This is a genomic window from Streptomyces sp. NPDC056144 (genome assembly GCF_042264145.1).
GTDB lineage: Bacteria > Actinomycetota > Actinomycetes > Streptomycetales > Streptomycetaceae > Streptomyces.
On record NZ_JBHJVF010000011.1, the window covers coordinates 1 to 56,430 of the forward strand.

Below are 56,430 nucleotides of genomic sequence, written 5' to 3' on the forward strand. Positions count from 1 at the left end.
ATGTGGAAGCCCAGTAATGGGTGGAGCTGACCGGTACTAATAGGCCGAGGGCTTGTCCTCAGTTGCTCGCGTCCACTGTGTTAGTTCTGAAGCAACGAACAGTTGCTGGTTTCTAGAGCTAGAACAACAATTACAGAGTGTGCTTGTTCGCTCGAAACCGATAGGGTTTCGGTGGTCATAGCGTTAGGGAAACGCCCGGTTACATTCCGAACCCGGAAGCTAAGCCTTTCAGCGCCGATGGTACTGCAGGGGGGACCCTGTGGGAGAGTAGGACGCCGCCGAACAATATTTCAGGACCCTTGGTCCCAGCGTTCACGCTGGGACCAAGGGTCCTTTTGTTTTTCCATGGATCTTTTCCGATGCGCGGCGGAGTGCCGGCTGCGCGAGAATGACTGCAGTACCCGAAGACAGGAGTCACCCACATGTCCACCAACTCTCCCGACGGCCGTCCGGAGCGCGAGCCGCGTCGCAACGACGGGGGCGGTGGCGACCGGGGCGGCTTCCGCGGGCCGCGCCGTGACGACAACCGGGGCGGCGGTGGCGGGTACCGTCGCGACGACCGGCCCTCGTACCAGCGTGACGACCGCCGTGACGACAACCGCCGCGATGACAACCGTGGCGGTGGCTTCCGCCGTGACGACCGTGGTGGCGACAACCGCGGTGGCGGCTCCGGCGGTGGTTTCCGCCGTGACGACAACCGTGGCGGTGGCTCCGGCGGTGGTTTCCGCCGTGACGACAACCGTGGTGGCGGCTCCGGCGGTGGCTTCCGCCGTGACGACAACCGTGGCGGTGGCTCCGGCGGTGGTTTCCGTCGTGATGACAACCGTGGTGGCGGCTCCGGCGGTGGTTTCCGTCGTGATGACAACCGTGGCGGTGGCTCCGGCGGTGGTTTCCGTCGTGATGACAACCGTGGCGGTGGCGCCGGCGGTGGCTTCCGTCGGGACGACAACCGTGGTGGCGGCTTCCGTCGCGACGACCGGCCCTCGTACCAGCGTGACGACCGCCGTGACGACAACCGCCGTGACGACAACCGTGGTGGCGGTTTCCGTCGCGATGACCGTCGTGACGAGCGGCCCTCCTCCTTCCGCCGTGACGACCGGCCCTCGTTCCCGCGTGACGACCGTCGTGACGACAACCGTGGCGGTGGCTTCCGTCGCGATGACCGTCGTGACGAGCGGCCCTCCTCCTTCCGCCGTGACGACCGTCGTGACGACAACCGCGGTGGCGGCTTCCGCCGTGACGACCGTGGTGGCGACAGCCGTGGCGGTGGCTTCCGTCGTGACGACCGTCGGGACGACCGCCGTGACGGGGACCGCGGTGGGTTCCGTGGACGGGACGACCGGGGTGGGTTCGGGCGTCGGGACGACCGTGACCGGGACCGTGGGGACCGTGCGCCGATCAAGCGGCTGCCGATCCCGCCGGAGGTCACCGGTGAGGAGATCGACGACGATGTGCGTCAGGAGCTCATGAGCCTGCCCAAGGGGCTCGCCGAGGACGTCTCGCGCAACCTCGTCATGGTCGCCCAGCTGATCGACGAGGAGCCGGAGAAGGCGTACGAGTACTCCCGCGTCGCCCTGCGGCTCGCCTCGCGTGTCGCTGCCGTGCGTGAGGCCGCCGGCTTCGCCGCGTACGCCACGCAGAAGTACTCCGAGGCGCTGGCCGAGTTCCGTGCCGCGCGTCGGATGAGCGGTGGTGTCGAACTGTGGCCCGTCATGGCCGACTGCGAGCGCGGCATGGGCCGTCCCGAGCGCGCGCTGGCCATGGCCGGTGAGCCCGAGGTGCAGAAGCTGGACAAGGCCGGCCAGGTCGAGATGCGTCTCGTCGCCGCCGGTGCCCGCCGTGACATGGGTCAGCTGGACGCCGCCATCGTGACGCTCCAGAGCCCTGAGCTGGCCTCCGGCGCCGTGCACTCGTGGACCGCGCGTCTGCGGTACGCCTACGCCGACGCCCTCCTCGCCGCCGGCCGTGACGCCGAGGCGCGGGAGTGGTTCGCCAAGGCCCTGGAGGCCGACAAGGACGGCGCCACGGACGCCTCCGACCGGCTCGCCGAGATCGACGGTGTCGAGTTCGTCGACGCCTTCGACGACTCGGACGAGGACGAGGACGAGGGCGTGGACGCGGACGTGGAGTCGGGTGACGACTCCGAGGAGAGCGTGGACGTCTTCGGTGACGAGGACGACGACCTCGACGACGAGGTCGTCGATGTCGACCTCGACGATGACGACAAGCGGTGATCTTGTAGGGCAGTGAGAAGGGCGGCACCCGATCGGGTGCCGCCCTTTCTCGTTCAGTCCAGTGCCAGGCTTCTCAGGACCAGGCCCGTCGCCGGCTTGGGGCCGAAGGAGGTCGACTTGCGGGGCATCGTGACGCCCTGGCGCGCGAGGTCCCGTACGACCTCCTCGCGTACCGGGTGCATGAGGACCGCCGTACCGCCTCGGCGTTCCGCCTGGGCCACGGCGGCCTCCGTGTCGTGGATGTAGGCGATGTCCTCGGGGGCGTCCGGGATGTGCCAGACGTGGTCCAGAAGGGTGGAGTGGAGGACCGTGGCGTCCAGGGTTCGCCAGGCCTCCGGGCGGTCCGGGCGGATCGTGCGGCCGAGGAGGTCCGGGTCCGGGCGGTCGACGAGGTGGAAGGCGCCGTCACCCGCGAGGAGGAAGGCGTTGCCCTCGGCCGCGGCGGTCTTCAGGGCCTCGAGGGCCGTCGCGAGGGGGCGCTCGATGCGTCGTACCCGGAAGGAGTCGCCGAGGGCCGCGAGGGCGTCGGCGACGGGGAGGCGGTTGAGGAGGCGGTGGATCGCGCGGACCCGCAGGGGGTAGCGGGCGGTGTCGATCAGGAGGACCAGGCCGTGGTTCCAGGGGCCGGGCGCGGTGTGCTCCTCGCGCAGCCGCAGGTAGGTCGCCCAGCGGTGGTGGCCGTCGGCGATGAGGGCCTGGTGGCGGCGGAGCTCGCCGGCGACGGCGGCCTGTTCGGCCGGGTCGGTGACCGCCCACAGGCGGTGGTGGAAGCCGTCTTCCGTGGTGGTGGCGAGGAGCGGCTCGCGGAGGAGCGTGCGGTCGATGACCTGGTCGGCGTCGTTGCCGGTGTCGCCGACGTAGGTGAGGAGGAGCGGTTCGAGGTTGGCCGCGGTGGTGCGCATCAGGGCGGCGCGGTCCTCGACCACGTGCGGCATGACGTCCTCGTGGGGGAGGACCACGCCCTTGTCCGGGGTGGAGAGCTCCAGGGCGCCGATGATGCCTCGCTGGAGGATGCCGTCGCCCTCCTGCTCGTACACGTAGAGCGCGGGCTCCGGGTCCGGGGCGAGGACGCCGTCGGCGAGCCAGCGGTCGAGGGTGACGGCGGCCTTGCGGTGACGGGTGCCGGCGGTGATGGCCTGCGGGAGGATCAGGCGGACGATGTTGTGCGGGTCCGCCGACTCCAGATGGAGCAGTCCGTCAGGTCGTACGACGACGTCGTAGGGCGGGGACATCACGGCGGAGAGGCTGCCGACCCGCTCGGGGACGTAACGGAGTCCGCGGAACGGGGCCAGGTGGAGCCCGTCTGCGGCGTCGCGGACGTCGTCGGCCGCGTGACCTGAGGTGTTCATCTCGACATCGTATGTGTGCGCGGGCATGGGAGATGATCGGGGGAGCGGGGGAATTTCACCCGGTGATGTGAGGAGTGAGCGGTGACGACGCGAATCGGCCAGGAGCAGCGGAGCGGCGGCGGCAGGAGGGCTCCGGGCGGTAGCGCGACGCCGTTGAGCGAGGCGTACGACACGGCGCTGCTCGACCTGGACGGTGTCGTCTACGCGGGCGGCGAGGCCATCGCGTACGCCGTCGAGTCGCTCGGGACCGCGCGGGACGGCGGGATGCATCTGGCGTACGTCACCAACAACGCGCTGCGGACGCCGGACGAGGTCGCCGCGCACCTGACCGAGCTCGGGATTCCGGCGGAGCCCGGTGACGTCGTCACCTCCGCGCAGGCTGTCGCGCGGCTGGTGGCCGAGGACGTGCCGCCGGGGTCGCGGGTGCTGCTGATCGGCGGCGAGGGGCTGCGGGTGGCGCTGCGGGAGCGGGGGCTCGACCCTGTCGAGTCGGCGGACGACGACCCGGTGGCGGTCGTGCAGGGGTACGGCGGTCCGGGGATGCCGTGGGCGCGGTTCGCGGAGGCCGCGTACGCCGTGGGGCGGGGGGTGCCGTGGTACGCCTCGAACACGGACCTGACGATTCCCGGAGCGCGGGGGATCGGGCCGGGGAACGGGGCCGCCGTGGAGGTCGTACGGATCGCCACCGGCCACGCGTTCGAGCCGAAGGTCGCGGGGAAGCCGCAGCCGCCGATGCACCGCGAGACGGTGCTGCGGACGGGGGCCGCACGGCCGCTGGTGGTGGGGGACCGGCTGGACACGGACATCGAGGGCGCGTTCAACGGGGGTGTGGACTCGCTGCTCGTCTTCACCGGGGTGACGGACGTGGCGCAGCTGCTCCGGGCGGTGCCGGAGCACCGGCCGACGTATGTCGCGGAGGATCTGCGGGGGCTGCTGGTGGGGCAGCCGGAGGTCGTGGAGAGCGGGGACGGCGTCTTCGCGTGCGGTGGGTGGCTCGCTTCCGTGACGGAGGGGCAGCTGGTGCTGGAGGGTGCCGGGGCCGACGTCATGGACGGGGTGCGGGCGCTCTGCGGGGCCGCCTGGACCGCCGCCGGGGACGGGGCCTGTGGTCTCGACGCGGGGAAGGCGCTCGCGCGGCTGGGGCGGTGAGTTCCCGGGGGCTGGTCGCGAGAGTTGGGTAGGCTAACCTAACTGCGTGTTGGTTGAGAGCACCACTTCCCGAGCGAGCGCGCCGTCGACGCCCGCCGCCCCGTCCCCGACGCGCCGGAACTCCGTGCGCGCCGTCGGGTTGGGGGTGGCCGTCTTCGCCCTGTTCGTGGTCTGCGTCCTGAGCATCATGATCGGCGCCAAGCCGGTGCCGCTCGGGGACGTGTGGCACGGCCTGTTCCAGAACAGCGGCGTCGGCAACGACATCGTCATCCACGACGTCCGGGTGCCCCGCACCCTGCTCGGGGTGCTCGTCGGCCTCGCCCTCGGGCTCTCCGGGGCCGTGATGCAGGGGCTGACCCGCAACCCGCTCGCCGAGCCCGGACTGCTCGGGGTGAACGCGGGGGCCGCGGCCGCCGTCGTCTCGGCCATCGCCTTCTTCGGCGTGGTCGACGCCAAGGACTACGTCTGGTTCGCCTTCGTGGGCGCGGCCGTCGTCGCCGTCGTCGTCTACGTGCTCGGCGGCAGCCGGAGCGCCACCCCCGTGCGGCTCGCGCTCGCCGGGACCGCCGCCACCGCCGCGCTCTACGGGTACGTCAACGCCGTGCAGCTGCTCAACTCCGCCGCCCTCGACCGGCTGCGGTTCTGGACCGTCGGCTCGCTCGCCTCCGCCGACATGGCGACGGTCCGGCAGGTCGCCCCCTTCATCCTGGCCGGCGCCGTCCTCGCGCTGCTCATCGCGCGGCCCCTGAACGCCATGGAGATGGGCGACGACACCGCCCGGGCGCTGGGCGCGAACATCAACAGGACCCGGGCCGTCGCCGTGGTGTCCGTGACCCTGATGTGCGGCGCCGCCACGGCCGCCTGCGGCCCCATCATCTTCGTCGGCCTGATGGTCCCCTACATGGTGCGGGCGATCACCGGGCCCGACATGCGCTGGATCCTGCCGTACGCGGCCGTCCTCGCGCCCGTCCTGCTGCTCGGCTCCGACATCGTCGGGCGGCTCGTGGCGCGGCCCTCCGAACTCCAGGTCGGCATCGTGACCGCGCTCATCGGCGGGCCCGTCTTCATCCGACTCGTCCGCCGCAAGAGGATGGCCCAGCTGTGACCACCAAGACCCTGCGGGCCGGCGGAGCCTTCTCCGTACGGTACGAGCCCCGGGCCGCGCTCTCCCTCCTCGGTCTGCTCGTGCTCACGCTCGCCGCCGCCGTCGTTCTCATCGGCACCGGGGACTTCCCGATGACGCCGGCCGAGGTCGTCGACACGCTCCTCGGCAAGGGCACCGCCGTCCAGGAGTTCGCCGTCATGGACCTGCGGCTGCCGCGGGTCCTCGTCGCCGTCTTCGTCGGCGCCGCGCTCGCCGTCGGCGGGGCCGTCTTCCAGTCGGTCTCCCGCAACCCGCTCGGCAGCCCCGACGTCATCGGCTTCGGCCAGGGCGCCAGCGTCGGAGCCCTCCTCGTCATCGTCCTCTTCCAGGGCAGCGCCGCCGCCGTGGCCGGCGGGGCCGTCGTCGGCGGGATCGCCACCGGACTGGCGATCTACCTGCTCGCGTGGAAGAAGGGCGTGCACGGCTACCGGCTCGTCCTCGTCGGCATCGGCGCCGCCGCCATGCTCACCTCGGTCATCAACTACCTCATCACCAAGGCCAGCATGGTCGACGCGACCCGCGCCACGGTGTGGCTGACCGGCTCCCTGGAGGGGCGGGACTGGTCGCAGTTCTGGCCGCTGCTCGCCGTCTGCTGCGTCCTGCTGCCGCTCGTCCTCGGCCACGGGCGGGCCCTGCGCATGCTGGAGATGGGCGACGACGCCGCGTACGCCCTCGGGGTGAAGGTCGAGCGGACCCGGATCGTCCTCATGGCCTCGGCGGTGCTGCTCGTCGCCGTCGCCACCTCCGCCGCCGGGCCCATCGTCTTCGTCTCGCTGAGCGCTCCGCAGCTGGCCCGCCGGCTGACGGGGGCGCCCGGCCCCAACCTCGCCGCCTCCGCCCTCATGGGCTCGGCGCTGCTGCTCGTCGCCGACTGGATCGCCACCAACGCCTTCGGCGAGCGCCAGCTGCCCGTCGGTGTCGTCACCGGCATCCTCGGCGGCTGCTACCTGCTCTGGCTGCTCGTCACCGAACGCAAGGCGGGCCGGATATGACCACGAACAAGAACATGGGGAGTACGGGTATGGGCGGTCGGCGGAAGCAGCGGCTGAGCGCGGAGTCGGTCACCCTCGCGTACGAGCAGCGGGTCATCGCCCGCGACCTGTCCGTAGAGATCCCCGACAACTCCTTCACGGTCATCGTCGGACCCAACGCCTGCGGCAAGTCGACCCTGCTGCGCGCGCTCTCCCGGATGCTGAAGCCCTCCCAGGGGCAGGTCCTGCTCGACGGCGCCTCGATCCACTCGCTGCCGGCGAAGAAGGTCGCCAAGACCCTCGGGCTGCTCCCGCAGTCCTCCATCGCCCCCGACGGCATCACCGTGGCCGACCTCGTCGCCCGCGGCCGCTACCCCCACCAGGGGCTGCTGCGGCAGTGGTCGCCGGAGGACGAGCGGGTCGTCCAGGAGTCGATGGCCTCGACCGGTGTCGCCGAGCTCGCCGAGCGGTACGTCGACGAGCTCTCCGGCGGACAGCGCCAGCGCGTCTGGATCGCCATGGCGCTCGCCCAGCAGACGCCGCTGCTGCTCCTCGACGAGCCGACGACCTTCCTCGACATCCAGCACCAGATCGACGTCCTCGACCTGTGCGCGGAGCTGCACGAGACGCAGGGGCGGACGCTCGTCGCCGTCCTGCACGACCTCAACCACGCGGCCCGGTACGCGACCCACCTCATCGCCGTGCGGGACGGGGAGGTCGTCGCGGAGGGCCCGCCGTCCGAGATCGTCACCGCCGAGCTCGTCGAGCGGGTCTTCGGGCTGCGCTGCCAGGTCATCGAGGACCCGGAGACGGGGACGCCGCTGGTCGTCCCGGCGGGGCGGCAGGCCAGGACCCGGGCCCGTACCGCCGTCTGAGCCCTGTCCGGCGGTCTCCTAGAGGAGTGACCGCAGGCGCATCAGGTCGCGGAAGCCGGCCTCCAGCCTGACCCGGCCGGAGGCCCAGGCCTTCGCGAAGTTCAGCTCGCCGCCGACCATCGCCACCAGGTCGTCGCCGGTCATCGCGAGCCGGATCTGCGCCTTCGTCGCGGGCGGGCCCGGCACCGTGTCCGCGACCTCGATCCGGCCGTCGGCGAGACGGCCGGTGAAGGTGGTGTCCAGGTCCGTGATGTGGCAGCTCAGGGTGCGGTCGAACGCGGCCGCGCCCCGCACGTCGCCGTCGGCCCGCGCGAGGTTGTCCGACAGCCGGTCCAGTGCGCCGCGGCACTCAGTGATCGTCGCCATGGCCGTCGACCGTACCTCAGGGCTTCGCGATAGCGTCGTGGCATGAGCGACGAGATGCCGGAACCTTCCGGCGAGACCCCGGATTCCCCTGCCGCGCCCGCGCCGCTCGGCGTCGGGCGGGAGGCCACGGGCCACGAGGCCGTCGACGCCCACCTCGCGCGTCTCGCCGAGGTGGACGACCTCCCGGCGGACGGACACCTGGCGGTGTACGAGGATGTACACCGTGGACTGCGCGCCGAGCTGACCTCGCTGGACGCGCACCCCACCCCCCGTACGCACGACAACAGGAGCTGAACCGAACGTGGCAGGACCGGCACGCCGCCGTCTCGACGCCGAGCTGGTACGGCGCAAGCTCGCGCGCTCGCGCGAGCACGCCAGCCAGCTGATCGCCGCGGGCCGGGTGACCGTCGGCAAGACCGTCGCCACCAAGCCCGCCACCCAGGTCGAGACCGCCGCGGCCATCGTCGTCGTCCAGGACGACTCCGACCCCGACTACGTCTCCCGCGGCGGCCACAAGCTCGCCGGGGCCTTCGAGGCCTTCGTGCCGCAGGGCCTGCGGGTAGAGGGCCGGCGCGCCCTGGACGCCGGGGCGTCGACCGGCGGCTTCACCGACGTGCTGCTGCGCGCGGGCGCGGCCCACGTCGTCGCCGTCGACGTCGGCTACGGTCAGCTCGCCTGGTCGCTCCAGAGCGACGAGCGCGTCACCGTGAAGGACCGCACGAACGTCCGCGAGTTGACACTCGACGCGATCGACGGGATCCCCGTCGACCTCGTCGTCGGCGACCTGTCGTTCATCCCGCTCGGCCTGGTCCTGCCCGCCCTCGCGGCCTGCACGGCCCCCGACGCCGACCTCGTCCTGATGGTGAAACCCCAGTTCGAGGTGGGCAAGGAGCGGCTCGGCACCGGCGGAGTGGTCCGTTCCACCGAGCTGCGCGCGGACGCCGTCAAGAACGTGGCCCGCCGGGCCGGCGAGCTCGGCCTCGGTGTCCTCGGCGTCACCGCCAGCCCTCTGCCCGGCCCCTCCGGCAACGTCGAGTACTTTCTGTGGCTGCGGGCGGGCGCGCCCGCGCTCGATCCGGCGGATGTCGACCGCGCCGTGGCGGAAGGACCTCGTTGAGCTCAACGGCAGCAGCATCAGAGACAGCAGCACCAGAGACAGCAAGCCGTACCGTCTTCCTGCTCGCGCACACCGGCAGACCCGCCGCCGTGCGCAGCGCCGAACTGGTCGTCCTGGGGCTGCTGCGCTGCGGCATCGGCGTCCGGGTCCTGGAGGCCGAGGCCTCCGACCTGCCGCTGCCGCCCTCCGTCGAGAAGGTGCCGGAGGCCTGCTCCGACGCCCTCGACGGCTGTGAACTCCTCGTCGTCCTCGGCGGGGACGGCACGCTGCTGCGCGGCGCCGAGTTCTCCCGCGCCTCCGGGGTGCCGATGCTCGGCGTCAACCTCGGCCGCGTCGGCTTCCTCGCCGAGGCCGAGCGCGACGACCTCGACAAGGTCGTCGACCGGGTCGTGACGAAGGCGTACGAGGTCGAGGAGCGCATGACCCTCGACGTCGTCGTGTACGAGAACGGGGACGTCCTCCACCGCGACTGGGCGCTCAACGAGGCCGCCGTCCAGAAGGTCTCCCCGGAGCGGATGCTGGAGGTCGTCCTCGCGATCGACGGGCGGCCGGTGACCGGATTCGGCTGCGACGGCGTGATCTGCGCGACACCGACGGGGTCGACCGCGTACGCCTTCTCGGCCGGCGGGCCCGTCGTCTGGCCCGAGGTCGAGGCGCTGCTCATGGTGCCGATCGGGGCCCACGCGCTCTTCGCCAAGCCGCTCATCACCACCCCCGAGTCCGTCCTCGCCGTCGAGGTCGAGCCGCACACCCCGCACGGCGTGCTCTGGTGCGACGGGCGGCGGACCGTGGAGCTCCCGGCCGGGGCGCGGGTCGAGGTGCGGCGCGGAGCCGTCCCCGTCCGGCTCGCCCGGCTGCACCACGCCTCCTTCACGGACCGGCTCGTCGCGAAGTTCGCGCTGCCGGTGTCGGGGTGGCGGGGCGCGCCGCACTGACACTCCCAGGGGTGTTTCGCCCGGGCCGATGTCGCATCCGACCCGGGAAACCTCGTATGGTCTGGGGCGTGCTGGAGGAGATGCGGATACGGTCGCTCGGGGTCATCGACGACGCGGTGGTCGAGCTGTCGCCCGGCTTCACCGCGGTGACCGGTGAGACCGGCGCGGGCAAGACCATGGTCGTGACCAGTCTGGGCCTGCTGCTCGGCGGACGGGCCGACCCGGCCCTCGTACGGATCGGCGCGGGCTCGGCGGTCGTCGAGGGACGGATCAGCGTGCCCAAGGGCGCGCCCGCCGCCGTACGCGCCGAGGAGGCGGGGGCCGAGCTCGACGAGGGCGTGCTCCTCGTCAGCCGTACCGTCTCGGCCGAGGGCCGCTCGCGCGCCCACCTCGGCGGGCGCTCCGTGCCCGTCGGGCTGCTCGCCGAGCTCGCCGACGAACTCGTCGCCGTCCACGGCCAGACCGACCAGCAGGGCCTCCTCAAGCCCGCCCGGCAGCGCGGCGCGCTCGACCGGTACGCGGGCGAGGCCGTCTCCGTACCCCTCGTCTCCTACGGGGAGGCGTACCGGCGGCTGCGGGCCGTCACCGGCGAGCTGGAGGAGATCACCACCCGGGCGCGTGAGCGGGCCCAGGAGGCCGATCTGCTGCGGTTCGGGCTCGGCGAGATCGAGGCCGTCGCCCCGCTGCCCGGGGAGGACGTCGAGCTCGCCGCCGAGGCGGAGCGGCTCGGCCACGCCGAGGCGCTCGCCTCCGCCGCCGCGCTCGCGCACGGCGCGCTCGCGGGCAACCCGGAGGACCCGGAGGCCGTCGACGCGACGACCCTCGTCGCGGGCGCCGGCCGGGCCCTGGAGGGCGTCCGGTCGCACGACCCGGCCCTCGCGGCGCTCGCCGACCGGATGGGGGAGATCTCCATCCTGCTCGGCGACGTGGCCACCGAACTCGCCGGGTACGCCGACGACCTCGACGCCGACCCGCTGCGGCTCGCCGCCGTCGAGGAGCGGCGCGCGGCCCTCACCCAGCTGACCCGGAAGTACGGCGCCGACATCGCGGGCGTCCTCGCCTGGGCCGAGGAGAGCGCCGGACGGCTCGGCGAGCTCGACGGCGACGACGACCGCGTCGAGGAGCTGACCGCCGAGCGCGACCGGCTCCGCGACGAGCTGTCCGTCCTCGCGCAGGCGCTCACCGACGCCCGCACGGAGGCCGCGGACCGGTTCGCCGCCGCGGTCACCGAGGAGCTCGCCTCGCTCGCCATGCCGCACGCGCGCGTGTCCTTCTCGCTCGCGCAGACCGAGGACCCCGAGGGTGTCGAGGTCGGCGGCCGGCGGGTCGCGTACGGGCCGTCCGGCGCCGACGAGGTCGAGCTGTTGCTCGCCCCGCACCCCGGGGCCCCGCCGCGGCCGATCGCCAAGGGCGCGTCCGGTGGTGAGCTCTCCCGTGTGATGCTCGCCGTGGAGGTCGTGTTCGCCGGGGTCGACCCCGTGCCCACGTACCTCTTCGACGAGGTCGACGCGGGTGTCGGCGGCAAGGCGGCCGTGGAGATCGGCCGCCGTCTCGCCAAGCTCGCCAGGACCGCGCAGGTCGTCGTCGTCACCCACCTGCCGCAGGTCGCGGCCTTCGCCGACCGGCAGCTGCTCGTGGAGAAGACCCACGACGGCTCCGTGACCCGCTCCGGCGTCACGGTCCTGGAGGGCGAGGAGCGCGTACGGGAGCTGTCCCGGATGCTCGCGGGCCAGGAGGACTCCGAGACGGCCAGGGCGCACGCGGAGGAGCTGCTCGCGGCGGCCCGGGCGGACGCGTGAGGCGGGAGCTCGGGCGCATAGGCACCTTCGCCCTGGCGTTCGGGGCCACCCGGCTCGCGTACGCGGGGCTGCGGCAGCGTCCGCCGGGGAACCCCGACGGGTGGGAGCGGACCAATCACGCCGGGCGGAAGGTCGCTCTCCAGGCCGGTCCCGCCGCCGCGTTCGGCTCGGCCGTCGCCGTGCTGCCCGGCGCTCCGGCGGCCGCTCTGGCCGTCGCCGCCGGGGCCGTCTGCGGGCGGTACGACGACCTGCGCGGCGATCACCGGCGGGGATTCCGGGCGCATCTGACGGCGCTTCGGGAGGGGGAGGCGACCAGCGGTGCCGTGAAGCTCGTCGGCATCGGGGCGGCTGCGCTGGTGGCGGGGGCGCTGCTCAAGGAGAGGCCGGTGGACAAGGTGCTCGCCGGGGTCGTCATCGCCGGCAGCGCCCATCTGGTGAACCTCGTGGACGTACGGCCCGGGCGGGCCGGGCTCACCGTCCTCGCGCTCGGCGCGCCCGGGCTGCTGCGCGGCTCGCTCGCCGCCGCGCCCATGGGGGCCGCGGCGGCGGTCCTCGGGGACGACCTCGCGGAGCGCGCCATGCTCGGCGACGCGGGGGCGCACGCGCTCGGCGCGGCCGTCGGTGCGGCGATCGCCGTCGGGAACGGGCGGATCGGGCTCGCCGCGCACGCGGCGGGGCTCGTCGCCGCGGCCGCGTGGGGGGAGTTCAGGGCCGGCTCGGGCGCCTGAGGGGAGTCCAGGACCGGCTCGGGCGCCTGAGGGGAGTCCGGGACCGGCTCGGGCGGGTGCGGAGAGCTCAGGAGCCGCTTGAGTGCCTGAGGGGAGCGTGCTTTCGGTTGGGGCGCTCACTCGAGTGGGTGAACCCGTGACATCGACTTCGCGCCACGCCCCTTCCGTACAAGGGAACGACGCCATTTCGGTGCCGGAACGTGCGTACGGTCACGGGTACGGGCTGGCATCCTGTGCACGTGACACAGCTCCGTACGGTTCAAGTGCTGGGCGGCGGCAGCGCGGGCAGTAGCGCGCACGTCCGATCACTCGCCTCGGGGCTGGTGGCGAGGGGCGTGCGGGTGACCGTGTGCGCCCCGGCGGCGCTCGACCGCGTCTACGACTACCTCGGCGCCGGCGCCCACTTCGTGCCGCTGCCGCACCTCGGCGATCCCGCGACCGTCACCGCGCTCCGCAACGCCTGCATCGGGGCGCACGTCGTCCACGCGCACGGCCTGGCCGCGTCCGTCCGGGCCGCGCTCGCGCTCTCGGGGGAGGGACGCTCCCCGCTCGTGACCACCTGGCACAGCCGGAGCCATCTCGCGGGTGCGCGGGGCGGGGTGCGGCGGCTCCTGGAGCGGCGGACCGTGCGCGCCTCGACCGTCGTCCTCGGCACGTCCTCCGAGCTCGTCGACCGGGCCCGGCGCAGCGGGGCGCGGGACGCGCGGCTCGCGCCCGTGACCGTACCGCCCGCGCGCGGGCCCGTCTGCCTGCACGACGGCAAGGCGCGGGCCGAACTCGGGGCGGTCGACCGGCCGTTGCTGATGGCCGTCGGGGCGCTGGAGCGGGGGCGGGGGTACGAGACGCTGCTCGACGCGGCGCGGGTGTGGCGGGATCTCGATCCGCAGCCGCTGCTCGTGATCGCGGGGGAGGGGCGCGAACGTTCCGTGCTGCAGCGGCGGATCGTGGCGGAGGGGCTGCCCGTGCGGCTCATCGGGCGGCGCGACGACGTCGCGGAGCTGCTGGCGGCGGCGGATGTCGCGGTGCTGCCGTCGCGGTGGGAGGCGCGGTCGCTGCTCGCGCAGGAGGCGCTGCGGCTGGGGGTGCCGTTGGTCGCCACGGCGGTGGGCGGGGTGCCGGAACTCGTGGGGGACGCGGCGGAGTTGGTGCCGTACGGGGACGCGGGTGCCCTCGCGGGGGTGGTGCGGGGGCTGTTGGAGGACGTGGACCGGCGGATGGATCTCGCCGCGGCGGGGCGGGTGCAGGCGGGGACCTGGCCCACGGAGGACGAGACCGTCGCGCATGTGCTGAGCGTGTACGACGAGTTGGCGGGACGGTAACCCGTGGCGGGCGGGAGTGCGTCCGTCCGAGCCGGTTGCGGGATGGGGATGTCTCCCCCACCCCGCCCCTTCCCGTAACCCTGCCGGGGGCTGTTCGCGGGTGCGGGCCGGTGGGCACGAACGGTCTACGTCGTGTGGCGGCGGGCTCGCAGGGCCAGGCTCAGGGCCAGGACGGTCTGGGGGTCGTCCAGGTCCGTGCCCAGGAGTTCGGAGATGCGGGCCAGGCGGTTGTAGAGGGTCTGGCGGTTGAGGTGGAGTTCGCGGGCCGTCTCCGCCTTGCGGCCCGCGTGGGCCAGGTACGTCTCCAGGGTGGGGAGCAGCGGCGGGCGCGAGGCGCGGTCGTGGTCGCGGAGCGGGCCGATCGCGCGGTCCACGAAGGCCGCGAGGTCCGGGTGGTCCCGCAGGCGCCACAGGAGCAGGTCGATGTCGAGGCGGCGGGCGTCGTGCCAGGGGCGGTCCGAGAGGCCCTGTGCGGCCGTCGCCGTCTCCGCCGCGTGCCGCAGGCCGGCCGAGGCGGCGGCCCAGCTGCCGGCGACGCCCACGACGACCACGGGCGGGTTGGCGCCGGAGCGTTCCAGGCCGGCCCGCTCCACGCCGGCGCGCAGCGCCGCCGCGACGCGGTCCGCGACCGCCGTGCGCTCGGACTCCGAGCGCAGGCCGAGGAGGAGGGGGACCCGGCCCTCCACCGGCCGTACGCCCAGGAGGACGGGCACGCCGACGGAGGAGAGCTCCTCCAGGACGGCGCGGGCCAGGAGGGCCCAGTTGCCCGAGGGGGCGAGTTCGGAGGCCAGGCGCATGACCACCGGGAGGAGGGGGCCGTCGCCCGGTTTGAAGCCGAGGACCCTGGCCTGGGCCGGTGCCGCCTCCGTCGTGATCCGGCCCTCCGCGAGGTCCGTCAGGAAGTCGCCCCGGCCGCGCGCGGCCAGCTCCTCCTCCTGCCGGGCCTGCATGAGGACGACCGCGAGGATGCCCGCGGCCCGCTCGGCCGCCATGCGGTGGACGGGGGAGAGGGCGCCGGAGACCGCGAGGAGGACGAGCCGGGCCCGTACCGAGCCCGTACCGGGTCCGCCGCCGGGGACGTCGACGATGACCGTGCCGGCCGGCGGGCCGGACTCGCGGGCCGCGCGCTGGCCGCGCATGCCGTCCCACACCTGGAGCGGGTCGGCAGGACCGGACTCGGTGCCCGCCGCGTACAGGAGCTGGCCGTCGGCGGTCTCCAGGAAGACGGGGTTCGCGGCGAAGTCGGAGAGGATGCGCAGGACCTGCGGGACCCCGCCGCCGCCGAGCAGCGCCTCGGTGCACTGGCGGTGGACCTCCTCCGCCTGGCGGAGGAGCGCGTAGTGCCCGTTGACGATCTCGGTGTGTATCTCCTCCGTGACCGCCACGAAGGGAACCTCGCGGTGCAGCTGGACGAGGGGCAGGCCGGCGGCCCGCGCGGTCTCCACTATCGTCGCCGGCAGCCGGGCGAAGCGCGGGCCGAGTTCGACGACGAGGGCCGCGATGCCCCGGTCCGCGAGGCGGCGGACGAAGGACCGCTGCTCGGCCGGGCGGGTGCCGAGGCCGAGTCCCGTGGTGAGCAGCAGTTCACCGCCCTTGAGCAGCGACGCGATGTTCGGCACCTCGCCCGCGTGCACCCAGCGCACGGTGCGGTGCAGCCGGTCCGCGCCGGCCACGACCTCCGGGAGTCCGCCGCGCAGCCCCGGAAGTTCCAGTGCCCGCTGCACGGTGATCCCGCCCTGATTGTCCATGGGCCCGGACGCTACCCGCGTCTGTGTTCCGGGGACATCACCTCACGGTTACGGGGGAGGACACTTCGTACAACTGCCCGACAACTCGTCGCCCCATGGCCGGAATTGTTTGACCGCATGTCGATTGTGGCTTGCATCACACGCGAGGATGCTCCTGCGCCATGGCAACCAACTCCACCCCAGAGGTCAACCGACTCAAGGCGAACTCGGTCGGTCTCGTCGGCGTCGTCTTCATGGCCGTGGCCACCGCGGCCCCGATCACGGCGATGACCGGCAACCTCCCCATCGCCGTCGGCTTCGGCAACGGCATCGGCGCACCCGCCGGTTACCTCTTCGCGACGGTCGTCCTCACGGTCTTCTCGGTCGGCTATGTCGCCATGGCGAAGCGGATCACCGCCGCCGGCGCGTTCTACGGCTTCATCTCGCACGGCCTCGGCCGCATCGCCGGCATGGCCTCCGGCATGCTCGCGGTCCTCGCGTACATCGTCTTCGAGGCCTCGATCGTCGGTGTCTTCGCGTACTTCGCCAAGACGACCGTCATCGACCAGCTGGGTGTCGACCTGCACTGGATGGTCTACGCGGCGGTCATGCTGGGGGTGACGGCCGTCCTCTCGTACTTCGACATCAACCTGACCGCCAAGGCGCTCGGTGTGATGCTCGTGGCCGAGATCGCGGTCCTCTTCGCGGTCGCCACCGCCGTCCTGATCGCCGGCGGCGGCCCCGACGGCATCCCGACCGAGCCGATCAACCCGAAGAACGCCTTCACCGGCACCTCCGCGGGCCTCGGTCTCTTCTTCGCCTTCTGGTCCTGGGTCGGCTTCGAGTCGACGGCCATGTACGGCGAGGAGTCGCGCGACCCGAAGAAGGTCATCCCGCGCGCCACGCTCATCTCCGTCATCGGCGTAGGCCTCTTCTACATCTACGTCTCCTGGATGACGATCGCGGGCAACGGTCTCGACGAGTCCGTGAAGCTGTCCTCCTCCGCCTCGCCCCTCGACCTCTTCTTCAACCCCACGGAGAGCTTCATCGGCGCCTGGGCCGTCGACGCCTTCCAGTGGCTGCTGCTCACCGGCTCCTTCGCCTGCGGCATGGCCTTCCACCAGTGCGCCTCCCGCTACCTCTACGCGATCGGCCGTGAGGGCTTCCTCCACCCGGCGCTCGGCCGCACCCACGCGAAGCACGGCTCGCCGTACATCGCCTCGTACGTGCAGAGCGCCCTCGCCGTCGCCCTCGTCGTCGCCTTCTGGGTCACCGGCCAGGACCCGTACATCCACCTGTACACCCTGCTCGCGATCCTCGGCACGATGGCGATCCTCATCGTCCAGACCCTCTGCTCCTTCGCCGTCATCGGCTACTTCCGCAAGAACCACCCCGAGGACCGGCACTGGTTCAAGACCCTGGTCGCCCCCCTCCTCGGCGGCATCGGCATGGTCGTCGTCGTCGTGCTGCTGATGGTCAACATGAAGACCGCGGCCGGTCTCGCCGCCGACTCCCTCTTCTTCAAGGCGATCCCGTGGATCGTCGGACTCGTCTTCTTCGGCGGGCTCGGCCTCGGCTTCTACCTCAAGGCCAAGCGGCCGGAGCGCTACGAGATCATCGGCCGCATCGTCCTGGAGGACGCCGCCGAGCGCTCCGACGACGAGGCCGTCGGCGAGGCAGGCGAGGCGCCCGACGCCGACGCGGACGCCGCCACCGCCGCAGTGAAGAGCTGATCTCCCCCCACCCCCCACTTTCCTTTCGTCATCTTCCTTCCTCGCAGGAGCGCCCCATGGCACGCACCAACCCGATGCACCTCCTGAAGCGTCTCGCCGCCGAGCACGCCGACGCACGACGACTGAACATCCCCGTTGACGAACTCCGCGGCATGCGAGGCGACGCCCTCGGACGCCGCTCGCTCCTCAAGTACGCGGCCGCCGCCGGTGTGGCCGTCGGCGCCGGGGGCGCCGCCACCCTGGGCGGGGCCGTCCCCGCCCGCGCCGCCACGCTCGACCCGCCGATCAACAGCAACGCCCGGATCGCCGTCGTCGGCGCCGGCATCTCCGGCCTCACCGCCGCCCTGACCCTCCAGGACGCGGGCCTGAGCCCCACCCTCTACGAGGCCAACCCCTCCCGGGTCGGCGGTCGCATGTGGACCCAGCGCGACCACTGGGCGTACGGGCAGACCTCGGAGATCGGCGGCGAGCTGATCGACACGAGCCACAAGAAGATCCTGGAACTCTGCCGCCGCTTCAACCTCCAGGTCGAGGACTTCCTCGGCGGCGGCCCCAACGGTGCCGAGGAGGTGCTCTGGTTCGACGGCGGCTACTACTCGCGCGACCAGGCCGACGAGGACTTCAACGCGGTCTACCAGGCCCTGCGCCGCGACCTCTCCGAGGCGGGCGAGGTGTACTGGAACCAGACCACGCCCACCGGCACCGCCCTCGACAACATGTCCGTGTACGAGTGGATCGAGACCCGCGTCCCCGGCGGCCACTCCTCGCGGCTCGGCCAGTTCCTCGACGTCGCCTACAACGTCGAGTACGGCGCCGACACCACCGAGCAGTCCTCGCTCGCCCTCGTCCTGCTCATGGGCTACCAGACCAACCCGGGCAACTTCAACGTCTGGGGCCTCTCCAACGAGCGCTACCACATAGTCGGCGGCAACGACCGGCTCCCGAACGCCGTCGCCGGTGCCCTCAAGCCCGGCACCCTGCGGTACGGCTGGTCCCTCACGGCCGTACGGGCCAACGCGGACGGCACCCAGACCCTGACCTTCTCCGAGGCGGGCGCCACCCGGACCGTCACCGCCGACCAGACGATCCTCTGCCTCCCGCTGCCGATCCTCAAGCAGCTCGACCTCTCCCTCGCGGGCTTCGACCCGCTCATGAAGAACCTCCTGCGGGACGCCCGCATGGGCTACTGCACCAAGCTCAACATGCAGTTCGCCACCCGCCCCTGGCGCGGCACCGGCGCCTGGCCGGGCGTCTCCGCCGGTGACTGCTTCACCGACACCGAGGTCCAGCAGACCTGGGACACCACCAAGATCCAGGGCGGCACCGGCGGCATCCTGCTCCAGTACGGCGGCGGCAGCCTCGCCAAGAACCTGAACCCGGCCGGGCCGTTCTCCACCGAGTCCGACCCGTACGTGCGGTCCCTGGTGACCCGCTACCTGGCCGGCATCGACGCCTTCTTCCCCGGCACCTCCAAGGCGTACACGGGCCGCGCCCAGCTCTCCGCCTGGCACAAGAACCCGTACTCGCTCGGCGCGTACTCCTGTTGGCCGGTCGGCTACCTCCACCGGTACGCGGGCTACGAGGGCAAGGCCCAGGGCAACGTCCACATCGGCGGCGAGCACTGCTCGTACGACTTCCAGGGCTTCATGGAAGGCGGCGCCACCGAGGGCGAGCGCGCCGCCAAGGAGGTGATCGCCGCGCTGCGTTGATCAGGCGGCGGGGGCGGGGGCGATGTTCTGGTTGAACCGGAACACGTTGTCGGGGTCGTAAGCGGCCTTCACGGCGGCGAGCCGGCGGTGGTTCTCCTCACCGAAGGAGGAGACGATCCGCCGCTCGCCCTCGTCCCCGACGAAGTTCAGATAGGTCGCGTCGAGCGCCCAGGGCCGCACGTCCGCCCGGACGTCGTGCACCCACTGCCTCGCCTGCTCGTCGTACGCCGGGTCCTCCCAGGTCGCGAACGGGTGCACCGCCCACGGAGCGGTGCGCCACGGCTGCGGGTACGCGGAGGGCCCGGCGGCCACGGCCCCGCCCATCGGGAACAGCACGTGCTGGGTGGCCGTCCCGGCCGGGATCCGCGCCCCGCGCTCGCAGAAGACGTCCACGGCCGCGTCGGGGCACTCCCGCAGGTACTCGGCCGACCAGTAGTTCCGCAGCCCCGGAGGGTCGTCCAGCATCGACTGCAGCTGCGCGTACGGGAGATCGTCCACCAGCTCCACCACGGGGCCGAGCGCGAAGAGCGGCGCCGCCAGCTCGCGGACCTCGGAGACCGGTCCCGCGTACGTGAACAGGGCGCCGCAGAGCAGCTTGCCGACCAGCTCCTCCGGGACGAACGGCTCCGGCGGCGCGGGCAGGTAGATCGCGCCGCCGCCGATCCCGTCGGGCGCGCCCTCGACGAGGTCGCGGTAGAGGCGGACGACCTCGGGCGCCTTGTCCGGCAGGAAGAACAGCATCACCATGCTCATCCGGGGCAGCGGATGCAGCCGCAGCGTCAGCGAGGTCGCCACCCCGAAGTTCCCGCCGCCGCCGTGCAGCGCCCAGAAGAGCTCCGGGTTCTCGTCCGCGTCGGCGCGGACGTGCTTGCCCTCGGCGGTGATCAGGTCGACCGCGAGGAGGTTGTCGCTGGCGAGCCCGAACTTCCGCTCCAGCCAGCCGGACCCGCCGCCGAGCACGAAGCCGCCGACCCCGGTCGTCGACACCCGCCCCCCGGTGGTCGCCACGTGGAAGGGCTGGCACGCCTGGTCCAGGTGGGCCATCGTCGCCCCGCCCTCGATCCGTACGGTCATGGCCTCGGGGTCGACGACGGTGCCGTGCATCCGGCGCAGGTCGACGACGAGGGCGCCGTCGATCACGGAGGTACCGGCGACACTGTGTCCGCCGCCGCGCACCGCGATCGGAAGCCCGGTGTCACGGCCGAAGAGGATCGCGTTGGAGACGTCGGCCGCGGTGGCGCACTGGGCGATCACCGACGGACGCCGGTCGATCATGCCGTTGTGCACGGCACGGGCCGCGTCGTAGCCCGGATCGCCGGGGAGGAACACCTCGCCCGCGAGGTCCTCGACCAGTCCGGCCAGGGCGCTTTCGGAGACCTGGGGAGCCATGGGAGCCCCCCTTTCGGTACGGGGGACGGGACCCTCTCATCGTAGGTCCGGGGCCCGTCCCCGCGCGCTCCGTGGCGGCCGCCTCAGCCGCCGTACGCCCCGCTCGCCGTCAGGCGCAGGGCGGTGTCGATGAGCGGGACGTGGCTGAAGGCCTGCGGGAAGTTGCCCACCTGCCGCTGGAGGCGGGAGTCCCACTCCTCGGCGAGGAGGCCGAGGTCGTTGCGGAGCGCGAGCAGCTTCTCGAAGAGCGCCCGGGCCTCGTCGACCCGGCCGATCATCGCCAGGTCGTCGGCGAGCCAGAACGAACAGGCGAGGAACGCGCCCTCGTCGCCCTCCAGGCCGTCGACGCCGGCCTCGTCGCCGGCCGTCGGATAGCGCAGCACGAAACCGTCCTCCGTGGACAGCTCCCGCTGGATCGCCTCGATCGTGCCGATGACCCGCTTGTCGTCCGGCGGCAGGAAGCCCATCTGCGGGATCAGCAGCAGCGAGGCGTCGAGCTCCTTGGAGCCGTACGACTGGGTGAAGGTGTTCCGCTCCTTGTCGTAGCCCTTCTCGCAGACGTCCCGGTGGATGGTGTCGCGCAGCTCGCGCCAGCGCTCCAGGGGCCCGTCGGCGTCGCCGGACTCGATGAGCTTGATCGTGCGGTCGACGGCCACCCAGGCCATCACCTTGGAGTGGGTGAAGTGGCGGCGCGGGCCGCGGACCTCCCAGATGCCCTCGTCGGGCTGGTCCCAGTGGGTCTCCAGGTACTTGATCAGCTTCAGCTGGAGGAGGGAGGCGTAGTCGTTGCGGGACAGGCCCGTCATGTGGGCGAGGTGCAGGGCCTCGGTGACCTCGCCGTAGACATCCAGCTGGAGCTGGTTGGCGGCGCCGTTGCCCACCCGGACCGGGCCGGAGTTCTCGTACCCGGGCAGCCAGTCGAGCTCCGCCTCGCCGAGCTCGCGCTCCCCGGCGATGCCGTACATGATCTGGAGGTTCTCCGGGTCGCCCGCGACCGCGCGGAGCAGCCAGTCCCGCCAGGCGCGGGCCTCCTCGCGGTAGCCGGTGCGCAGCATCGAGGAGAGGGTGATCGCCGCGTCCCGCAGCCAGGTGTAGCGGTAGTCCCAGTTCCGTACGCCTCCGATCTCCTCGGGCAGGGAGGTCGTCGGGGCGGCCACGATCCCGCCGGTCGGCGCGTACGTCAGCGCCTTCAGGGTGATCAGGGAGCGGATCACGGCCTCGCGGTAGGGGCCGTGGTACGTGCAGTGCTCGACCCACTCGCGCCAGAACTCGACAGTGGCCTCCAGGGACCCCTCGGGGTCGGGGAGGGGCGGCGCCTCCTTGTGGGAGGGCTGCCAGGAGAGCGTGAGGGTGATCCGGTCGCCGGGGGAGACGGTGAACTCGGAGTACGTGGTGAGGTCCTCGCCGTGCGTCTCGGCGTCCGTGTCGAGCCACACCGAGTCCGGCCCCGCGACGGCGACCGTGCGCTCGCCGACCTTGTGCACCCAGGGCACGATCCGGCCGTAGCTGAACCGCATCCGCAGCGCGGAGCGCATCGGGACCCGGCCCGAGACGCCCTCGACGATCCGGATCAGCTGCGGGGCGCCGTCGCGCGGGGGCATGAAGTCCGTCACCCGGACCGTGCCGCGCGGGGTGTCCCACTCGGATTCCAGGATCAGCGAGTCGCCCCGGTAGCGGCGGCGGTCGGCGGGGGCCGGTTCGGCGTTCCGGGGCCCGGCCGGGCCCACCCGCCAGAATCCGTGGTCCTCTGTGCCGAGGAGTCCCGCGAAGACCGCCTGGGAGTCGAAGCGTGGGAGGCACAGCCAGTCCACGCTGCCGTCCCGGCAGACCAGGGCGGCGGTCTGCATGTCTCCGATGAGTGCGTAATCCTCGATGCGCCCGGCCACGTGCTTCACTCCAGTCGAACGGCCACGTCCGCCCCTCGGGGCGCTTGCTCCAGTTACCCGAACGTCAGCGGTCAAGGGTTCGTCGCCGAGCTCTCGGTCCGGTTGACGGGCGGGGTGGTGCCGCTGGCCGGCCGGCTCGGCGGGCAATGTCCGAGCAGGATACGACGCACCCTAGTGACCCGGTGATCACCTCGGTAACGGCACTGCTCCGATCGGGTGAACACACTTTCGGCAACCTCCCCCAGGACGGTTCCGGGCGGTAATGAGGGCCGTCGTTCCGGCGGCTCCTCCGCCCGTGGCGGACCGCGTCCACCCGACTGCCGCGCGTGGCCGGAAGCGGTCTCCCGATGTCGCTGATACCCTGGTACCCCGTGGACCGGTGGGAAACGGCGACAGCCGAAGACCCCCGAAACCGCAGCGACGGCACCCCCCGATTCTTCCGGAGGGCACGCCGGAACGCACCTCCAAACGCGACCACGGGAGCCCCCTCTTGGCGATGCCGCCCAACACCACGACGACCAAGCACATCTTCGTCACCGGGGGTGTCGCCTCCTCCCTCGGCAAGGGCCTGACCGCCTCCAGCCTGGGTGCGCTCCTCAAGGCCCGCGGACTGCGGGTCACGATGCAGAAGCTCGACCCGTACCTGAACGTCGACCCGGGCACGATGAACCCCTTCCAGCACGGTGAGGTGTTCGTCACCAACGACGGCGCCGAGACCGACCTGGACATCGGCCACTACGAGCGCTTCCTCGACGTCGACCTCGACGGCTCGGCCAACGTCACCACCGGCCAGGTCTACTCGCAGGTCATCGCCAAGGAGCGGCGCGGCGAGTACCTCGGCGACACCGTGCAGGTCATCCCGCACATCACGAACGAGATCAAGTCCCGGATCCGCCGCATGGCGACCGACGACGTCGACGTCGTCATCACCGAGGTCGGCGGCACGGTCGGCGACATCGAGTCGCTGCCGTTCCTGGAGACCGTCCGCCAGGTCCGCCACGAGGTCGGCCGCGACAACGTCTTCGTCGTGCACATCTCGCTGCTGCCCTACATCGGCCCCTCCGGCGAGCTGAAGACCAAGCCGACCCAGCACTCGGTCGCCGCCCTCCGCAACATCGGCATCCAGCCCGACGCGATCGTGCTGCGCGCCGACCGCGAGGTCCCGACCGCCATCAAGCGCAAGATCTCGCTGATGTGCGACGTCGACGAGGCCGCGGTCGTCGCCGCGATCGACGCCAAGTCGATCTACGACATCCCGAAGGTCCTGCACACCGAGGGCCTGGACGCCTACGTCGTCCGCAAGCTCGACCTGCCCTTCCGCGACGTGGACTGGACCGTCTGGGAGGACCTCCTCGACCGCGTCCACAACCCCGTCCACGAGGTCACGGTCGCGCTCGTCGGCAAGTACATCGACCTGCCCGACGCCTACCTCTCGATCACCGAGGCCATGCGCGCCGGCGGCTTCGCCAACAAGGCCCGCGTCAAGGTCAAGTGGGTCACCTCCGACGACTGCAAGACGCAGGCCGGCGCGGAGAAGCAGCTCGGCGACGTCGACGCGATCCTCATCCCCGGCGGCTTCGGCGACCGCGGTGTGAACGGCAAGATCGGCGCGATCCAGTACGCCCGTGAGAAGAAGGTGCCGCTGCTCGGCATCTGCCTCGGCCTCCAGTGCATCGTCATCGAGGCCGCGCGGAACCTGGCGGGCATCCCCGAGGCGAACTCCACCGAGTTCGACCCGGCGACCGCGCACCCCGTCGTCTCGACGATGGAGGAGCAGCTCGCGTACGTCGAGGGCGCCGGTGACCTGGGCGGAACGATGCGCCTCGGCCTCTACCCGGCGAAGCTCGCCGACGGCTCGGTCGTCCGCGAGGCCTACGGCGACGAGCCGTACGTCGAGGAGCGCCACCGTCACCGCTACGAGGTGAACAACTCCTACCGCGCCGAGCTGGAGAAGAAGGCCGGTCTGGTCTTCTCCGGCACCTCCCCGGACAACAAGCTCGTCGAGTTCGTCGAGTACCCGCGCGAGGTCCACCCCTACCTGGTAGCCACCCAGGCGCACCCGGAGCTCAAGTCGCGTCCGACCCGGCCGCACCCGCTCTTCGCGGGCCTGGTCAAGGCGGCCGTGGAGCGCAAGACCGCGAAGTAGTACGAGCACGGCGGCGCGTTAACGTAGCCGGGGTACGGGTCCCTTCCGGGACGCGTACCCCGGCTTTCGCGTGTTGTCTCATGTCACGTTCGGAGGACAGTGATGCAGGTGCAGGACACCCCGGAGGAGTGGCGGGTCGCCGCCACCGCGACCCCCTTCCAGGGCAACAAGACCAGCGTCCGCACGGACGACGTCGTGATGCCGGACGGCTCCGTCCACCGTCGCGACTACCAGGTCCACCCCGGGTCGGTGGCCGTCCTCGCCCTCGACGAGGAGGACCGCGTCGTCGTCCTGCGGCAGTACCGGCACCCCGTACGGCAGAAGCTCTGGGAGATCCCGGCCGGGCTGCTCGACGTGCCCGGGGAGAACCCGCTGCACGCGGCGCAGCGCGAGCTGTACGAGGAGGCGCACGTCAAGGCGGAGGACTGGCGGGTGCTGACGGACGTCTACACGACGCCGGGCGGGTGCGACGAGGCCGTACGGATCTTCCTCGCGCGGGATCTGTCGGAGGCGGAGGGGGAGCGGTTCGAGGTCTCCGAGGAGGAGGCGGACATGGAGCTGGCGCGGGTGCCGCTCGGGGACCTGGTCCGCGGGGTCCTCGCGGGCGAGCTCCACAACAACTGCCTGGTGGTCGGTGTCCTCTCGCTCGCGGCGGCCCGGGCGGCCGACGCCGTCGAGGCGCTGCGCCCGGCCGACGCGCCCTGGCCCGCGAGGCCCTTCGAGGCCTGAGGCGCTTTGAGGTCCGAGGTCCTTCGAGGTCCGAGGTCCTTCGAGGTCCGACGTCCTTCGAGTTCCGAGGCCCGCAGTGGTGTGACCATCGGCTGATCCGATCGGGGGATGTGCCCGCCGCGCTCCGCCGGGGGCGCGGCGGGGGCTGAACTACGCTCGGGAACGCCCGGGAGGAGATCCTCGCGGGATCGGCTCGTGCGCAGGTGGACGGGAGCGTGGCCCGTGACGGATCAGGCGGTGGCGGCGGCCGTGGGTCGGCGGTTCTTCGGCCGGCAGCGGGAGCTGAAGGCCCTGCGCGCCGACATCGAGCGCACCGGCCTCGACACGCTCACGGGCCGCAAGGCCCCCCGCGCCCGGGTCCTGCTCGTCGCCGGGAAGCCCGGATCCGGCCGTACCGCGCTCGCCGAGGAACTCGCCGCCGCCGTCGCCGACCGGTACCCCGACGGGGTGTTCCGGGCCCGGCTGCGCGAGCCCGGCGGGGAGCCCGTCCCCGCAGCCCGGGTCGCGCAGGAGCTGCTCGCCGTGCTGGGGGTCGCCGAGCCGCCCGGGGCCGCCGAGGACGAGCTGACCGAGCTCGTGCGGGGCGCGCTCGCCGAGCGGCGGGCCGTGCTGATCCTCGACGACGCCGTCGACGCCGAGCAGGCCGATCCGCTGATCCCGGACGACCCGGGAGTGCTCGTGGTCGGGGTGTCCACGGGACCCCTCACCGGCATTCCGGACGTCCGGCCCTGCACCCTCGGCGGCCTGGACCCCAAGTCCGCCATCGAGCTGCTCACCGGCTTCACCGGTTCCGTACGCGTCACCGTCGACCCGCAGGCCGCCGAGTCGCTCGTCGAGGCCTGCGGCGGACTCCCCGGCGCCGTCGTCCTCGCGGGCGGCTGGCTCGCCGCCCGCCCGAAGGCCTCCGTCGCCGATCTGGCCAAGCAGCTGCGCGGGCACGGCGGGGATCCCCTCACCCGGGCCTTCCTCGTCGCCCACGAGGGCCTGCCCGGGACCGCCGCCCGGATACTGCGCTACCTCTCCCTCGCCCCGCTCGGCCGCGCCGACGCCCACACCGCCTCCGCCCTGGCCGGCTGCTCGGTCTCCGCCGCGGCGACCACCCTCGCCGACTTCGCCGCCATGGGGCTCGTCTCCGCCGGCGAGGACGGACAGTACGAGGTCCCCGGCCATCTCGTCCCCCTGCTCCGCGCCCAGCTGGAGGAGCGCGACCGGCCCGCCGAGGTGCAGCTCGCCCGGGCCCGGATGCTGGAGCGGACCGTACGGCTCCTCCAGTCGTGCCGTGCGGTCACCGAGCCCGAGGGCTCGGCCGCCCACGAGAAGCTGGCCGGGCTGCCCCGCGCCCTGCGCTTCCCCAGCGCCGAGGCGGGCGCGGAGTGGCTCCGTTCACGGCAGGCCGTCCTGCTCGCCTCCGCCCGGATCGCCGTCGCCGACGGAGAGCTCGACACCCTGGCCCGCCGCCTCATCGCCTCCCTGGTGCGCGCGCTCGCCGCCCACCGGGGCGCCGAGGCCGCCGCGCCGGAGCTGTACGGGCTCCACCGGCTCGTCCTGGACGTGGCCGAGCGGCGCGGGCTGCACCGCGAGCGGGCCGCGGCCCTCCTCAACCTCGCCGATCTCGACGCCGGGACCGGACGGACGAAGGAAGCATTGCTGCGATATCGGTTGGCATTGGAGGCCGGAAGGGAAGCAAATGATCCGTACGCCACCGGTCGCGCAATGGAATCCGTAGGTGGGGCGTATCAGGAGCTGGGCGACTGGATGCGGGCCGGCGACTGGTACGGGCGGGCGCTCGCGCAGCGCCTCGCCCGCGACGAGCGTGCCGACCAGGCCCGGCTGTACGCCCGCCTCGGCGCCGTCGGGACCTACGCGGGGCGGTACGGCGAGGCGCTGCGCCACTGGCGGGCCGCCGCGGCCGGATACCGCAGGCTCTCCGATCTCCCGGGCTACGCAAGGGCGTTGAGCGAGGCGGCGCGCGTCCAGGAGTACGCGGGCCGTCCCGAGGAGAGCCTGCGGACCTGCGAGGAGGCGGTGGAATGGGCCCGCAGGGCCCAGGACGTACGGCTCCAGGCGGCGCTCCAGATGCGGCTCGCGGACACGCTCGACCGGCTCGGCGACCCCGCCGCGGCCCGGCTCCACAGGGTCGCTGCCGAGCGATTGCTGGAATCTGACGCCACAGCCTGCGAAATCCGCAGTGGGTTCGAGAAAGATTAGTACTTTGAAAGGCTAGACACCGGGAACTCCTTCATTAGACTGGGTCCGCCGCGTTCGAACGTGGTCTGCCCCGGTGCGCCGCAGTGCATCCGGGTATGTATCGCATTACCCCAGTTGTCCCCCCAGATTCAAGGACCGTGATCGACGATGAAGGTCGGCATCCCCCGCGAGGTCAAGAACAACGAGTTCCGCGTGGCCATCACCCCTGCGGGTGTCCACGAGCTCGTCCGCAACGGCCACCAGGTCTTCGTCGAGCAGAACGCCGGTGTCGGCTCCTCGATCACGGATGAGGAGTACGTCGCCGCCGGCGCCGAGATCCTCGCCACCGCCGACGAGGTCTGGGCCACCGCCGACCTGCTGCTCAAGGTCAAGGAGCCCATCGCGGAGGAGTACCACCGCCTCCGCAAGGACCAGACCCTCTTCACCTACCTGCACCTCGCCGCCTCCCGCGAGTGCACGGACGCGCTCCTCGAGTCCGGCACCACCGCCATCGCGTACGAGACCGTCGAGACCGCCAACCGCGCGCTCCCGCTGCTCGCCCCGATGTCCGAGGTCGCGGGCCGCCTGGCCCCGCAGGTCGGCGCCTACCACCTGATGCGCTCCGTCGGCGGCCGTGGTGTCCTCCCGGGCGGCGTCCCCGGCACCCACGCCGGCAAGGCCGTCGTCATCGGTGGCGGCGTCTCCGGCTGGAACGCCGTGCAGATCGCCGTCGGCATGGGCTTCCACGTGACCCTGCTCGACCGTGACATCAACAAGCTCCGCGAGGCCGACAAGATCTTCGGCACCAAGGTGCAGACGGTCGTCTCCAACGCCTTCGAGCTCGAGAAGGCCGTCGTCGAGGCCGACCTCGTCATCGGTGCCGTCCTCATCCCGGGCGCCAAGGCCCCGAAGCTGGTCACCAACGAGCTCGTCGCCAAGATGAAGCCCGGAAGTGTCCTTGTCGACATCGCGATCGACCAGGGCGGCTGCTTCGAGGACTCGCACCCGACCACGCACGCCGAGCCGACCTTCCAGGTCCACAACTCGGTCTTCTACTGCGTCGCCAACATGCCGGGCGCGGTCCCGAACACCTCCACCTACGCCCTCACCAACGCCACGATGCCCTACATCGTGTCGCTGGCGAACAACGGCTGGGTCGAGGCGCTGCGCCGCGACTCCGCGCTCGCCCTGGGCCTCAACACCCATGACGGCAAGGTCGTTTACAAGGAGGTTGCCGAGGCCCACGGTCTCGAGCACGTCGAGCTGAGCACCCTCCTCGGCTGATCCCTCCGGCGTCCCCGAGGCGCCCGGCGGCGGCGCCGTCAACGCGCGCCGTCAATGCCACACACCCGGCCGGACCTTGTTCGACAAGGTCCGGCCGGCTGTGTCTCCGGCCACGCCAAAACGTTCGGCCAACTCGCCTCGAACGTAACTGTTTAACCGTTTCGCGCACCCCTGAAACGTGCGGATGCATGCCCGTGCACCCTTGACAGAGGGGTGTTCGGTTGCCGACACATCGGGCCGGGTCCGGCGGATTGTGTTGCTGCGGAGCGGTGACACGCCATAGAGTCGCCAACCGTCGGCATGGTGCCACGCTGACCTATCGATAAATGTTCCTGGTGACATCCAAGGAGGTAAGACGACTTGTGAATGAGTCGACAATTACTCCCGGGAGCGGTGCGCCAGGTGCCCCGATCGGCTCCGTCGCGGTGCGGACCTTCGCGACGCACCAGCCCATGACGACAGCCCACACGATGAAGACGATGGACGGCCTACACGTGAACGCCACGGCCGGCAACGAGATGGGCCGAGAGTCCACCCACTTCGCCGCCTACGACGAGGTGCCCGAGGGGCACTTCTACGACCCCGACGCCGAGTACGAGCCCGACCCGGAGTACGCGGCCACCCTCGCACCCGACGCTGCCCGCCAGCGCCGCGAGCGGATCGGCCCGACCGGACGGCCGCTGCCGTACTTCCCGATCCCGGGTCCGCTGACCGACCACGGACCCGCGAAGATCATCGCGATGTGCAACCAGAAGGGCGGCGTCGGCAAGACCACGTCGACCATCAACCTGGGTGCCGCACTCGCCGAGTACGGACGACGGGTGCTGCTCGTCGACTTCGACCCGCAGGGAGCCCTGTCGGTCGGCCTCGGCGTGAACCCGATGGAGCTCGACCTCACCGTCTACAACCTGCTCATGGAGCGGGGCATGTCGGCCGACGAGGTCCTCCTCAAGACCGCCGTCCCCAACATGGACCTGCTGCCGAGCAACATCGACCTCTCGGCCGCCGAAGTCCAGCTGGTCAGCGAGGTCGCCCGCGAGTCGACGCTCCAGCGCGCCCTCAAGCCGCTGATGAACGACTACGACTACATCGTGATCGACTGTCAGCCCTCGCTCGGCCTGCTGACCGTGAACGCCCTGACGGCGGCTCACAAGGTCATCGTGCCGCTGGAATGCGAGTTCTTCGCCCTCCGCGGCGTGGCCCTGCTGACCGAGACCATCGAGAAGGTCCAGGAGCGGCTCAACCCCGAGCTCGAACTCGACGGCATCCTCGCCACGATGTACGACTCCCGGACGGTGCACAGCCGTGAGGTCCTGGCGCGCGTCGTCGAGGCCTTCGACGACCACGTCTACCACACGGTCATCGGGCGGACCGTGCGCTTCCCGGAGACCACGGTCGCCGGCGAGCCCATCACCACCTACGCCTCCAACTCCGTGGGCGCCGCCGCGTACCGCCAGCTCGCCAGGGAGGTGCTCGCCCGGTGTCACGCCGAGTGAGTCTGCCCGGCGCCGACGAACTCTTCCGTACGACCGGGGGGATGGCGCTCCAGTCGTCCTCACCCCGCCGGGCCGTCCCGGCCCCGGCGGGCGAGAGCGACACGGCGGCGGCCGAGGGACCCGCGGAGCACACGGCCGCGGACTCCGAGGCGGCCGAGCCGCGCGCCCGGACGGCGGAGCCGGAAGGCCCCGCCGCCAAGGCGCCCGTCGCCGCACCCGCCGCGGCGGTCCCCGCCCCGGGGACCCGGCGGCGCGGCGGCCGTACCCCGAGCAGGCGGCCCAGCGGCCGCGAGCGCCACGACGAGAAGATCACGGTCTACGTCTCCGCCGAGGAGCTCATGGACCTGGAGCACGCCCGGCTCGTGCTCCGCGGCGAGCACGGTCTCGCCGTCGACCGCGGCCGGATCGTCCGGGAGGCGGTCGCCGTCGTCCTCGCGGACCTGGAGTCCCGGGGCGACGCGAGCATCCTCGTCCGCCGTCTGCGCGGCCGCTGACGGTAGCCTGCGGGCTGCCGCGCTCCCCCGTACCACCTGGACATCCATGCACCACGCCTCTGACGAAACGTCCCGCCCGCCGGGCCGCCGCCCCCTGGGCAGCGGCCCGGGCGAGACGGCGGGGGCCGCCGTGCCCCCCGCCGCCGACGAGCGGTTCACCGTCCGGCTCGCGAACTTCGAGGGCCCCTTCGACCTGCTCCTCCAGCTGATCACCAAACACAAGCTGGACGTGACCGAGGTCGCCCTGTCCCAGGTCACCGACGAGTTCATGGCGCACATCCGCGCCCTGGGCCCCGACGGCGACCTCGACCAGACCACCGAGTTCCTCGTCGTCGCCGCCACCCTGCTCGACCTCAAGGCCGCCCGGCTGCTGCCCGTGGCCGACGTGGAGGACGAGGGAGACCTCGCCCTCCTGGAGGCCCGCGACCTGCTCTTCGCCCGCCTCCTCCAGTACCGCGCCTACAAGCGGATCGCGGAGATCCTGGAGGACCGCTGGGACACCGAGGCCCGCCGCCATCCCCGTACCGTCGGCCTCGAACCGCACCACGCGGCCCTGCTCCCCGAGGTCGTCATCTCCATCGGCGTCGAGGGCTTCGCGAAGCTCGCCGCCAAGGCCATGCAGCCCAGGCCCGCGCCCGAGGTGTACGTCGACCACATCCACGCCCCGCTCGTCAGCGTCCGCGAGCAGGCCTCCGTGGTCGTCGCGCTGCTCCGCGAGCGCGGCACGGCGGTCTTCCGCGAGCTGATCGAGGACGCCGGGGACACCCTCACCGTCGTCGCCCGCTTCCTCGCCCTCCTGGAGCTCTACCGGGAGCGGGCGGTCGCCCTCGACCAGGAGACCGCCCTGGAGGACCTCACGGTCTCCTGGACCGGCGGCGAGAGCGACCCCTCCGGCGCCGTGACCGACGAATTCGACCAGGAGGCCACCGCAGCGTGAGCGACCTCAAGCCCAGCCTCGAAGCCGTCCTCATGGTCGTCGACGAGCCCGCCACCGAGAAGGACCTCGCCAAGGTCCTCGACCGCACCCCCGACGAGGTCGCCGACGCCCTGCGCGAGCTGGCCGACGAGTACACCGCCCAGAACCGCGGCTTCGAGCTGCGGTACGTCGCCGGGGGCTGGCGCTACTACACCCGCCCCGCCCACGCGGCGGCCGTCGAGGCCTTCGTCCTGGACGGCCAGCACGCCCGTCTCACCCAGGCGGCCCTGGAGACCCTCGCGGTCGTCGCGTACCGCCAGCCCGTCAGCCGTTCCCGCGTCTCGGCGGTCCGCGGAGTCAACTGCGACGGCGTCATGCGGACCCTCCTCCAGCGGGGTCTGGTGGAGGAGGCGGGCGCGGAACCCGAAACAGGTGCGATCCTGTACAGGACGACGAACTACTTCCTGGAGCGGATGGGCCTGCGCGGCCTGGACGAACTCCCCGAGCTCGCGCCCTTCCTCCCCGAGGCGGAGGCGGTCGAGCCGGACTCCCTCGAAGGCGTCCCGTCGTTCGATCCGGACGCAGACGTAGACGACAAGACGGAAATGTGATGCGAAGCAGCAGCGGCAGGAACAGCAGCGGAAACAACGGCGGGAGCCGTGGTGGCAACAGCGGCGGCCGCGGCGGCAGCAGCGGCGGAGGCCGTGGCAACAGCGGCGGTGGCGGCGGGCGCGGGAACTACCGCGGCGCCGGCAACGGCCGCGACGACCGCCAGGGCGGCGGCCGTCCCGGTCAGGGCGGCGGCCGTCCGGGCCAGGGCGGCGGCGGCCGTCCCGGTCAGGGCAGCGGGCGCCCCGCGCAGGGCGGCGGCCGGCCGACCGGCGCCGGCTCGCGCAACGCGCGCCCGGAGGAGCGCAGCTACGACGAGCGCTACAGCACCGGCGGCTCCTCGCAGGGCGGCCCCAAGAGCGGCCGCGGCGCCTCGGCCCGCGGTGGCGCCAAGGGCGGCCCCCGGCAGTCCCCGCAGCGCGGCGGCGGCCGTACGGCCCCGGCCCGCTCGCGCGAGTACGACGCCCGTACGGAGGAGCGGAACCGGGAGCGGTACGCCGGCAAGCCCGAGATCAAGCTCCCCAAGACCTTCCCCGGCGCCGAGCAGGAGGGTGAGCGCCTGCAGAAGGTCCTCGCCCGTGCCGGCATGGGCTCCCGCCGCACCTGCGAGGAGCTGATCGAGCAGGCGCGCGTCGAGGTCAACGGCGAGATCGTCATGGAACAGGGCATGCGCGTCGACCCGGAGAAGGACGAGATCAAGGTGGACGGCCTCACCGTCGCCACCCAGTCGTACCTGTTCTTCGCGCTGAACAAGCCGGCCGGCGTCGTCTCCACCATGGAGGACCCGGACGGCCGCCAGTGCCTCGGCGACTACGTCACCAACCGCGAGACCCGGCTCTTCCACGTCGGCCGTCTCGACACGGAGACCGAGGGCATCATCCTGCTCACCAACCACGGTGAGCTGGCCCACCGCCTCACGCACCCCAAGTACGGCGTGAAGAAGACCTACCTCGCCGCCATCACCGGCCCGCTGCCCCGCGAGGTCGGCCGCCGCCTCAAGGACGGCATCGAGCTGGAGGACGGGTACGCCCGCGCCGACCACTTCCGCGTCGTCGAGCAGACCGGCAAGAACTACCTGGTCGAGGTCACTCTCCACGAGGGCCGCAAGCACATCGTCCGCCGGATGCTGGCCGAGGCCGGCTTCCCGGTCGACAAGCTGGTCCGTACGGCCTTCGGCCCGATCGGCCTGGGCGACCAGAAGTCGGGCTGGCTGCGCCGCCTGACCAACACCGAGGTCGGCATGCTGATGAAGGAAGTCGGGATGTAGTTCCCGGCCTCCCGGCCTCCCGGCTTCCCGGCCTTCCGGAAGTCCTTGTGGTTCGGACCCACCCCCCTTAGAGTCAAAGTGACGCTAAGGGGGGTGGGCCTCTTTGGTGACCGGAAGGGCGGCTCCGCATGACCCTCGCACGCACCGCGACCAAGCAGGCCGCGACCGGGGCCCTGATCGGGCTCGCGCTCGGTGACGCCCTCGGCTTCCCGACCGAGTTCAACGACGTCCCGTCGATCCTCGCGAAGAGCGGCCCCTGGCGGCGGATGGCGCTGCCCGTCAGCAACAAGAAGGCGTACGTCACCGACGACACCCAGATGACCCTCGCCTTCGCCCGGGGCATCCGCACCGCCATGGACCGGGGCGTCCTCGCCCCGCTGCGCCTCGCCCGGCCCGTCCGCGACGAGTTCGTCGACTGGTACCACTCCCCGGAGAACAACCGCGCCCCCGGCAACACCTGCCTGCGCGCCTGCCTGCTCCTCGACGGCGACCGGCCCTGGCAGGACGCCAGCCAGATCCACTCCAAGGGCTGCGGCGCCAACATGCGGGTCGCCCCCATCGGCCTCGTCCCCGGACTGAGCGAGGAGCAGCGGGCCGGCGCCGCGCAGCTCCAGGCGGCCCTGACCCACGGTCACCCCACCGCCCTCGCCGCCTCCGACCTCACCGCGCGGGCCGTGTACCTCCTCGCCCAGGGCGTGGACCCGGCCGGCCTCGTCGGACAGCTGCGCTCGTACGCGTACGAGAACCGCGACCGCTACCACGAGCACTGGCTCGGCGACCTCTGGACCCGCTCCCAGGACCCCAGTGCGCTGTCCTTCGTCCGGCGCGGCTGGGACGAGTGCCTGGCCGTCCTGGAGCGGCTCGACGCCGTCCAGCGCACGGCCGACCCGGAGCTCGACCCCTGCGAGTACACCGGCGACGGCTGGATCGCGGAGGAGGCCCTCGCGACCGGGCTGCTCTGCTTCCTGCTCTTCCCCGACGAGCCGCTCACCGCGCTCCGCCGGGCCGCCTGCACCCGGGGCGACTCCGACTCGATCGCCGCGCTGGCGGGCGCCTTCGCCGGAGCCCACCTGGGCGCGGCCGCCTGGCCCGCCGAGTGGGCGGACGTCGTCGAGTACCGCAGCGACCTGCTGACCTTCGGCGCGCTCTGGGACGCTTGATCCATGACGCTCACCCTGGAATCCGCCGGGCCGGCCGGTTCCGCCCTCGACGCCGACCTGTCCGCCGTCGTGGCGGAACAACCCGACCCCCTGCTCTTCGCCACCGTGTCGGGCGCGCACCTCTACGGCTTCCCGTCCCGTGACTCGGACGTGGACCTGCGCGGCGCGCACCTGCTCCCCGTGGACGCCGTCATAGGCCTCCGTGAGCCGGAGGAGACCCGTAGCCGGATGTGGGACCGGGACGGCGTCGAGATGGACCTCGTCACGCACGACCTGCGGAAGTTCGCCCGGCTGATGCTGCGCCGCAACGGCTACGTCCTGGAACAGCTCACCTCCCCGCTCGTTGCCCACACCACGGAGACCCACACCGAGCTGGTCGCCCTCGTTCCGGAGCTGCTCACGAGTCACCACGCACACCACTACCGGGGCTTCGCCGGGACGCAGTGGCGGCTCTTCGAGAGCAGCGGCGAGCTCAAACCGCTGCTCTACACCTACCGTGCGCTGCTCACCGGCATCCACCTGATGCGCTCGGGTGAGGTACAGGCCCATCTGCCGACCCTGGTGGGGGAGGTGACGGAGGCCCCCGCCCGGCTGTCCGACCTCGTCGCCGCGAAGGCGGCTGCCGAGCACGGCCTCGCGGAAGTGGCGGTCGAGGATGTGCGGGCCGAGATCGAGGCCCTGCACGGGGTCCTGGACGTCGCCCAGGCCGCCTCGGGGCTCCCGGAGGCCGTAGGCGTCCACGACGCGCTGCACGACCTCGTCGTGCGGGCCCGGCTAGGGATGCTGGAGCACGCTCAGCGCTGACGCGCGGCGCGTGCGGATCAGGAAGTCCTGCACGCGCGCGTGGTCCGGGGTGGCCGGGAGTGGGCTCGTGTCGTGGGCCCGGTCGGCCTCGTCCTGGAGGCGGTTCATCCAGGACTCGACCTCGGGCCACGGGACCTCGCCGCGCTTCACCGCGAGGAGGCGCTCGCGCTCCTCGCCCACGTCGATGCGGAGCTCGCCCGTCCGCAGCAGATCGCGGCAGCTCGCCAGGAGTCGCAGCAGGTGCATCGCGTGCTTCCAGCGCGGGGCGCCGTACTGGCGGACGTCCGCCTCCAGCTTGCGGCGCTGCCCGCCGGCGTACCGGACGAAGGTCTGGTGGGCCTGGCGGGAGAGGAAGGCCCCGCGCAGGGCGAGGAGTTCGCGGCTCGTGTCGTCGACGTGCTCGACGACGGGGGAGTGGAGGCACTCCAGGACGTTCGGGTTGTTCCGCAGGGCCAGCTCGCAGAAGCGTTCCAGCTCCCAGCTGAACTGCTCGTCGGCCGGGCCCTCGACATGGGCCGGGGGCTTGTCGAAGCGCCAGAACAGCGGCGTGGGCGCGAGATAGACACCCCGCACGTCCGTGTCGCTGTCCTCGGTCGCGAGACCGAAGGCGCGCGAGCCCATGACGCAGGAGTAGATCGTGTGGTCGCGCACCAGGTCTTCGGGAGTCATGCGCGGCAGGCTATGCCAAGGTGATCGTTTCGTCCGAGACAATAATCGGCTCCTCGGGCAACGGGCGGGGAGCCGGTCCCGCCGCCACCGAGCCGTCCGCGATCCGGTACTTGGAGCCGTGGCAGGGACAGTCGATGGTGCCGTCCGCGACCTTGTTCACCAGGCAGCCCTGATGGGTGCAGACCGCCGAGAAGGCCCGGAAGTCGCCCTCGGCGGGCTGGGTGACCACGACCTTCCGGTCGGTGAAGACCTTGCCGCCGCCGACCGGGATCTCGGAGGTCCTCGCGAGCACGGCGGCGGAGGCCTCGCCCGTCGCGGAGCTCGGGGCGGCCGTGGTCGGGACCGGCGCCGGGCTGGCGGCCTCCCCGGTGCTCGTACCGCCGTCGCTCCCCTCCCCGCCGTCCGAGCCGCAGCCGGTCGTCAGGGCCGCGGCGGCGAACAGGACGGTACGGCGCGGGGGCGTCACACGTGGAGTCATGGCGCCAGCTTGGCGGGGCCCGGGGCCGGGGTCCCGCGACACGCGCGCGCGTACTCCGAGTGGCGGAGCATCCCGGTCCGGGTGAGATTGGGCGTGTTCCGGTTCGGACGAAAGGCAGGATCGACCATGGCGGGTAACGACCTCGGCAGTCTTCTCGGCGGTCTCCTCGGAGGCGGCGGTCAGGGCGGCAGCGGCGGCGGCGCCGGAGGCATCCTCGGCTCCCTGCTCGGTGCCCTGATGAGCGGCGCGGGCGGCGGGGCGGGCGCGGGCGGCGGCGCGGCGGCAGGCGCCGGCGGCTCGAACCCGCTCGGCGGACTCCTCGACATGCTCACCAAGTCCGGCCTCGCCGACCAGGCCCAGTCCTGGATCGGCACCGGCGAGAACCAGAGCGTCAGCGGCGCCGAGATCGCCCAGGCCCTCCCCGACGAGACCCTCCAGCAGGTCGCGGCGGAGGCCGGCGTCAGCCCGGAGCAGGCCGCCGACGAGATCGCCCAGTCGCTGCCACAGGCCGTCGACAAGCTCACCCCCGGCGGCTCGGTTCCCGCCGGCTCCCTGGAGGACATCATCCGCCAGCAGCAGCTCTGACCGGCCCCCCGGCCGGAGAGCTCCGCGCGCCCGCCCGCCGTCTCGGAGGGCGGGCGCCGCGACGAGCCGCCCCCGGCGCTGACTACGCTGGTCGGAGCATTGGACGCAGGCGAAGGAGTACGACGTGGCGGTACGAGCGGTCCGAGGCGCCGTCCAGCTGGAGCGGGACGAGGCCGGGCACATGCGCGAGCAGGTCGAGGAGCTCCTCACCGCCGTCCTCGCGCGCAACGAGCTCACGCCCGACGACCTCATCAGCATCTGGTTCACGGCCACGCCCGACCTGCACAGCGACTTCCCCGCCGCCGCGGCCCGCGAGATCGGCATCGTCGACGTGCCCCTCATCTGCGCCCAGGAGCTCGACATAGAGGGCGCGATGCCGAGGGTCGTCCGGCTCCTCGCCCACGTCGAGACCGAGCTCCCCAAGACCGAGATCGCGCACGTCTACCTCGGCGCCGCGGCAGCCCTCCGCAAGGACATCGCCCAGTGAGAACAGCGCTCGTCATCGGCACCGGCCTCATCGGCACCTCCGCCGCCATGGCCCTCCAGGGCCGGGGCGTCACCGTCCACCTCCGCGACCACGACCCCGCGCGCGCCCGCACGGCGGCGGCGCTCGGCGCCGGCACCGACGAGGCGCCCGAGGGCCCCGTGGACCTCGCCATCGTCGCCGTACCCCCCGCGCACGTCGCCGCGACCCTCGCCGACGCGATGAAGGCCGGGCTCGCGCGTGCCTACCTCGACGTCGCCAGCGTCAAGGGCGGGCCGAAGCGCGAGCTGGAGGCGCTGGGCCTCGACCTCACCGCGTACATCGGCTCCCACCCCATGTCCGGCAAGGAGCGCTCCGGTCCCCTCGCCGCGACCGCCGACCTCTTCGAGGGGCGGCCCTGGGTCCTCACCCCGACCCGGGACAGCGACACCGAGGTCCTCAACCTCGCCCTGGAGCTCGTCGCCCTCTGCCGCGCCGTGCCCGTCGTCATGGACGCCGACGCCCACGACCGGGCCGTCGCCCTCGTCTCCCACACCCCGCAGCTGGTCTCCTCGATGGTCGCCGCGCGCCTGGAGGAGGCCGACGAGTCGGCCGTACGCCTCTGCGGGCAGGGCATCCGCGACGTCACCCGGATCGCCGCCTCCGACCCGCGCATGTGGGTGGAGATCCTCTCCGCCAACCCGGGCCCCGTCGCCGACGTCCTCGCCGGCGTCGCCGCCGACCTCGACGAGACCGTCCGCGCCCTGCGCTCCCTCCAGTCCGCCGACGCCGCCGAGCGGCAGGACGGCGCCTCGGGCGTCGAGGACGTCCTGCGCCGGGGCAACGCCGGCCGCTCCCGCGTCCCCGGCAAGCACGGCGCCGCCCCCACGGCGTACGAGACGGTCGCCGTCCTCATCAGCGACCAGCCCGGCGAGCTGGCCCGGATCTTCGCAGACGCGGGCCGCGCGGGCGTCAACATCGAGGACGTCCGCATCGAGCATGCGACCGGCCAGCAGGCCGGCCTCGTCCAGCTCATGGTCGATCCGAAGGCCGCCCCGGCCCTCGGCGAGTCCCTGAAGGAACGGGGCTGGGCCCTGCGGACGGGCTGACGACGGCACCGGGGGAACACGGCCCGGCGGACCCCGAAGGGACCGCTGGGCCGAACGGGTGCGTGGGACTCGGTAACCTTGTGGAGGTGCCCGCAACCCCGCCGGGCCCCTACAGGCTCCCCCAGGAAGGTGTTCCCACCGTGGAATCCGTGATCGTCGCCATCGACGGGCCCTCTGGCACGGGCAAGTCGAGCACCTCGAAGGCGGTCGCCGCCAAGCTGGGGCTCAGCTACCTCGACACCGGTGCCCAGTACCGCGCGATCACCTGGTGGATGATCAGCAACGGTGTGGACGTGCACGACGCCGACGCCGTCGCCAACGCGGCCTCCAAGCCGGTCATCGTCTCGGGCACCGACCCGTCCCGCCCGACCATCACGGTCGACGGCGCCGACGCCTCCGGCCCGATCCGCACCGAGGAGGTCACCTCCAAGGTCAGCGCCGTCAGCGCCGTCCCCGAGGTGCGCACCCTCATCACCGAGCTCCAGCGGTCCATCGCCAAGGGCGCCGAGCTCGGCATCGTCGTCGAGGGCCGGGACATCGGCACCACCGTCCTGCCCGACGCCGACCTCAAGGTCTTCCTCACCGCCTCGCCCGAGGCCCGCGCCGCCCGCCGCTCCGGCGAGCTCAAGGGCGCCGACGTGCACGCCACGAAGGAAGCCCTCATCAAGCGGGACGCGGCCGACTCCAGCCGCAAGACCTCCCCGCTCGCCAAGGCCGACGACGCCGTCGAGGTCGACACCACCGAGCTCACGCTCGACCAGGTCATCGAGTGCGTCGTCACCCTCGTCGAGGAGAAGAGGGCGGCCGCGAAGTGACCTTGCCCTCCGAGAGGGGCGCCGCCGTCGGCAGACGCATCGGCATCGGCCTGATGTACGGCTTCTGGAAGCCGCGCGTCCTCGGCGCCTGGCGGGTGCCGGCCTCCGGCCCCGTCATCCTCGCCGTGAACCACGCGCACAACATCGACGGCCCCATGGTCATGGGCACCGCACCCCGCCCGGTGCACTTCCTCATCAAGAAGGAAGCCTTCGTCGGACCTCTCGGGTCCTTCCTGGACGGCATCGGGCAGGTCAAGGTCGACCGGGACAGCACCGACCGGAACGCGATAGGCAACGCCCTGGGCGTCCTGGAGCAGGGCGGCGTCCTCGGGATCTTCCCCGAGGGCACCCGCGGCGAGGGCGACTTCGCCTCGCTGCGCGCGGGCCTCGCCTACTTCGCGGTACGCGGCGGGGCGCCGATCGTCCCCGTGGCGGTTCTGGGAAGCACCGACCGCCGGGGACGGCTGGTCAAGGGGCTGCCCCCGCTGCGCGGCCGCGTCGACATCGTCTTCGGGGACGCCTTCGACGCGGGCGACGGCTCGGGGCGCCGCACCCGCAAGGCGCTCGACGAGGCCACCGTACGGATCCAGGAGCGGCTCACCGGCCACCTGGAAAACGCCAGGCGCCTCACCGGGCGCTGAGCGAGACTTTCAGTAGTGGGCCCCGCCGCCGGGGACCCACCGACCACGAATGATCAAGGAACGGACTTCATGAACGACCAGCACGACCACGGGGCACTTGGCGACGCCGAGTACGCGGAGTTCATGGAGCTCGCCGCGGAAGAGGGCTTCGACGCGGAGGACGTCGAGGGCGCGATCGAGGAGGCGGGCCACGGCCCGCTCCCCGTCCTCGCCGTCGTCGGCCGTCCGAACGTCGGCAAGTCGACCCTGGTGAACCGCATCATCGGCCGCCGCGAGGCAGTCGTCGAGGACAAGCCGGGCGTCACCCGCGACCGCGTCACCTACGAGGCCGAGTGGGCCGGCCGCCGTTTCAAGGTCGTCGACACCGGCGGCTGGGAGCAGGACGTCCTCGGCATCGACGCCTCCGTCGCCATCCAGGCGGAGTACGCGATCGAGGCCGCCGACGCCTGCCTCTTCGTCGTGGACGCCACCGTCGGCGCCACCGACACCGACGAGGCCGTCGTCCGGCTGCTGCGCCGTGCCGGCAAGCCGGTCGTCCTCGCCGCCAACAAGGTCGACGGCCAGTCCGGCGAGGCCGACGCCGCCACGCTCTGGTCCCTGGGCCTCGGCGAGCCGTTCCCCGTCTCCTCGCTCCACGGCCGCGGCACCGGCGACCTCCTCGACGAGGTCCTGAAGAAGCTGCCCGAGGCCCCCGAGCAGCGCTTCGGCAACGCGGTGGGCGGCCCCCGCCGCATCGCCCTCATCGGCCGTCCGAACGTCGGCAAGTCCTCCCTCCTCAACAAGGTGGCGGGCGAGAACCGCGTCGTCGTCAACGAACTGGCCGGCACCACCCGCGACCCGGTCGACGAGCTCATCGAGCTCGGCGGCGTGACCTGGAAGTTCGTCGACACCGCCGGCATCCGCAAGAAGGTCCACCTCCAGTCCGGCGCGGACTACTACGCCTCCCTGCGGACCGCGGCCGCCATCGAGAAGGCGGAGGTGGCCGTCATCCTCATCGACACCACCGACAACATCTCGGTCCAGGACCAGCGCATCATCACGACGGCCGTCGAGTCCGGCCGCGCGATCGTCATCGCCTACAACAAGTGGGACGAGCTCGACGAGGAGCGCCGCTACTACCTCGAGCGCGAGATCGAGACCGAGATGCAGCAGGTCGCCTGGGCGCCGCGGGTCAACGTCTCCGCCAAGACCGGCCGCCACATGGAGAAGCTGGTCCCGGCGATCGAGACCGCCATCGCCGGCTGGGAGACCCGCGTCCCCACCGGCCGGCTCAACGCCTTCCTCGGCGAGATCGTCGCGGCCCACCCGCACCCGATCCGCGGCGGCAAGCAGCCCCGCATCCTCTTCGGCACGCAGGCGGGCACCAAGCCGCCCCGCTTCGTGCTCTTCGCCTCCGGCTTCCTGGAGGCGGGCTACCGCCGCTTCATCGAGCGCCGCCTCCGCGAGGAGTTCGGCTTCGAGGGCACCCCGATCCACATCTCGGTGCGCGTGCGCGAGAAGCGCAGCCGCAAGAAGTAGAACGGACATGACCGAGGGCCGGGACTCGTGGAGTCCCGGCCCTCGGCCGTTTCAGATTCCCCTGCGGGGGCCCGGCGGGAGCGCCGCCGGGCTGTGGTGCTGCTGCGTCGTCCACATCGGCTGGTACGCGGCGGAGTGCCGGTATCCGAGCCCGTTGCCGCTCGCGGGCCCGTGCCCGTACGACGGCCCCGCGTACCCGCTTCCGGTCCCGCTTCCGCCGCCGAGCCCGCCGCCGATCCCGCTCCCGTACAGACCGGTGCTGGCGGTCGTGCCGAAGGCCCGGAAAGGGACCTCCTCCTCACCGCTGCGGTCGCCCGGCAGTGTCCGGAACGACCGGCTGTACTCCGCGTACAGGGCGTCGAAGATCGGCGTGGCCGACTGGCCCGCCGGGACGTCCTGCGCCGGGCGCATGGCGGGGATCTGGCTCGGATACGGCTGGAGGAAAGGGTCGTATGGGTGCACGTACGTGCCAACGACCCCGCCGCCCGTCGGATGCGGGCGGCTCTCCGAAAGAGGCGCGCGCCGGGGGCGCGGGACGGTCGCCCCGCTCCGCCCCGTCGCGCCGCCCGGGCCGTCGGGCCCGCCGAGGCCACCGAGCCCGCTCAGATCCCTGAGCCCGCTCAGATCGCCGAGCCCGCCGAGGTCCCTGAGCCGGCCCGGATCACTGAGGCCGCCGAGGTCCCCGAGCCGGCCGAGGTCGCCCAGGCCTCCCGGCGGCGGTCCCGGGCGGCCTCCGGGGGCCCGTGCGGGCTCTATGCCCGGCCGGCCGTCCTCCATCAGGTCCCGGCCAGCGGCATCGCGGCAGCCACCAGGCGGCCGTTGGCCGCCGCCTTCTCCAGGGCGTCACGGAGCAGGTCCTCGCGCGGCTGCTGGCCGATGGAGCCCACCGGCGCGGCGAAGACGAGCACCGTGTGCGACTTGTTGGCCGCCGCGCGCCAGCCCTCGGTGACCTGGAGCGGCTGGTGGGCCTGCCACCACGCGGCCTGACCGGCGCCGTTCGGCCCCGGCTGGAGGACGGAGTGCAGCTGGCCCATGGCCACGAGCACCGACCAGCCCGGCAGCGCCGCCGGCTTCTCGTCGAGGCCGGAGACCGGCTGGAAGCCCTGGTCGGTGAGGAGCGAGAGGAACTCGTCGACCGGACCGTCCGTGCCCGGGCGGGCCACGGGGGCGGTCGGCTCCACGACGAGCGCCGGGTGCAGCTCGCCGTCGATCAGGACGAGCCCGCTGGTGACTCCGAGCACCGCCTGCTCGGGGTGGGCGGCGGAGAGCGCGTCGGCGGCGTCCGCCGCGGCGATGGAGGCGACGGCGCCCTGGAGCTGGTCCTCCGAGACGCGGACGACCTGCGAGGGGATGCAGGTCGCGTGGGCGAACGCGAGGACCGCGGTCTCCACGCCGACGAACAGCACCGTGCTGGTGCGCTCCCGCTGGGAGTCACCCGGCGTGCGGCAGGAGGTGCAGTCGTAACTGCCCGGGGCGTTGTCGCCCTCGAGCAGCCGATTGGCTTCTTCGTCGCCGATCTCGGCGCGTACGTCCTCGCTGACGTCGAGCATGCGCGGCACGGGGGGCTCCCTGGCTAGGAACGGGGGACGCCGGGCCGTTCCCGGGCGCCTCATGCCGAGTTCAACGGGTCAGGATCGGCCGGGGTCACGCGCGGAAGCGGGGCAACTTGCCACGGGCGTGTGCGGGGCGCGCGTCGGGGTGCCCGTGACTCCGACCGGGTGGGGTGTTGACAGTGTTCCGCGCGGCACGGGCCGGGCCCGCGGGGCGGCTGCCTAGCCTGCCCCGATGTCGAAGATCCGATTTTGGACGACGGCCGGATCCCTCCTCGCGGTCGTGACGTTGACGTCGTGGACGACGGGGAGCGCGGTCGCCGGTACGACGGACACGGCGGCCTCCACGACCGTCGCCGCAACCGTCTCCGCGGCCGTGGCCTCCTCCGCCGACGCCGTACGGGCCGCGGCCGCCGTGCCGGACTACCCCTGCGCGGCCGACCAGTGGCCGTGGGGGTGCGTCGCCGACTGCGAGAGCAGCGGCCGCTGGAACGTCAACACCGGGAACGGCTTCTACGGCGGGCTCCAGTTCTGGCAGCCGACCTGGGTCGAGCACGGCGGCCGGAAGTTCGCCGAGCGCGCCGACCTGGCCACCCGGCCGCAGCAGATCACCACCGCCGAGGAGGTCCTGCGCACCCAGGGCTGGGGCGCGTGGCCCGTCTGCTCGAAGCGGTACGGGCTGAGCGGGCGCGTCCACACCGTGCAGCCGGGGGACTCGCTCGGCACGATCGCGCGCCGGTTCGCGGTGAAGGGCGGCTGGCAGGCGCTGTACGCGGCCAACCGGAGCGTCATCGGGGCCGATCCGAACCGGATCGTGGTCGGGACGATGCTGCGGATCGGTCCGCTCTGAGGGCGCGTACCCGCTCAGGCCGTCGTGAACTCGTACGGTTCCCCGCCGGCCGCGAGCGAGCCGCGCCGGAGCTCGAGGACGATCGTGCCGCGCGGCAGGCCCGGCGGCACGCGCTGCTCGGCCAGGACGACCGCCGCCCCGTCGTCCTCGGCGAGCGCGGCCAGGAGCGCGTACGTCCTCGCCGCGACCGCCGGGGCCATGCCGAGTGACGGCTCGTCGACGAGCACCACGCGCGCGCGTGCCGACGGGGCGGGGGAGAGGAGGGCAGGGGACATCAGGGCGCGGGACAGCGCCAGCATCCGGCGCTCGCCGCCGGAGAGCGTCCCCGCCGGCCGGGACAGGAGCGGGACGAGTTCGGGGTACGGGGGCGGGGCGCCCTCCGGCGCGGTGAGCGCCAGGTTCTCCGCGACCGTCAGCCCCTCGTACACCGCCCGCCGATCCGGTACGAGGCAGAGCCCGCGGCGGGCCCGCTCGTCGGCCGGGAGCCCGGTCACGTCGGCGCCGCGCCACAGCACCCGGCCGGAGGAGAGCCGTACCGTCCCCGCGAGGGCCCGCAGGGCCGTCGTGCGGCCCGCGCCGTTCCGGCCGAGCAGCACGGTCACCGTGGCGGCCGGCACGGGCAGGTCGAGGCCGTGCAGGGCCTCCAGGGGGCCGTAACGGACCCGGGCGGCGCGCAGGGCGATCTCGACGGTCATGACAGGAGCCGGCCGCCTTCCATGGTGTGCACGGTGTGGGCGATCCCGGCGACGAGATCCGGGTCGTGCTCCACGACGAGGACGGTCAGCCCGTCGGCGGCGAGCGCGGAGAGGATCCGCGCCAGCGCGGCGGTCTCGACGGCGTCCAGCCCGGCCGCGGGCTCGTCCAGGAGCAGGGTGTGCGGCCGCCCGGCGAGGGCGCGGGCGAGCTCGACGCGGCGGAGGGTGCCGGTGGGGAGGCCGGCGGCGGGGAGGTGGCGGACGGGGCCGTCGAGGGCGAGGAGGCGGAGGCACTGCTCGACGGCGGTGGGGTCGTCGTCGTGGGGGGACCGGCGGCTCCGGTTGCTCCGTTGGCTCCGGTCCGCGCCGAGGCGGACGTTCTCCTCGACCGAGAGCGACGGGAAGACGGCCAGCCGCTGGAAGGTCCGGGCGATCCCGAGACGGGACCTCGCGTGGGCCGGGAGGGCGGTGATGTCGACGCCGTCCAGCGTCACGCTGCCTTGGCCCCCGCGGGGCCGGAGCGTGCCGGCGAGACAGTCGAAGAGCGTGCTCTTCCCGGCGCCGTTCGGGCCGACGAGGGCGGTGACGCGGGAGGGGGCGAGGGCGAGGGTGACGTGGGAGAGGGCGGTGACGCCGCCGGGGTAGGTGAGCGTGAGGTCATGGAGGCGGAGCCTTGGGGGGTCACTCGTGCGGGTGGCAGTTGGGCCCGGTGCGGGTTCCCCTGCGGGGGGCTGGGCGGCGTTGGCGGGCGGGCCGCCGTGGGGGTGCGTCCGGCCTTCGGTCGGACTTGGTTTCCCGCCCGCAGCGCCCGTGCGGGCCGGTGGGTCGGATGCGGGTTCCCCTGCGGGGGGCTCGGCGCCGTCGGCGGCCGGCGGGACGTGGTGGCTACGGCCTGCGGCCGTGTCACGGCTGCCTGCCGGAGCTGCCTGCGGGGGGTTTCGCGTGAGGAAGTGGGGGAGCAGGGTCGTCAGTGGGGGGCAGCGGCCTGTTTGGGTGGCCAGGAGGCCTGTCAGGGCTGCTGCCGTGCCTGCTTGGGGGCCCGCGTCCAGGGTGGCCAGGAGGGTGGCCGCCAGGAGGGGGGTCAGGAGGTGGTCCGCGCCCAGGACCAGGACCGCCGCGAACCACAGCAGGCCCTGGACCGGGTCGTACGCCTCCGGGTCGAAGGCCCGGCCGCCCAGGCTCAGCAGCGCGCCTCCCAGGGCCGCCAGGGCCGCGCCCAGGGTGAAGGCCAGGAGCTTCAGGGCCGGGGCGGGGACGCCCGCCGCCTCCGCGCCCGGCTCGTGGTCCCGCAGGGCCGCCAGCGCGCGGCCCGTGCGGCCCCTGCGCAGCGCGGCCACCAGGGCCAGGCAGCCCGCCAGGACCGCCAGCTCCAGGGCGTAGAACGCGCGGTCGTCCGCGAACGCCGCCGGGCGTTCCACCGACAGGCCCGCCGTCGCGTACGGCTGGGTCAGGACGAAGCGGCTCACGGCCACCCCCGTCGCGAGGGTGGCCAGGGCCAGCGCCAGGCCGTGGCGGCGGATCGCCGGCCAGGCCGTCAGGACGCCCACCACCGCCACCAGCGGGACCGCGAGGGCCGTCGCCGCCAGGACCGGGACGCCGTTCGTCGCCAGCAGCGCCGTCAGCAGCGCCCCCAGGCCCGCGTACGCCGCCTGGCCCAGGGCGATCTGGCCTCCTCTGCCGGTCACCACCACCAGGGAGAGGAGGACGACGGCCAGCGCCGGGATCCGGAGCGTCGTGTGCAGGTCCTCGCCCGCCAGGGCCAGGGGGAGGAGGAGCAGAAGAGTGACGAGCGCCCAGACCGCCGGTCGTCCCTCGCGTGGGCGTGTCGGCGGCGGCAGCGCGTCCCTTCCCTTTCCGCCCACCCCCGGCAGCGCGAGCGCCGCCACGAGCAGCGCCACCACGAACAGGTTCGCCGCCACCGCCCGTACCAGCGGCTCCGCCCAGCCGCCCGGGTGCAGGCGGGTCAGCTGGGCCTGGGCCACGCCCAGCGCCACCGCCGCCACCACCGCGACCGTCAGCGACCGCATGCGGGCGATGACCGCCACCGCGATCACCTCCACCACGAGGAGCGGCATCCCGTACGGGTCGAGCCGGACGTAGGGCGCCAGGAGCACGCCCGTCAGCCCCGCCGCGAACGAGCCGAACGCCCATCCCGCCGCCGCCACCCGGTCCGCCCGCACCCCCGACAGGACGGCCAGCGGGCGGTTGTCCACCACCGCCCGCAGCTCCCGTCCGAACCGCGTCCAGCGCGTCACCGCCGTCACCAGGCACGCGAGCGCCACCACCGCCCCCAGCTGCGCCCACGGGTCGTCCCCGAGCAGGACCGGCGCGTCGTCCCGTGCCCCCGGGCCCCAGACGAGCGTCGCTCCGCCGACGAGCAGGACGAACACGCCGGTCGAGGCCACCAGTGTTTGCGCCGGGTTCGAGCCGAGGAGCGCGAGCGGGCGGAAGACTCCCCGGTCCAGGGCCAGGCCGATCCCGGGCGCCACCAGGAGGAGGGTGGCCAGGGCGCCGAGCGGCAGGGGCCAGCCCCACTCGACCACCAGCTGCCGCAGGACGTACGCGCAGACCATCGCCACCGCGCCGTGCGCCAGGTTCAGCACCCCTGTCGCCCGGTACGTGACGATCAGGCCGATGCCGGTCAGCGCGGCCGCGCTGCCGATCGCCAGGCCCGCCAGCGTCAGCTCGTACGTCAGGGAGGCCACGGTTCACACACCGGGCAGGGGGACAGGGACGTGTGCGGCGGGTCCTCGACCTCTCTCGCCTCCGGTTTGCCCACGATCAGGGGGCAGTCCGGGCGGTGGGCCAGCGTTCCGCCGGGGAGGTGGAGCGGCGGCGCGGTGGAGGAGGGCGGAGGTGCGCCCGTCCGCTCCTCCGGCGGGAGCTGCTCCGGGGGCTGCTCCGGGGCCGGCGGGGGTACGGGGAGGGTGAGCGCCGCCGCCACCAGCACCGCGCCCGCCACCAGCAGCGCCGCCCCCGGCACCACGCAGGACGCCAGGTACGGCAGCTGGCGTTCGACGTACCGTTCGCCCGAGATCCCGTACCAGCCCAGCACGCACAGCACGAGGCCCGCGGCGGCCGCGACGGCGCCGGACCGGAGGAGCAGGCGGATGCGGGATGTCGGCATGGAGGTCTCCTTCGCCCCCTTCCTTGCACTATGGCCCGTTCCGTCCCACCCTGGAAGCATCAGGCCGAACGGCCCGGTGGGACACCCGGTGGTGAGCCAGATGGTTCTGACACGACTCGGCGGACGCTCCCGGCTCGCGGCCCTCGCGGCCGCCGCCGTGCTGGCCCTCGCGCCCGCCGTCGCGGGCTGCTCCGACGACAACGGCACAGGCCAGGCGGACACCGGCAACGAGGTCGCGTCGAACCCGCCGCCCGGGATGACGGCCCAGCCCCCGGACGGGGACGAACCCGACGACCCCGACGCCGCCAAGGCCGAGATCACCAAGAACTGGACGGCCTTCTTCGACCCGAAGACCCCGACCTCCGAGCGGGTGAAGCTCCTGGAGAACGGCCCGGAGATGGAGGAGGTCCTCACCGCCTTCGCCGGGAACGAGAACGCGGCCAAGACCTCGGCCGAGGTCACCGAGGTCGACTTCACCTCCGACAAGGACGCCGACGTCACCTACGACCTGCTCGTCAACGGCGCACCCGCGCTGCCCGACTCCGAAGGGACCTCCGTCCTCCAGAACGACACCTGGAAGGTCTCCGTCAAGACCCTCTGCGGCCTGGTCGAGCTGAGCGGTGTCACCGTTCAGGGCTGCTGAGACGGTCGCGGCGCTCCTCCTGGCCGCGCTGCTCGCCCTCCTCGCGGCGTGCGGCAGCCGGCTCCCGGAGAGCGCCTTCGAGACGCGGCCCACCGCCACCCCCTCCGGCGGTGAGCCGCTCCGCGTCGGGATCATCACCAGCGCCACCAGCCCGGTCGGCGGCAGGACGTTCACGGGGACGCGCGACGGGGCCCGCGCCTGGTTCGACGCCCTGAACGCCCGCGGCGGGCTCGACGGACGCCGGATCGAGGTCGAGACCTGCGACGACGGCGGCAGCGGCGTCGGCAACAACGCGTGCGTCCACCGGCTCCTCGACGAGCGCCGGGTCTTCGCCCTGGTCGCCACCACCGCACTGAACTACGCGGGCGCGCCCCTCGTCGCCGGGGCCGGGGTCCCCGACATCGGGGGCCAGCCCCTCACCCCCGCGTACGACACCTATCCGCACCTCTACGGGATCTACGGCAGCGCGGCCCCGCGCACCGGTGCCGCGCCCGGCTGGAACGGCACGCTGTACGGCGGGACCGAGGTGTACCGGTACTTCGCCCGCGAGCAGGGCGCGCGGACCGCCGCCGTCGTCTCGTACAACCAGGCGGCCTCCGCCGCGTACGCCCGGCTCGTCGCGGACGGGCTGCGCGCCGAGGGGTACCGCGTCGTCGACGAGCAGGTCGACTTCGCCCTGCCGAACTTCCGCGCGGTCGCCGCCGACCTGCGGGACCGGCACGTCGACCTGCTCTTCGACGCGATGGACAGCCACGGGAACGCGCGGCTGTGCGAGGCGATGGAGGCGCTCGGCGTACGGGTCGACGCCAAGGTCACCAACGTGCAGAACTGGTCCTCCTCCGTCGCCCGCGACTACGCCCGCGCCCCCGGCTGCCTGCGCGCGCTGTGGGTGACCGGGTCCAGCCGCAACCACCAGGACACCGCCCACCCGGCCGTCCGGGAGTTCCGGGAGGGCATGGCCCGTGCGGGTCAACGGGAGCTCTCCCAGTGGCAGTTGGAGGGCTGGGCGGCGGCGATGTGGTTCACCGACGCGGCCCGCTCCTGCCTGGGCGAGGGGGAGCTCACCCGGGCCTGCGTCGAACGGTTCCTCGACCGGCCGGAGCCGTACACCGCCCGCGGCCTGCTGCTTCCCGTGCGCTTCGAGCACCTCGCCAGGCCGCCGGAGACCCGGCACACCTGTCTGTCCGTGGCCCGGTGGGTGGACGGGCGGGGCTGGGTGGCGCAGGGCGAGATGACCGAGAACTGCGCGACGGTGCCCCAGCTCGGCTATCGGCCGTGAACTGCCCTCCCTGTCACGGCAGTACAGTCGGCGCGACCGGGCTGACCGACCGACAGCCCGGGGGACCCGCAGGCCGAGAGACCGAGATTCCGAGAGACCGATAGACCGACTGACCGACTGACCGGGGGGAACCGGCAGCACGATGCGTATTTCCTTTCTGCTCCACAACGCCTACCACTACGGCGGCACGATCAGGTCCACCTTCACGCTCGCCGAGGCGCTGGCCGCGCGTCACGAGGTGGAGATCGTCTCGGTGTTCCGCCACCGCGACCGCCCGGTCCTCGGGCTCCCCGCGGGAGTGACGATCCGCCACCTGGTCGACCTGCGCCGGGACAGTCCCGGCTACGACGGCGACCACCCCGCATTCCACCGCCCCGCCGAGGTCTTCCCACGCGGCGACGGCCGCTGGAAGCAGTACAGCGCGCTGACCGACGCGCGGATCGGCGAGCACCTGGGCGGGGTCGAGGCGGACGTCCTCGTCGCCACCCGGCCGGGGCTGAACGTGCACCTCGCCCGGCAGGCCCGGCGGGGGCCGGTCCTCGTCGGGCAGGAACACCTGATCCTGGACGGCCACAGCTTCCGGCTGCGGCGGGACATCGGCCACGAGTACGGACTCCTCGACGCGGTCACCACCGTCACCGAGGCCGACGCCCGCGCCTACCGGAAGCTCCGGCTGCCCGGCGTACGGATCGAGTCCGTGCCCAACAGCGTCCCCGCGTCCGGGCTCCCGCCGGCCGACCCGGCGGCCCGGACCGTCGTCGCGGCCGGGCGGCTGACCAGGGTCAAGCGGTACGACGTGCTGATCGACGCCTTCGCGGAGATCGCGGCCGACCACCGCGACTGGCGGCTGCGGATCTACGGCAGCGGGGACGCCGTCCAGGACCTCAGGGGCGCGCTCGCCCGGCAGATCGAGGAGCGGGGCCTCGGCGAGCAGGTCTTCCTCATGGGGACCGTCTCCCGGATGGAACCGGAGTGGGTGAAGGGCTCGATCGCCGCGGTGACCTCGCAGCGGGAGTCCTTCGGCATGACGATCGTGGAGGCGATGCGCTGCGGGCTGCCGGTGGTCTCCACCGACTGCCCGCACGGGCCGCGCGAGATCATCGAGGACGGGGTCGACGGGCGGCTCGTGCCGGTCGACGACGTGGCCGCGGTCGCGGGGGCGCTGCGCGGGCTCGTCGAGGACGAGGAGCTGCGCGCGAAGGCGGCGCGGGCGGCGCTCGCCGCGTCGGAACGCTTCGACCCCGCGCGGACGGCGCTCCGGCACGAGGAGCTCTGGGCGGACCTGGTCGCGCGGGGCGCGGGCGGCAGGACCCACCCGCCGGTACGGGTGCGGTGGCACCGGACGGTGGGGCGGGTCGTCGACGCGGTGTACGGCCTGAAGGCGCGGGTGGGGCGGGCGGTGCGCGCCGTGCGGACCTGACGGATTCGGCGGCGCCGGGCCGGTTCTCCGGTACGGGTATGGTGCCGCCCTCACCGCCCTCACCGCCCTCACCGCCCTCAGGGTCCCGGTGGCGGGCTCGTGACGCGCATCCGCTCGTACGCGGCGAACTCCGGGTGGTGCAGGTCGAAGGCGGGGGACTCGGAGCGGATCCGCGGCACCGCGTCGAAGTTGTGCCGGGGCGGCGGGCAGGAGGTCGCCCACTCCAGGGACCTCCCGAAGCCCCACGGGTCGTCGGTCTCGACCTTCTCCCCGTACCGCCACGTCCGCCACACGTTGTAGAGGAACGGCAGCGTCGAGGTGCCGAGGAGGAAGGCGCCGATCGTCGACGCCGTGTTGAGCGCGGTGAACCCGTCGGCGTCCAGGTAGTCGGCGTACCGCCGGGGCATGCCCTCCGCGCCCAGCCAGTGCTGGACGAGGAAGGTCAGGTGGAAGCCGACGAAGAGCGTCCAGAAGTGGACCTTCCCGAGCCGTTCGTCGAGCATCCGCCCGGTGAACTTCGGCCACCAGAAGGAGAAGCCGGCGAAGGTCGCGAAGACGACCGTGCCGAAGACCGTGTAGTGGAAGTGGGCGACGACGAAGTACGAGTCGGTGACGTGGAAGTCCAGCGGCGGCGACGCGAGGATCACCCCGGTCAGACCGCCGAAGAGGAACGAGACCAGGAAACCGACCGACCACAGCATGGGCGTCTCGAAGGAGAGCGAGCCGCGCAGCATCGTCCCCGTCCAGTTGAAGAACTTCACCCCGGTCGGGACCGCGATGAGGAACGAGAGCATCGAGAAGAACGGCAGCAGCACCGCGCCCGTCGCGAACATGTGGTGCGCCCACACGACCACCGACAGGCCGGTGATCGCCATCGTCGCCGCGACCAGCGTCGTGTACCCGAAGAGCGGTTTGCGCGCGAAGACCGGGATGATCTCGCTGACGATCCCGAAGAACGGCAGCGCGATGATGTACACCTCGGGGTGGCCGAAGAACCAGAAGAGGTGCTGCCACAGCAGCGCCCCGCCGTTCCCCGCCTCGAAGACCACCGAGCCGAGCCGCCGGTCCGCCTCCAGGACCAGCAGCGCCGCCGCGAGGACCGGGAAGGCCACGATCACCAGGACCGCGGTGAAGAGGACGTTCCAGGTGAAGATCGGCATCCGGAACATGGTCATGCCCGGCGCCCGCATGCCGATGATGGTGACCATGAAGTTGACCGAGGTGAGGATCGTGCCGAAGCCGGAGAGCGCGAGGCCCATGATCCACAGGTCGACGCCGAAGCCGGGCGAGCGCTCCAGGCTGTTGAGCGGGGCGTAGGCGGTCCAGCCGAAGGCGGCGGGCCCGTCGGGGGTGAGGAGCGAGCCGACCACCATCAGGCCGCCGAAGAGGAACAGCCAGTACGAGAACATGTTGAGCCGCGGGAAGGCGACGTCGGGCGCGCCGATCTGGAGCGGCACGAGCTCGTTGGCGAAGCCGGCGAAGGTCGGGGTGGCGAAGAGCAGCAGCATGATCGTGCCGTGCAGGGTGAAGGCCTGGTTGAAGGTGTTGTTCGAGACGAGCTGGAGGCCCGGTCTGGCCAGCTCGGCGCGCATGAGCATCGCCATGAGCCCGGCGATCAGGAAGAAGACGAACGAGGTGGCCAGATAGAGGTGGCCGATCTTCTTGTGGTCGGTCGTGGTGACCCAGTCGATCAGCAGTCGGCCGTGCCGCTGCCGGGCCGACTCGACGGTCGCGGCCGCTGTCCCGGTGTCCATCCCTGCCTCCGCCCCGCCCCACGCTCGCCGGGCGTCCGGACATGATGCGCGCGGGCGGGCCGGTGCGGGCGGGAGGCGGATCGGGCCGCTGCTCCGATCGGCGCACAGTTCCCGGCGGAGCGGGGGTAAGCATTCCGTAAGGGAAGCGTGGGGGAGCCGCACGGGCGCGCGGGGGCAATTCGCCGGGAGTGGTGAAGAGCGGGCGAATTCCCTCGTCCGGGAGGTCTTCGTGCGAACCGCCGGAAGCGTCGTGGAATTACCGGAGAATCGGCCGGAATCTGTCCCTTCGAGTGACCATGGGCGTGTCAAACATATGTCGAGAACTTGTGACACAAGCGTGACCGCCGAGGGACTAACGTGAGGTTCATGTCACCCACATCGCGCACTCCCGAACCGCACCGCGACGCTCCCGAGTCCTATGTGGGCCTCGACGCGGAGGGCGCCGCCCAGCTCGCCAGGACGCGGGGCTGGACGGTCGTCAGGTCCCTGCCACCCGGCACGTTCGTCACCATGGAGTACCTGGAGGGGCGCATCAACTTCGAGGTCGAGGACGGCACGGTCACCCGCGCCTGGCTCGGCTGAGGAGCCCTGCCCGCGGAGGCCGTGCACGCGAAGAGCCCCGGTCGTCCTCGACCGGGGCTCTTCGCGTGTCGCAAGGGGGGGATCAGCCGCGCGTCGCGGTGGCGCGTCCGCGCGCCACTCCCACGGGCTCCCGGGCGGGCTCCCTGGCCGGCTGCTCCTCGGCGGAGGCCGGCCGCGGCGGGAAGAATCCGGGGCGCGGGCCGCCGGAGGCCACGGGCAGCGAGGGCACCAGGCGGCGGCGGTCGCGGATCCGGTCCCGCATCCGGTCGCGCTGGGCGAGGATCCAGTCCTCCGCCACGGCGAGGGCGGGCTCGCACCAGGGCAGCGCCAGGAGCACCAGGAGTCCGGCGACCCAGCCGAGCAGGATGTCGCTCAGCCAGTGGGTGCCGAGGTAGACGGTGGTGAGGCCGACGCCGAGCGCGACGACGGCCGAGAGGGCCGACAGGTAGCGCCTGGCCCGCGGGGTGGTCGCCAGGTAGGCGAGGATGCCCCAGGTCACGACCGCGTTGGCGGTGTGGCCCGAGGGGAATATGTCGCCGCCGGCGAAGAGCTCGGCCGAGCCGACCTGGGTCGCGTAGTGGGGGCCGGCCCGGCCGAGGCCGAGCTTGACCGCACCCACCGAGACGTTCAGCAGCAGCAGCGCGGCGCCGAGGCACAGCAGGGGCCGCAGGGTGTGCTGGCGCCAGGAGCGCCAGCCCAGCCACGCGGCCACCATGACGGCCGTGGGGCCGCGCTGACCGAGGACGACGTAGTAGTCGAGGAAGCCGTGGATCCCGGGCCACTGCTCGTACGGCCGGAAGAGCATGATCTTCCAGTCGAGGGTCACGATCCAGGTCGAGAGCAGGACCGCGACGACGATGGCGAGATAGAACGCCAGCGTCCCGCCGAAGAGGGCGAGACGCGTGCGGGTCATCCGCGGGACCTCTATCTTCGGCGGTTCCGGCTCCCGGTCCAGCCGGGCAAAGATGTCGGTACGCACCCAATCGACGTTACAGGGAGTGAGAAGCCGCCCCGGTCGATCCGGCGTCTTCGTGATGACCATGTGATGTGGAGTGGGTCTCAGTCGTCGGGCCATTCCGGGCGACCGTCGGGAAATCCGATGACCTTCAGCCCTATTGTCGAAGCGCTTTCTTCGGAAGAGTGTTTGAACGCACTTGAATTGTCTTACGCGGGCGTCCGTGCGGAATTCCATGCGACGCGCGGGTGGGGCCGAGTGGCGTACGCCACACGGGACGGCCCGCCGGGGTGAGAGCTGCACCACGCGCTCGGCGCGGGAACTCGCGTACGCTGACGGCTCACTCGCCCGTCGATGTCGGGGTGCCACGGGGACATAAGCCCTGGTCGGCGCCTGCCGAGCGCGAGAGCTTCACTGGAGGTACGTACATGTCGCGGACGATCACGGCCCGAGCACGTTCCCGTGCCGCCGACGGCGGAGCCAACCGCTGGGTCGTCCTCGTCGTCCTCTGCGTCAGCCTCCTCCTGGTCGCCCTCGACGCGACCATCCTCCACGTCGCCGTCCCCTCGCTCACCGAGGACCTGCGGCCCAGCTCCACCCAGCTGCTCTGGATCGTCGACGCCTACCCCCTGGTCTGCGCCTCGCTCCTGATCCTCTTCGGCACGCTCGGCGACCGCGTCGGCCGACGGCGGGTCCTCCTCCTCGGCTACGTGCTCTTCGGCGTCGCCTCCGCCGTCGCCGCCCTCGCGACCGACCCGGGCGTCCTCATCGGCGCCCGCGCCCTCCTGGGCGTCGGCGGCGCGATGATCATGCCCGCGACGCTCTCCATCATCCGCGCCGTCTTCCCCGACCGCGCGGAACGCGCCACGGCGATCGGCGTCTGGACCGCGACCGCCGCGATCGGCGCCGCCACCGGACCCGTCCTCGGCGGCTTCCTCGTCGAGAACTACTGGTGGGGCTCCGTCTTCCTCATCAACATCCCGCTGATGGCGCTCATCCTGCCGCTCGGCCGCAGGCTCCTGCCCGAGTCCAAGGGCAGCGCCGACGGCCCGTGGGACGTGCTCGGCGCGCTGATGGCCGCCGCCGGAGTCCTCCTCTGCGTCCTCGGGGTCAAGCACATCGGGGCCGGCGGCTCCCCCCTCGCGCTCGCGAGCGCGGGACCCCTGCTCATCGGCGCCACGTTCCTCGTGCTCTTCGTCCGACGGCAGAAGCGGCGGCCGCACCCGCTCATCGACGTGCGGCTCTTCTCCCGGGCGGCCTTCACCACCTCGGTCGGCTGCATCGTCATCGGCATGCTGGCCCTGGTCGGCCTGGAGCTCATCGCCGTCCAGTACCTCCAGCTCGTCCTCGGCCTCAGCCCCCTGGAGACCGGCCTCCGGCTCCTGCCGCTCACCTTCGCCGCCATGGCGGCCGGCGCCACCGGCTCGTACACCCTCCGCAGGATCGGGCCGCGCCGGATGGTCGGCTGGGGCTTCACGCTCACCGCCGCCGCCGTGCTGCTGCTCACCCTCATGGGACAGCACGACCGGCCCGTGCTCCTCACCGTCGGCTTCGTGCTGCTCGGCTTCGGCCTGCAGACCACACTCTTCTCGGCGTACGAGTCGATGCTCAGCGAGGCGCCGCAGGAGAGCGCGGGCGGCGCGGCGGCGATCGGCGAGACCTCGTACCAGCTCGGCGCCGGCATGGGCATCGCGCTGCTCGGCAGCGTCATGAACGCGGCGTACGCCCCCGGGCTCGCCTCGGTCCCGGGCGTGCCGACGAGCGCGAGCGACGCC

At 72.8% G+C, this 56,430-nt stretch carries 51 protein-coding genes and 1 rRNA gene (1 of these 52 only partly in view); 38 read left to right on the plus strand and 14 right to left on the minus strand.

What is annotated here, in order from left to right; translation table 11 throughout:
• The first annotated feature begins 167 nt into the window (after nt 1–167).
• The 3 genes from rrf (at nt 168) to ACFC0Z_RS27345 (ending at nt 2,234) form a co-directional block, all read left to right on the plus strand.
• Nucleotides 168–284: ribosomal RNA gene (gene rrf / locus ACFC0Z_RS27335) — 5S ribosomal RNA — on the plus strand.
• Nucleotides 285–576: 292 nt separating this feature from the next.
• Complete coding sequence (locus tag ACFC0Z_RS27340) at nt 577–1,470, plus strand: hypothetical protein (protein WP_376443158.1); 894 nt, start codon at nt 577–579, stop codon at nt 1,468–1,470.
• Nucleotides 1,467–2,234: a hypothetical protein gene (locus ACFC0Z_RS27345; protein WP_376443160.1), complete on the plus strand. Its 768-nt coding sequence runs from the start codon at nt 1,467–1,469 to the stop codon at nt 2,232–2,234. The genes ACFC0Z_RS27340 and ACFC0Z_RS27345 overlap by 4 nt, the downstream gene beginning before the upstream one ends.
• A 53-nt stretch (nt 2,235–2,287) precedes the next feature.
• Here the strand turns inward: ACFC0Z_RS27345 and ACFC0Z_RS27350 are convergent, their stop codons facing one another.
• Entirely contained in the window at nt 2,288–3,583 is a 1,296-nt protein-coding gene (locus ACFC0Z_RS27350) for a DUF1015 domain-containing protein (protein WP_376443163.1), read from the minus strand.
• An 81-nt stretch (nt 3,584–3,664) separates the two neighbouring features.
• Between ACFC0Z_RS27350 and ACFC0Z_RS27355 the strand changes: the two genes are divergently transcribed.
• The 4 genes from ACFC0Z_RS27355 (at nt 3,665) to ACFC0Z_RS27370 (ending at nt 7,722) form a co-directional block, all read left to right on the plus strand.
• Entirely contained in the window at nt 3,665–4,732 is a 1,068-nt protein-coding gene (locus tag ACFC0Z_RS27355) for an HAD hydrolase-like protein (protein WP_376443166.1), read from the plus strand.
• Nucleotides 4,733–4,877: 145 nt separating this feature from the next.
• On the plus strand, nt 4,878–5,837 hold the full coding sequence (locus ACFC0Z_RS27360; RefSeq protein ID WP_376443613.1) for an iron chelate uptake ABC transporter family permease subunit: 960 nt from the start codon (nt 4,878–4,880) through the stop codon (nt 5,835–5,837).
• Complete coding sequence (locus ACFC0Z_RS27365; RefSeq protein ID WP_376443168.1) at nt 5,834–6,868, plus strand: FecCD family ABC transporter permease; 1,035 nt, start codon at nt 5,834–5,836, stop codon at nt 6,866–6,868. The genes ACFC0Z_RS27360 and ACFC0Z_RS27365 overlap by 4 nt, the downstream gene beginning before the upstream one ends.
• Nucleotides 6,865–7,722, plus strand: coding sequence for an ABC transporter ATP-binding protein (locus ACFC0Z_RS27370; RefSeq protein WP_376443171.1), 858 nt, complete (start codon nt 6,865–6,867; stop codon nt 7,720–7,722). Before ACFC0Z_RS27365 ends, ACFC0Z_RS27370 begins: the two co-directional genes overlap by 4 nt.
• Nucleotides 7,723–7,740: 18 nt before the next feature.
• Here ACFC0Z_RS27370 and ACFC0Z_RS27375 read toward each other — a convergent pair whose 3' ends face one another.
• Complete coding sequence (locus tag ACFC0Z_RS27375; RefSeq protein WP_376443174.1) at nt 7,741–8,088, minus strand: SCP2 sterol-binding domain-containing protein; 348 nt, start codon at nt 8,086–8,088, stop codon at nt 7,741–7,743.
• Between the two features lie 42 nt (nt 8,089–8,130).
• Here ACFC0Z_RS27375 and ACFC0Z_RS27380 point away from each other — a divergent pair, with 42 nt between their 5' ends.
• The 6 genes from ACFC0Z_RS27380 to ACFC0Z_RS27405 all read left to right on the plus strand — a co-directional run bounded on the left by ACFC0Z_RS27380 (nt 8,131) and on the right by ACFC0Z_RS27405 (nt 13,986).
• On the plus strand, nt 8,131–8,382 hold the full coding sequence (locus ACFC0Z_RS27380; protein ID WP_376443177.1) for a hypothetical protein: 252 nt from the start codon (nt 8,131–8,133) through the stop codon (nt 8,380–8,382).
• A gap of 7 nt (nt 8,383–8,389) precedes the next feature.
• On the plus strand, nt 8,390–9,205 hold the full coding sequence (locus ACFC0Z_RS27385; protein ID WP_376443180.1) for a TlyA family RNA methyltransferase: 816 nt from the start codon (nt 8,390–8,392) through the stop codon (nt 9,203–9,205).
• Nucleotides 9,202–10,140, plus strand: coding sequence for an NAD kinase (locus ACFC0Z_RS27390; RefSeq protein WP_376443183.1), 939 nt, complete (start codon nt 9,202–9,204; stop codon nt 10,138–10,140). The genes ACFC0Z_RS27385 and ACFC0Z_RS27390 overlap by 4 nt, the downstream gene beginning before the upstream one ends.
• A gap of 56 nt (nt 10,141–10,196) precedes the next feature.
• Complete coding sequence (gene recN / locus ACFC0Z_RS27395) at nt 10,197–11,939, plus strand: DNA repair protein RecN (protein WP_376443186.1); 1,743 nt, start codon at nt 10,197–10,199, stop codon at nt 11,937–11,939.
• Entirely contained in the window at nt 11,936–12,667 is a 732-nt protein-coding gene (locus ACFC0Z_RS27400; protein ID WP_376443189.1) for a hypothetical protein, read from the plus strand. Before recN ends, ACFC0Z_RS27400 begins: the two co-directional genes overlap by 4 nt.
• 239 nt (nt 12,668–12,906) lie before the next feature.
• Nucleotides 12,907–13,986 carry a glycosyltransferase family 4 protein gene (locus tag ACFC0Z_RS27405; protein ID WP_376443192.1) on the plus strand — a complete coding sequence of 360 codons (1,080 nt, stop codon included), beginning with the start codon at nt 12,907–12,909 and terminating at the stop codon, nt 13,984–13,986.
• A 125-nt stretch (nt 13,987–14,111) separates the two neighbouring features.
• On the opposite strand, the gene ACFC0Z_RS27410 is transcribed toward ACFC0Z_RS27405, so the two are convergent.
• Complete coding sequence (locus ACFC0Z_RS27410) at nt 14,112–15,734, minus strand: PucR family transcriptional regulator (RefSeq protein ID WP_376443195.1); 1,623 nt, start codon at nt 15,732–15,734, stop codon at nt 14,112–14,114.
• Between the two features lie 161 nt (nt 15,735–15,895).
• On the opposite strand from ACFC0Z_RS27410, the gene ACFC0Z_RS27415 reads away from it, so the two are divergent.
• Both ACFC0Z_RS27415 and ACFC0Z_RS27420 read left to right on the plus strand, forming a co-directional pair.
• Nucleotides 15,896–17,446: an APC family permease gene (locus ACFC0Z_RS27415; protein ID WP_376443197.1), complete on the plus strand. Its 1,551-nt coding sequence runs from the start codon at nt 15,896–15,898 to the stop codon at nt 17,444–17,446.
• Between the two features lie 56 nt (nt 17,447–17,502).
• A complete protein-coding gene (locus ACFC0Z_RS27420) occupies nt 17,503–19,155 on the plus strand; it encodes a flavin monoamine oxidase family protein (RefSeq protein ID WP_376443199.1) in 1,653 nt (550 codons plus the stop codon).
• Here the strand turns inward: ACFC0Z_RS27420 and ACFC0Z_RS27425 are convergent, their stop codons facing one another.
• Entirely contained in the window at nt 19,156–20,544 is a 1,389-nt protein-coding gene (locus tag ACFC0Z_RS27425) for an FAD-binding oxidoreductase (protein ID WP_376443202.1), read from the minus strand. It lies immediately after the preceding gene.
• An 83-nt stretch (nt 20,545–20,627) separates the two neighbouring features.
• The gene (locus tag ACFC0Z_RS27430) at nt 20,628–22,430 is read right to left on the minus strand and encodes a glycoside hydrolase family 15 protein (protein ID WP_376443204.1); all 1,803 of its coding nucleotides are present in this window, start codon (nt 22,428–22,430) and stop codon (nt 20,628–20,630) included.
• A gap of 496 nt (nt 22,431–22,926) precedes the next feature.
• Here ACFC0Z_RS27430 and ACFC0Z_RS27435 point away from each other — a divergent pair, with 496 nt between their 5' ends.
• The 11 genes from ACFC0Z_RS27435 (at nt 22,927) to ACFC0Z_RS27485 (ending at nt 35,522) form a co-directional block, all read left to right on the plus strand.
• Entirely contained in the window at nt 22,927–24,576 is a 1,650-nt protein-coding gene (locus ACFC0Z_RS27435; RefSeq protein WP_376443207.1) for a CTP synthase, read from the plus strand.
• Nucleotides 24,577–24,678: 102 nt separating this feature from the next.
• The gene (locus ACFC0Z_RS27440; RefSeq protein WP_376443210.1) at nt 24,679–25,305 is read left to right on the plus strand and encodes an NUDIX domain-containing protein; all 627 of its coding nucleotides are present in this window, start codon (nt 24,679–24,681) and stop codon (nt 25,303–25,305) included.
• 222 nt (nt 25,306–25,527) lie between these two features.
• The gene (locus ACFC0Z_RS27445; protein WP_376443213.1) at nt 25,528–27,513 is read left to right on the plus strand and encodes a tetratricopeptide repeat protein; all 1,986 of its coding nucleotides are present in this window, start codon (nt 25,528–25,530) and stop codon (nt 27,511–27,513) included.
• A 147-nt stretch (nt 27,514–27,660) separates the two neighbouring features.
• The gene (gene ald, locus ACFC0Z_RS27450) at nt 27,661–28,776 is read left to right on the plus strand and encodes an alanine dehydrogenase (protein WP_376443216.1); all 1,116 of its coding nucleotides are present in this window, start codon (nt 27,661–27,663) and stop codon (nt 28,774–28,776) included.
• Nucleotides 28,777–29,246: 470 nt separating this feature from the next.
• Nucleotides 29,247–30,272 carry a ParA family protein gene (locus tag ACFC0Z_RS27455; protein ID WP_030212665.1) on the plus strand — a complete coding sequence of 342 codons (1,026 nt, stop codon included), beginning with the start codon at nt 29,247–29,249 and terminating at the stop codon, nt 30,270–30,272.
• Complete coding sequence (locus tag ACFC0Z_RS27460) at nt 30,257–30,766, plus strand: hypothetical protein (protein ID WP_376443218.1); 510 nt, start codon at nt 30,257–30,259, stop codon at nt 30,764–30,766. The genes ACFC0Z_RS27455 and ACFC0Z_RS27460 overlap by 16 nt, the downstream gene beginning before the upstream one ends.
• 46 nt (nt 30,767–30,812) lie before the next feature.
• Nucleotides 30,813–31,703 carry a segregation and condensation protein A gene (locus tag ACFC0Z_RS27465; protein WP_376443221.1) on the plus strand — a complete coding sequence of 297 codons (891 nt, stop codon included), beginning with the start codon at nt 30,813–30,815 and terminating at the stop codon, nt 31,701–31,703.
• 32 nt (nt 31,704–31,735) lie between these two features.
• Nucleotides 31,736–32,293: an SMC-Scp complex subunit ScpB gene (gene scpB, locus ACFC0Z_RS27470; RefSeq protein ID WP_376443615.1), complete on the plus strand. Its 558-nt coding sequence runs from the start codon at nt 31,736–31,738 to the stop codon at nt 32,291–32,293.
• Nucleotides 32,293–33,558 carry a pseudouridine synthase gene (locus ACFC0Z_RS27475; protein WP_376443224.1) on the plus strand — a complete coding sequence of 422 codons (1,266 nt, stop codon included), beginning with the start codon at nt 32,293–32,295 and terminating at the stop codon, nt 33,556–33,558. The genes scpB and ACFC0Z_RS27475 overlap by 1 nt, the downstream gene beginning before the upstream one ends.
• A gap of 128 nt (nt 33,559–33,686) precedes the next feature.
• On the plus strand, nt 33,687–34,718 hold the full coding sequence (locus ACFC0Z_RS27480; protein ID WP_376443226.1) for an ADP-ribosylglycohydrolase family protein: 1,032 nt from the start codon (nt 33,687–33,689) through the stop codon (nt 34,716–34,718).
• Nucleotides 34,719–34,721: 3 nt separating this feature from the next.
• On the plus strand, nt 34,722–35,522 hold the full coding sequence (locus ACFC0Z_RS27485; protein ID WP_376443229.1) for a DNA polymerase beta superfamily protein: 801 nt from the start codon (nt 34,722–34,724) through the stop codon (nt 35,520–35,522).
• On the opposite strand, the gene ACFC0Z_RS27490 is transcribed toward ACFC0Z_RS27485, so the two are convergent.
• Nucleotides 35,493–36,191: a DNA polymerase beta superfamily protein gene (locus ACFC0Z_RS27490; protein ID WP_376443232.1), complete on the minus strand. Its 699-nt coding sequence runs from the start codon at nt 36,189–36,191 to the stop codon at nt 35,493–35,495. The genes ACFC0Z_RS27485 and ACFC0Z_RS27490 overlap by 30 nt on opposite strands.
• Before the next feature lie 10 nt (nt 36,192–36,201).
• The gene (locus ACFC0Z_RS27495; RefSeq protein ID WP_376443235.1) at nt 36,202–36,669 is read right to left on the minus strand and encodes a Rieske (2Fe-2S) protein; all 468 of its coding nucleotides are present in this window, start codon (nt 36,667–36,669) and stop codon (nt 36,202–36,204) included.
• Between the two features lie 126 nt (nt 36,670–36,795).
• Here ACFC0Z_RS27495 and ACFC0Z_RS27500 point away from each other — a divergent pair, with 126 nt between their 5' ends.
• The 6 genes from ACFC0Z_RS27500 (at nt 36,796) to der (ending at nt 41,800) form a co-directional block, all read left to right on the plus strand.
• Entirely contained in the window at nt 36,796–37,254 is a 459-nt protein-coding gene (locus tag ACFC0Z_RS27500; protein WP_376443237.1) for a YidB family protein, read from the plus strand.
• A 124-nt stretch (nt 37,255–37,378) separates the two neighbouring features.
• Nucleotides 37,379–37,741 carry a chorismate mutase gene (aroH, locus tag ACFC0Z_RS27505; protein WP_376443239.1) on the plus strand — a complete coding sequence of 121 codons (363 nt, stop codon included), beginning with the start codon at nt 37,379–37,381 and terminating at the stop codon, nt 37,739–37,741.
• Nucleotides 37,738–38,826 carry a prephenate dehydrogenase gene (locus ACFC0Z_RS27510; protein ID WP_376443241.1) on the plus strand — a complete coding sequence of 363 codons (1,089 nt, stop codon included), beginning with the start codon at nt 37,738–37,740 and terminating at the stop codon, nt 38,824–38,826. The genes aroH and ACFC0Z_RS27510 overlap by 4 nt, the downstream gene beginning before the upstream one ends.
• A 140-nt stretch (nt 38,827–38,966) precedes the next feature.
• Nucleotides 38,967–39,641, plus strand: a complete 675-nt coding sequence (gene cmk, locus ACFC0Z_RS27515; RefSeq protein WP_376443243.1) for a (d)CMP kinase — start codon at nt 38,967–38,969, stop codon at nt 39,639–39,641.
• 53 nt (nt 39,642–39,694) lie between these two features.
• Nucleotides 39,695–40,282, plus strand: coding sequence for a lysophospholipid acyltransferase family protein (locus tag ACFC0Z_RS27520; protein WP_376443618.1), 588 nt, complete (start codon nt 39,695–39,697; stop codon nt 40,280–40,282).
• 69 nt (nt 40,283–40,351) lie between these two features.
• Nucleotides 40,352–41,800 (plus strand): ribosome biogenesis GTPase Der, encoded by a 1,449-nt coding sequence (der, locus tag ACFC0Z_RS27525; protein WP_376443246.1) that lies wholly within the window; start codon nt 40,352–40,354, stop codon nt 41,798–41,800.
• Between the two features lie 51 nt (nt 41,801–41,851).
• Here der and ACFC0Z_RS27530 read toward each other — a convergent pair whose 3' ends face one another.
• Nucleotides 41,852–42,211 carry a hypothetical protein gene (locus tag ACFC0Z_RS27530; RefSeq protein ID WP_376443248.1) on the minus strand — a complete coding sequence of 120 codons (360 nt, stop codon included), beginning with the start codon at nt 42,209–42,211 and terminating at the stop codon, nt 41,852–41,854.
• Nucleotides 42,212–42,576: 365 nt separating this feature from the next.
• The gene (locus tag ACFC0Z_RS27535) at nt 42,577–43,359 is read right to left on the minus strand and encodes a hypothetical protein (RefSeq protein ID WP_376443251.1); all 783 of its coding nucleotides are present in this window, start codon (nt 43,357–43,359) and stop codon (nt 42,577–42,579) included.
• Nucleotides 43,360–43,585: 226 nt separating this feature from the next.
• Between ACFC0Z_RS27535 and ACFC0Z_RS27540 the strand changes: the two genes are divergently transcribed.
• Nucleotides 43,586–44,200, plus strand: coding sequence for a transglycosylase family protein (locus ACFC0Z_RS27540; RefSeq protein ID WP_376443254.1), 615 nt, complete (start codon nt 43,586–43,588; stop codon nt 44,198–44,200).
• A gap of 14 nt (nt 44,201–44,214) precedes the next feature.
• Here the strand turns inward: ACFC0Z_RS27540 and ACFC0Z_RS27545 are convergent, their stop codons facing one another.
• From ACFC0Z_RS27545 to ACFC0Z_RS27555, 3 genes are read right to left on the minus strand one after another with little or no spacing between them, the layout of a single operon-like run.
• Entirely contained in the window at nt 44,215–44,895 is a 681-nt protein-coding gene (locus tag ACFC0Z_RS27545) for an ATP-binding cassette domain-containing protein (protein WP_376443257.1), read from the minus strand.
• Nucleotides 44,892–47,600: an ATP-binding cassette domain-containing protein gene (locus ACFC0Z_RS27550; protein ID WP_376443260.1), complete on the minus strand. Its 2,709-nt coding sequence runs from the start codon at nt 47,598–47,600 to the stop codon at nt 44,892–44,894. The genes ACFC0Z_RS27545 and ACFC0Z_RS27550 overlap by 4 nt, the downstream gene beginning before the upstream one ends.
• On the minus strand, nt 47,588–48,022 hold the full coding sequence (locus ACFC0Z_RS27555; RefSeq protein ID WP_376443262.1) for a hypothetical protein: 435 nt from the start codon (nt 48,020–48,022) through the stop codon (nt 47,588–47,590). The genes ACFC0Z_RS27550 and ACFC0Z_RS27555 overlap by 13 nt, the downstream gene beginning before the upstream one ends.
• Nucleotides 48,023–48,122: 100 nt before the next feature.
• Between ACFC0Z_RS27555 and ACFC0Z_RS27560 the strand changes: the two genes are divergently transcribed.
• The 3 genes from ACFC0Z_RS27560 (at nt 48,123) to ACFC0Z_RS27570 (ending at nt 51,364) form a co-directional block, all read left to right on the plus strand.
• Nucleotides 48,123–48,665, plus strand: coding sequence for a hypothetical protein (locus ACFC0Z_RS27560; protein WP_376443265.1), 543 nt, complete (start codon nt 48,123–48,125; stop codon nt 48,663–48,665).
• The gene (locus tag ACFC0Z_RS27565; RefSeq protein ID WP_376443268.1) at nt 48,643–49,944 is read left to right on the plus strand and encodes an ABC transporter substrate-binding protein; all 1,302 of its coding nucleotides are present in this window, start codon (nt 48,643–48,645) and stop codon (nt 49,942–49,944) included. Before ACFC0Z_RS27560 ends, ACFC0Z_RS27565 begins: the two co-directional genes overlap by 23 nt.
• A 142-nt stretch (nt 49,945–50,086) precedes the next feature.
• Nucleotides 50,087–51,364 carry a glycosyltransferase gene (locus tag ACFC0Z_RS27570; RefSeq protein WP_376443271.1) on the plus strand — a complete coding sequence of 426 codons (1,278 nt, stop codon included), beginning with the start codon at nt 50,087–50,089 and terminating at the stop codon, nt 51,362–51,364.
• A 77-nt stretch (nt 51,365–51,441) separates the two neighbouring features.
• Here ACFC0Z_RS27570 and ctaD read toward each other — a convergent pair whose 3' ends face one another.
• On the minus strand, nt 51,442–53,118 hold the full coding sequence (ctaD, locus tag ACFC0Z_RS27575) for a cytochrome c oxidase subunit I (protein WP_376443273.1): 1,677 nt from the start codon (nt 53,116–53,118) through the stop codon (nt 51,442–51,444).
• Nucleotides 53,119–53,484: 366 nt separating this feature from the next.
• Between ctaD and ACFC0Z_RS27580 the strand changes: the two genes are divergently transcribed.
• A complete protein-coding gene (locus ACFC0Z_RS27580; protein WP_376443275.1) occupies nt 53,485–53,700 on the plus strand; it encodes an I78 family peptidase inhibitor in 216 nt (71 codons plus the stop codon).
• Nucleotides 53,701–53,782: 82 nt separating this feature from the next.
• Here ACFC0Z_RS27580 and ACFC0Z_RS27585 read toward each other — a convergent pair whose 3' ends face one another.
• Complete coding sequence (locus tag ACFC0Z_RS27585) at nt 53,783–54,679, minus strand: phosphatase PAP2 family protein (protein WP_376443277.1); 897 nt, start codon at nt 54,677–54,679, stop codon at nt 53,783–53,785.
• Nucleotides 54,680–55,083: 404 nt separating this feature from the next.
• Between ACFC0Z_RS27585 and ACFC0Z_RS27590 the strand changes: the two genes are divergently transcribed.
• On the plus strand, nt 55,084–56,430 hold the 5' portion of the coding sequence (locus ACFC0Z_RS27590) for an MFS transporter (RefSeq protein WP_376443280.1). It continues 423 nt past the right edge of the window; the window shows 1,347 of its 1,770 coding nt (coding positions 1–1,347); it begins with the start codon at nt 55,084–55,086; its stop codon lies off the right edge, out of view.

Coding starts and splice junctions, on each gene's coding strand:
- ACFC0Z_RS27345 (WP_376443160.1), top strand. CDS start 1,467: ATGAGCCTGCCCAAGGGGCTCGCCGAGGACGTCTCGCGCAACCTCGTC.
- ACFC0Z_RS27350 (WP_376443163.1), bottom strand. CDS start 3,583: ATGAACACCTCAGGTCACGCGGCCGACGACGTCCGCGACGCCGCAGAC.
- ACFC0Z_RS27370 (WP_376443171.1), top strand. CDS start 6,865: ATGACCACGAACAAGAACATGGGGAGTACGGGTATGGGCGGTCGGCGG.
- ACFC0Z_RS27375 (WP_376443174.1), bottom strand. CDS start 8,088: ATGGCGACGATCACTGAGTGCCGCGGCGCACTGGACCGGCTGTCGGAC.
- ACFC0Z_RS27380 (WP_376443177.1), top strand. CDS start 8,131: ATGAGCGACGAGATGCCGGAACCTTCCGGCGAGACCCCGGATTCCCCT.
- recN (WP_376443186.1), top strand. CDS start 10,197: ATGGTCTGGGGCGTGCTGGAGGAGATGCGGATACGGTCGCTCGGGGTC.
- ACFC0Z_RS27410 (WP_376443195.1), bottom strand. CDS start 15,734: ATGGACAATCAGGGCGGGATCACCGTGCAGCGGGCACTGGAACTTCCG.
- ACFC0Z_RS27415 (WP_376443197.1), top strand. CDS start 15,896: ATGGCAACCAACTCCACCCCAGAGGTCAACCGACTCAAGGCGAACTCG.
- ACFC0Z_RS27420 (WP_376443199.1), top strand. CDS start 17,503: ATGGCACGCACCAACCCGATGCACCTCCTGAAGCGTCTCGCCGCCGAG.
- ACFC0Z_RS27425 (WP_376443202.1), bottom strand. CDS start 20,544: ATGGCTCCCCAGGTCTCCGAAAGCGCCCTGGCCGGACTGGTCGAGGAC.
- ACFC0Z_RS27435 (WP_376443207.1), top strand. CDS start 22,927: ATGCCGCCCAACACCACGACGACCAAGCACATCTTCGTCACCGGGGGT.
- ACFC0Z_RS27440 (WP_376443210.1), top strand. CDS start 24,679: ATGCAGGTGCAGGACACCCCGGAGGAGTGGCGGGTCGCCGCCACCGCG.
- ald (WP_376443216.1), top strand. CDS start 27,661: ATGAAGGTCGGCATCCCCCGCGAGGTCAAGAACAACGAGTTCCGCGTG.
- ACFC0Z_RS27455 (WP_030212665.1), top strand. CDS start 29,247: ATGAAGACGATGGACGGCCTACACGTGAACGCCACGGCCGGCAACGAG.
- ACFC0Z_RS27465 (WP_376443221.1), top strand. CDS start 30,813: ATGCACCACGCCTCTGACGAAACGTCCCGCCCGCCGGGCCGCCGCCCC.
- scpB (WP_376443615.1), top strand. CDS start 31,736: ATGGTCGTCGACGAGCCCGCCACCGAGAAGGACCTCGCCAAGGTCCTC.
- ACFC0Z_RS27475 (WP_376443224.1), top strand. CDS start 32,293: ATGCGAAGCAGCAGCGGCAGGAACAGCAGCGGAAACAACGGCGGGAGC.
- ACFC0Z_RS27480 (WP_376443226.1), top strand. CDS start 33,687: ATGACCCTCGCACGCACCGCGACCAAGCAGGCCGCGACCGGGGCCCTG.
- ACFC0Z_RS27485 (WP_376443229.1), top strand. CDS start 34,722: ATGACGCTCACCCTGGAATCCGCCGGGCCGGCCGGTTCCGCCCTCGAC.
- ACFC0Z_RS27490 (WP_376443232.1), bottom strand. CDS start 36,191: ATGACTCCCGAAGACCTGGTGCGCGACCACACGATCTACTCCTGCGTC.
- ACFC0Z_RS27495 (WP_376443235.1), bottom strand. CDS start 36,669: ATGACTCCACGTGTGACGCCCCCGCGCCGTACCGTCCTGTTCGCCGCC.
- ACFC0Z_RS27500 (WP_376443237.1), top strand. CDS start 36,796: ATGGCGGGTAACGACCTCGGCAGTCTTCTCGGCGGTCTCCTCGGAGGC.
- ACFC0Z_RS27520 (WP_376443618.1), top strand. CDS start 39,695: ATGTACGGCTTCTGGAAGCCGCGCGTCCTCGGCGCCTGGCGGGTGCCG.
- der (WP_376443246.1), top strand. CDS start 40,352: ATGAACGACCAGCACGACCACGGGGCACTTGGCGACGCCGAGTACGCG.
- ACFC0Z_RS27530 (WP_376443248.1), bottom strand. CDS start 42,211: ATGCGCCCGGCGCAGGACGTCCCGGCGGGCCAGTCGGCCACGCCGATC.
- ACFC0Z_RS27540 (WP_376443254.1), top strand. CDS start 43,586: ATGTCGAAGATCCGATTTTGGACGACGGCCGGATCCCTCCTCGCGGTC.
- ACFC0Z_RS27545 (WP_376443257.1), bottom strand. CDS start 44,895: ATGACCGTCGAGATCGCCCTGCGCGCCGCCCGGGTCCGTTACGGCCCC.
- ACFC0Z_RS27555 (WP_376443262.1), bottom strand. CDS start 48,022: ATGCCGACATCCCGCATCCGCCTGCTCCTCCGGTCCGGCGCCGTCGCG.
- ACFC0Z_RS27560 (WP_376443265.1), top strand. CDS start 48,123: ATGGTTCTGACACGACTCGGCGGACGCTCCCGGCTCGCGGCCCTCGCG.
- ACFC0Z_RS27570 (WP_376443271.1), top strand. CDS start 50,087: ATGCGTATTTCCTTTCTGCTCCACAACGCCTACCACTACGGCGGCACG.
- ctaD (WP_376443273.1), bottom strand. CDS start 53,118: ATGGACACCGGGACAGCGGCCGCGACCGTCGAGTCGGCCCGGCAGCGG.
- ACFC0Z_RS27580 (WP_376443275.1), top strand. CDS start 53,485: ATGTCACCCACATCGCGCACTCCCGAACCGCACCGCGACGCTCCCGAG.